44 protein-coding genes, 1 tRNA gene and 1 pseudogene (1 of these 46 running past the window's edge) are annotated in these 57,671 nt (G+C 61.0%); 12 read left to right on the plus strand and 34 right to left on the minus strand.

Going from position 1 to position 57,671, the window contains the following annotated elements:
* The 3 genes from AC13QO_RS10030 to AC13QO_RS10040 all read right to left on the minus strand — a co-directional run.
* A partial coding sequence (locus AC13QO_RS10030) for a M10 family metallopeptidase C-terminal domain-containing protein (RefSeq protein ID WP_488540577.1) occupies positions 1 to 2,655 on the minus strand: 2,655 nt, incomplete at its 3' end.
* A gap of 770 nt (positions 2,656 to 3,425) precedes the next feature.
* Positions 3,426 to 3,502 (minus strand) — tRNA-His (locus tag AC13QO_RS10035).
* Positions 3,503 to 3,632: 130 nt separating this feature from the next.
* Positions 3,633 to 4,082 (minus strand): phasin, encoded by a 450-nt coding sequence (locus AC13QO_RS10040; RefSeq protein WP_097600366.1) that lies wholly within the window; start codon positions 4,080 to 4,082, stop codon positions 3,633 to 3,635.
* Between the two features lie 213 nt (positions 4,083 to 4,295).
* Here AC13QO_RS10040 and AC13QO_RS10045 point away from each other — a divergent pair, with 213 nt between their 5' ends.
* Positions 4,296 to 8,066, plus strand: a complete 3,771-nt coding sequence (locus AC13QO_RS10045; RefSeq protein WP_488540578.1) for an ATP-binding protein — start codon at positions 4,296 to 4,298, stop codon at positions 8,064 to 8,066.
* 255 nt (positions 8,067 to 8,321) lie between these two features.
* On the opposite strand, the gene AC13QO_RS10050 is transcribed toward AC13QO_RS10045, so the two are convergent.
* Positions 8,322 to 10,274 (minus strand): acetoacetate--CoA ligase, encoded by a 1,953-nt coding sequence (locus AC13QO_RS10050; RefSeq protein ID WP_488540579.1) that lies wholly within the window; start codon positions 10,272 to 10,274, stop codon positions 8,322 to 8,324.
* 246 nt (positions 10,275 to 10,520) lie between these two features.
* Here AC13QO_RS10050 and AC13QO_RS10055 point away from each other — a divergent pair, with 246 nt between their 5' ends.
* The gene (locus AC13QO_RS10055; RefSeq protein ID WP_488540580.1) at positions 10,521 to 12,413 is read left to right on the plus strand and encodes an AsmA family protein; all 1,893 of its coding nucleotides are present in this window, start codon (positions 10,521 to 10,523) and stop codon (positions 12,411 to 12,413) included.
* A 237-nt stretch (positions 12,414 to 12,650) separates the two neighbouring features.
* On the opposite strand, the gene AC13QO_RS10060 is transcribed toward AC13QO_RS10055, so the two are convergent.
* From AC13QO_RS10060 to AC13QO_RS10080, 5 genes and pseudogenes are all read right to left on the minus strand, one after another.
* Complete coding sequence (locus AC13QO_RS10060; RefSeq protein WP_085777004.1) at positions 12,651 to 14,378, minus strand: acetyl/propionyl/methylcrotonyl-CoA carboxylase subunit alpha; 1,728 nt, start codon at positions 14,376 to 14,378, stop codon at positions 12,651 to 12,653.
* On the minus strand, positions 14,375 to 15,991 hold the full coding sequence (locus AC13QO_RS10065) for a 5-oxoprolinase subunit B/C family protein (protein ID WP_085777003.1): 1,617 nt from the start codon (positions 15,989 to 15,991) through the stop codon (positions 14,375 to 14,377). The genes AC13QO_RS10060 and AC13QO_RS10065 overlap by 4 nt, the downstream gene beginning before the upstream one ends.
* Positions 15,992 to 15,998: 7 nt before the next feature.
* A pseudogene (locus AC13QO_RS10070) lies at positions 15,999 to 16,094 on the minus strand (DUF1445 domain-containing protein); the annotation flags it as partial.
* Positions 16,095 to 16,139: 45 nt separating this feature from the next.
* Positions 16,140 to 16,907, minus strand: coding sequence for a LamB/YcsF family protein (locus AC13QO_RS10075; protein ID WP_488540656.1), 768 nt, complete (start codon positions 16,905 to 16,907; stop codon positions 16,140 to 16,142).
* Positions 16,908 to 16,981: 74 nt separating this feature from the next.
* Positions 16,982 to 18,238 carry an NRAMP family divalent metal transporter gene (locus tag AC13QO_RS10080; RefSeq protein WP_085777002.1) on the minus strand — a complete coding sequence of 419 codons (1,257 nt, stop codon included), beginning with the start codon at positions 18,236 to 18,238 and terminating at the stop codon, positions 16,982 to 16,984.
* 370 nt (positions 18,239 to 18,608) lie between these two features.
* On the opposite strand from AC13QO_RS10080, the gene AC13QO_RS10085 reads away from it, so the two are divergent.
* A complete protein-coding gene (locus tag AC13QO_RS10085; protein WP_085779966.1) occupies positions 18,609 to 19,271 on the plus strand; it encodes a GntR family transcriptional regulator in 663 nt (220 codons plus the stop codon).
* A gap of 105 nt (positions 19,272 to 19,376) precedes the next feature.
* On the opposite strand, the gene AC13QO_RS10090 is transcribed toward AC13QO_RS10085, so the two are convergent.
* From AC13QO_RS10090 to AC13QO_RS10110, 5 genes are all read right to left on the minus strand, one after another.
* The gene (locus AC13QO_RS10090) at positions 19,377 to 20,195 is read right to left on the minus strand and encodes an ABC transporter permease (RefSeq protein ID WP_085777001.1); all 819 of its coding nucleotides are present in this window, start codon (positions 20,193 to 20,195) and stop codon (positions 19,377 to 19,379) included.
* A gap of 3 nt (positions 20,196 to 20,198) precedes the next feature.
* Positions 20,199 to 21,110, minus strand: coding sequence for an ABC transporter permease subunit (locus AC13QO_RS10095; RefSeq protein WP_085777000.1), 912 nt, complete (start codon positions 21,108 to 21,110; stop codon positions 20,199 to 20,201).
* Positions 21,111 to 21,114: 4 nt separating this feature from the next.
* Positions 21,115 to 22,257, minus strand: a complete 1,143-nt coding sequence (locus AC13QO_RS10100) for an ABC transporter ATP-binding protein (RefSeq protein ID WP_085779965.1) — start codon at positions 22,255 to 22,257, stop codon at positions 21,115 to 21,117.
* An 89-nt stretch (positions 22,258 to 22,346) separates the two neighbouring features.
* A complete protein-coding gene (locus AC13QO_RS10105; RefSeq protein ID WP_488540581.1) occupies positions 22,347 to 23,444 on the minus strand; it encodes a polyamine ABC transporter substrate-binding protein in 1,098 nt (365 codons plus the stop codon).
* A gap of 127 nt (positions 23,445 to 23,571) precedes the next feature.
* Complete coding sequence (locus tag AC13QO_RS10110; RefSeq protein ID WP_085776999.1) at positions 23,572 to 24,981, minus strand: helix-turn-helix domain-containing protein; 1,410 nt, start codon at positions 24,979 to 24,981, stop codon at positions 23,572 to 23,574.
* A gap of 193 nt (positions 24,982 to 25,174) precedes the next feature.
* Between AC13QO_RS10110 and aceA the strand changes: the two genes are divergently transcribed.
* The gene (aceA, locus tag AC13QO_RS10115; RefSeq protein ID WP_085776998.1) at positions 25,175 to 26,464 is read left to right on the plus strand and encodes an isocitrate lyase; all 1,290 of its coding nucleotides are present in this window, start codon (positions 25,175 to 25,177) and stop codon (positions 26,462 to 26,464) included.
* A gap of 20 nt (positions 26,465 to 26,484) precedes the next feature.
* The gene (locus AC13QO_RS10120; RefSeq protein WP_064800722.1) at positions 26,485 to 26,721 is read left to right on the plus strand and encodes an SMc00767 family acetate metabolism repressor; all 237 of its coding nucleotides are present in this window, start codon (positions 26,485 to 26,487) and stop codon (positions 26,719 to 26,721) included.
* 112 nt (positions 26,722 to 26,833) lie between these two features.
* Here the strand turns inward: AC13QO_RS10120 and AC13QO_RS10125 are convergent, their stop codons facing one another.
* Positions 26,834 to 27,703, minus strand: coding sequence for a LysR family transcriptional regulator (locus AC13QO_RS10125; RefSeq protein ID WP_085776997.1), 870 nt, complete (start codon positions 27,701 to 27,703; stop codon positions 26,834 to 26,836).
* A gap of 90 nt (positions 27,704 to 27,793) precedes the next feature.
* Between AC13QO_RS10125 and AC13QO_RS10130 the strand changes: the two genes are divergently transcribed.
* The gene (locus tag AC13QO_RS10130; protein WP_198175495.1) at positions 27,794 to 28,042 is read left to right on the plus strand and encodes a hypothetical protein; all 249 of its coding nucleotides are present in this window, start codon (positions 27,794 to 27,796) and stop codon (positions 28,040 to 28,042) included.
* On the opposite strand, the gene AC13QO_RS10135 is transcribed toward AC13QO_RS10130, so the two are convergent.
* The 4 genes from AC13QO_RS10135 to AC13QO_RS10150 form a co-directional block, all read right to left on the minus strand.
* A complete protein-coding gene (locus tag AC13QO_RS10135; protein WP_488540582.1) occupies positions 28,015 to 29,862 on the minus strand; it encodes a methyl-accepting chemotaxis protein in 1,848 nt (615 codons plus the stop codon). The two genes, AC13QO_RS10130 and AC13QO_RS10135, sit on opposite strands and share 28 nt — an antisense overlap.
* Before the next feature lie 154 nt (positions 29,863 to 30,016).
* The gene (locus AC13QO_RS10140; protein ID WP_085776994.1) at positions 30,017 to 32,548 is read right to left on the minus strand and encodes a methyl-accepting chemotaxis protein; all 2,532 of its coding nucleotides are present in this window, start codon (positions 32,546 to 32,548) and stop codon (positions 30,017 to 30,019) included.
* 313 nt (positions 32,549 to 32,861) lie between these two features.
* Positions 32,862 to 33,005, minus strand: a complete 144-nt coding sequence (locus tag AC13QO_RS10145) for a hypothetical protein (RefSeq protein WP_198175494.1) — start codon at positions 33,003 to 33,005, stop codon at positions 32,862 to 32,864.
* 145 nt (positions 33,006 to 33,150) lie between these two features.
* Positions 33,151 to 34,332, minus strand: coding sequence for a BaiN/RdsA family NAD(P)/FAD-dependent oxidoreductase (locus AC13QO_RS10150; protein WP_198175493.1), 1,182 nt, complete (start codon positions 34,330 to 34,332; stop codon positions 33,151 to 33,153).
* A 125-nt stretch (positions 34,333 to 34,457) separates the two neighbouring features.
* On the opposite strand from AC13QO_RS10150, the gene AC13QO_RS10155 reads away from it, so the two are divergent.
* From AC13QO_RS10155 to edd, 5 genes are all read left to right on the plus strand, one after another.
* Positions 34,458 to 35,894, plus strand: coding sequence for a glutamine synthetase family protein (locus AC13QO_RS10155; protein ID WP_085776992.1), 1,437 nt, complete (start codon positions 34,458 to 34,460; stop codon positions 35,892 to 35,894).
* Positions 35,895 to 35,902: 8 nt separating this feature from the next.
* Complete coding sequence (locus AC13QO_RS10160) at positions 35,903 to 37,198, plus strand: NAD(P)/FAD-dependent oxidoreductase (protein ID WP_488540583.1); 1,296 nt, start codon at positions 35,903 to 35,905, stop codon at positions 37,196 to 37,198.
* A 134-nt stretch (positions 37,199 to 37,332) separates the two neighbouring features.
* On the plus strand, positions 37,333 to 38,808 hold the full coding sequence (zwf, locus tag AC13QO_RS10165) for a glucose-6-phosphate dehydrogenase (RefSeq protein ID WP_085776991.1): 1,476 nt from the start codon (positions 37,333 to 37,335) through the stop codon (positions 38,806 to 38,808).
* A gap of 10 nt (positions 38,809 to 38,818) precedes the next feature.
* A complete protein-coding gene (pgl, locus tag AC13QO_RS10170) occupies positions 38,819 to 39,517 on the plus strand; it encodes a 6-phosphogluconolactonase (RefSeq protein ID WP_488540584.1) in 699 nt (232 codons plus the stop codon).
* A gap of 78 nt (positions 39,518 to 39,595) precedes the next feature.
* A complete protein-coding gene (edd, locus tag AC13QO_RS10175) occupies positions 39,596 to 41,416 on the plus strand; it encodes a phosphogluconate dehydratase (RefSeq protein WP_085776989.1) in 1,821 nt (606 codons plus the stop codon).
* Positions 41,417 to 41,500: 84 nt separating this feature from the next.
* Here the strand turns inward: edd and AC13QO_RS10180 are convergent, their stop codons facing one another.
* The 6 genes from AC13QO_RS10180 to AC13QO_RS10205 all read right to left on the minus strand — a co-directional run bounded on the left by AC13QO_RS10180 (position 41,501) and on the right by AC13QO_RS10205 (position 48,551).
* Positions 41,501 to 41,854 carry a hypothetical protein gene (locus AC13QO_RS10180; protein WP_009996042.1) on the minus strand — a complete coding sequence of 118 codons (354 nt, stop codon included), beginning with the start codon at positions 41,852 to 41,854 and terminating at the stop codon, positions 41,501 to 41,503.
* Positions 41,855 to 42,030: 176 nt separating this feature from the next.
* Positions 42,031 to 43,119 carry an ABC transporter ATP-binding protein gene (locus AC13QO_RS10185; protein ID WP_085776988.1) on the minus strand — a complete coding sequence of 363 codons (1,089 nt, stop codon included), beginning with the start codon at positions 43,117 to 43,119 and terminating at the stop codon, positions 42,031 to 42,033.
* A gap of 21 nt (positions 43,120 to 43,140) precedes the next feature.
* Positions 43,141 to 44,793 (minus strand): beta-galactosidase BglA, encoded by a 1,653-nt coding sequence (bglA, locus tag AC13QO_RS10190; RefSeq protein WP_085776987.1) that lies wholly within the window; start codon positions 44,791 to 44,793, stop codon positions 43,141 to 43,143.
* 33 nt (positions 44,794 to 44,826) lie between these two features.
* On the minus strand, positions 44,827 to 45,990 hold the full coding sequence (locus tag AC13QO_RS10195) for a carbohydrate ABC transporter permease (RefSeq protein ID WP_085776986.1): 1,164 nt from the start codon (positions 45,988 to 45,990) through the stop codon (positions 44,827 to 44,829).
* Between the two features lies 1 nt (position 45,991).
* Positions 45,992 to 47,005 carry a carbohydrate ABC transporter permease gene (locus AC13QO_RS10200; RefSeq protein ID WP_085776985.1) on the minus strand — a complete coding sequence of 338 codons (1,014 nt, stop codon included), beginning with the start codon at positions 47,003 to 47,005 and terminating at the stop codon, positions 45,992 to 45,994.
* A gap of 184 nt (positions 47,006 to 47,189) precedes the next feature.
* Positions 47,190 to 48,551 carry an ABC transporter substrate-binding protein gene (locus tag AC13QO_RS10205; RefSeq protein WP_085776984.1) on the minus strand — a complete coding sequence of 454 codons (1,362 nt, stop codon included), beginning with the start codon at positions 48,549 to 48,551 and terminating at the stop codon, positions 47,190 to 47,192.
* A gap of 293 nt (positions 48,552 to 48,844) precedes the next feature.
* Between AC13QO_RS10205 and AC13QO_RS10210 the strand changes: the two genes are divergently transcribed.
* Positions 48,845 to 49,873: a LacI family DNA-binding transcriptional regulator gene (locus AC13QO_RS10210; RefSeq protein ID WP_085776983.1), complete on the plus strand. Its 1,029-nt coding sequence runs from the start codon at positions 48,845 to 48,847 to the stop codon at positions 49,871 to 49,873.
* Here AC13QO_RS10210 and folD read toward each other — a convergent pair whose 3' ends face one another.
* From folD to flhA, 9 genes are all read right to left on the minus strand, one after another.
* On the minus strand, positions 49,874 to 50,773 hold the full coding sequence (folD, locus tag AC13QO_RS10215) for a bifunctional methylenetetrahydrofolate dehydrogenase/methenyltetrahydrofolate cyclohydrolase FolD (protein ID WP_085776982.1): 900 nt from the start codon (positions 50,771 to 50,773) through the stop codon (positions 49,874 to 49,876).
* A gap of 121 nt (positions 50,774 to 50,894) precedes the next feature.
* On the minus strand, positions 50,895 to 52,658 hold the full coding sequence (locus AC13QO_RS10220; protein WP_488540585.1) for a GumC domain-containing protein: 1,764 nt from the start codon (positions 52,656 to 52,658) through the stop codon (positions 50,895 to 50,897).
* A 171-nt stretch (positions 52,659 to 52,829) separates the two neighbouring features.
* Positions 52,830 to 53,669, minus strand: coding sequence for a WecB/TagA/CpsF family glycosyltransferase (locus AC13QO_RS10225; protein WP_085776980.1), 840 nt, complete (start codon positions 53,667 to 53,669; stop codon positions 52,830 to 52,832).
* Between the two features lie 293 nt (positions 53,670 to 53,962).
* Entirely contained in the window at positions 53,963 to 54,499 is a 537-nt protein-coding gene (locus tag AC13QO_RS10230) for a hypothetical protein (RefSeq protein WP_085776979.1), read from the minus strand.
* A complete protein-coding gene (locus AC13QO_RS10235) occupies positions 54,499 to 54,864 on the minus strand; it encodes a hypothetical protein (protein ID WP_003556590.1) in 366 nt (121 codons plus the stop codon). Before AC13QO_RS10235 ends, AC13QO_RS10230 begins: the two co-directional genes overlap by 1 nt.
* A gap of 11 nt (positions 54,865 to 54,875) precedes the next feature.
* The gene (locus AC13QO_RS10240) at positions 54,876 to 55,436 is read right to left on the minus strand and encodes a rod-binding protein (protein WP_085776978.1); all 561 of its coding nucleotides are present in this window, start codon (positions 55,434 to 55,436) and stop codon (positions 54,876 to 54,878) included.
* A 31-nt stretch (positions 55,437 to 55,467) separates the two neighbouring features.
* On the minus strand, positions 55,468 to 55,881 hold the full coding sequence (locus AC13QO_RS10245; protein ID WP_085776977.1) for a hypothetical protein: 414 nt from the start codon (positions 55,879 to 55,881) through the stop codon (positions 55,468 to 55,470).
* Positions 55,882 to 55,888: 7 nt separating this feature from the next.
* The gene (gene fliR / locus AC13QO_RS10250) at positions 55,889 to 56,641 is read right to left on the minus strand and encodes a flagellar biosynthetic protein FliR (RefSeq protein ID WP_085776976.1); all 753 of its coding nucleotides are present in this window, start codon (positions 56,639 to 56,641) and stop codon (positions 55,889 to 55,891) included.
* Positions 56,638 to 57,671, minus strand: partial view of a flagellar biosynthesis protein FlhA gene (gene flhA, locus AC13QO_RS10255; RefSeq protein ID WP_085776975.1) — the 3' end only. 1,054 nt of this gene lie beyond the right edge of the window; the window shows 1,034 of its 2,088 coding nt (coding positions 1,055–2,088); its start codon lies off the right edge, out of view; it ends in the stop codon at positions 56,638 to 56,640. Before flhA ends, fliR begins: the two co-directional genes overlap by 4 nt.

Below are 57,671 nucleotides of genomic sequence, written 5' to 3' on the forward strand. Positions count from 1 at the left end.
TGCCCCGCCATTCAGCGTGTCATTGCCGGCGCCGCCGATGATCGTGTTAGCGAATGCATTGCCGGTGCCGGTGAAGTTGGCGGAGCCCGTATAGGTCAGGTTCTCGACATTGACCAATGCGGCGATCGAATAGGTTGCAAGCGCCGTGCGGATTTCGTCGGTGCCGGCGCCAACCGCCTCGTTGACGACGTCGCTCGCACTGTCGACCACATAGATGTCGTTGCCGGCGCCGCCTGCCAGCGTGTCGGCGCCGGCGCCACCGTCCAGCGTGTCGTTACCGGCGCCGCCGGTGATCGTGTTAGCGAGCGCATTGCCGGTGCCGGTGAAATCACCAGTGCCGATGAAGATCAGATTTTCGACATTATTGGTCAAAGCGTAGGAAGAAACCGTCGTCTTGACCAGATCGGCTCCTTCATTCGGCCTTTCGGTGACGACGTCGCCAACGTTATCGATAAGATAGGTGTCGTTGCCCGTTCCACCGAGCAGTATGTCTGCTCCGGCCTTCCCGTCCAGGGTGTCGGCACCTGCCGCGCCCTTGATCGTGTTAGCAAGGTCATTGCCCGTCCCGATAAAGGCTGCCGTGCCGCCATAGATGAGATTGTCGACATTGGCGGCCAGAGTATAGCTTGCCAGCGCCGTTTGCACCGTATCGATGCCCTCATTGGCGTTTTCGGTGACGATGTCGGACGTGTTGTCAACGATGTAAGTGTCGTTGCCCGTCCCGCCGATCAGCGTGTCGGCGCCGGCGCCGCCGTTCAGCGTGTCATCACCGGCACCGCCCGACAAAATATCGATGGCCGCACCGCCGGTGATGGTGTTGTTGAGATTGTTGCCAGTGCCGGCAAATACACCCGAGCCGATTTTGGTGAGGTTCTCAACGTTGGCGCTCAGTGTGTAGCTCGCCGCATACGTCTGAACTGTGTCTATGCCCTCGTCGGCGTTTTCAATGATAGTGTCGCCGGCATCGTAAACGACATAAATATCGTTGCCGACCCCACCGGCAAGAGAGTCATTTCCCCATGTACCATTCAGAGTATCATTGCCGGCCTCACCGGAGAGCGTATCGTCGCCTAACCCACCAGTAATTATATTGTCGAGACTATTACCGACACCGGTAAAATTGGCGTTACCTACGAAGGATAGGTTCTCGACATTGGCGATGTCCGCGAGCGAATAAGCCGCAAGATCGGTCCGGATCTTGTCAGTGCCGCCGTCGGCAGCCTCGACCACGACATCGCCGAGACTATCGACCTCATAGGTATCGTCGCCCGCACCACCGATCAGCGTGTCGTCGCCGGCCTCCCCATCCAGCCAATCAGATCCCGTCCCGCCGGTGATCACATTGGCCGCCGCATTGCCGTGACCGATGAACGTGGTGGTGCCGGTGTAGGTCAGATTTTCGACGTTGGCGCTGAGTGTATAAGAAAGCGTCGTCCGGACCGAGTCCGTCCCCTCATTGGCACTCTCGATCACGGTGTCGCTGGCATTGTCGACGATGTAGAGGTCGTCGCCCACCCCGCCCGCCAGCTTGTCGATACCGGCGCCGCCATCGAGTATGTCATTGCCGGAATCGCCGGTAAGGGTATCATTTCCAGCATTGCCCCAGAGCGTATTGTCCGCCTCATTGCCCATAACCGTATCGTTGCCGGAGCCGGCCTTAACGTTCTCGATCAATGATGCAACATTGTCGTGAAAAAGCAGGGCGTTGAAAATGTTGCCGCGGGCATAGCCGTTATTCGGACCTCCACCCAGGTAGGACAGCTGCCCTTGAGAAAAAACCGAGTACCCGCCTGCTCGCAAGTCGATCTTGAGGGCGGTCGTATAAGCGCTCAAATCATAAGTATCGATACCGCCGCCGTCCCAGATTGTCGCGAAGATGCGGTTGGCTGCGGGCGTGATGGCCGCAACGCCGTTGACATAGGTGATGCCCTGGTTCGGATTCCACTTGTAAACGGTATCGCCACTGTTGGTCGTGTAGTCTGCGCCATACATTTCCTGCAGGGCGGCGATATCGAGCATCATGAAGGTTTGTGGCGCGCCATCATGCTCGTACTTGTACCCGCTCAAACTGTCTCCGACATACGTGCGGTAAGACATGATCGTATACTCGACCGAATCGTAAGCACGCGGAACGACTGTCGTATTAGGATAACCAGCTTCGTGAGCATGTTTCAGTCCGAGAGCGTGACCCAGCTCATGCGCCACGGTATGGCCCGCATAGTTGCCGAACCTCGGGAAGCGAAGATCATCTTCGGTGCCGGCGTACCCCGTCCCAAACCAGACATCGCCGCCATGGCCGCCGATATTTGGAGTGTAGGCCCATGCCGTCGGAGGCTGCGACGATTGAGCGAACCGCACAGTTGCGTTAGCCGCGCTTCCGGCCTCAAAGTTGGCGTTCGTGAACCCCTCTACGGAGAAGCCGTCATTTGCCGCACTCCCATAGGATTGCTCCATGAAGAACGAGGCAAAAGACCGCTGTTGCGACGAAATCGAAGAGAATGAATAGTCTTTCTCGCCGCTATAGGCATAAGACGACGAGGTCGTAGGAAAGGCATAGGTTATCGTTCCGTCCCAGGCAGTGCCGTTGACGAGCCCGTCAACTTTCTGATCACCGGTCAATGTGACGTTCTTCGTCGGAGTAATGAGATTCGTCATAAAATTCCCGTTTACCTATTCCATTTCGACCGCGTCTTACGCCGATTTCCCTCTGCTGCATTCGGAAAGGAAATTCAACCAAAAGCTTTATTTCTATTCGAGAAAATTTTTGATCATGGCGACTTGCGCTTATGAAGCTTTTCCTCCGCAACCTCTAACATTGGCCAGAAGACATATTTCCAAGATCCTGCCCGTCCGAACCTTCGCAATTGCTGGCATGACGGCACTTAAATTGAAGTTACGGTTATCTGCTGAAATTTAGTAAGTGTCCGGGCTCATCGGGGAGCGAGGTCCGGATTTTTCGGCACCGATGATCGTTGACTGCACCTCTGCTGCCGCGGGTGGGCTAGGCGGTTCGCATCTTCCGCAATTTTCCTTGCGTGGTCGGATCGTTCGTAATCGAGTGGCGGACTATTGCGATTGGAAACCCCAGCTACTGCGTGCCGCACATGCAGCGCACCCGGTGGCATCGCACCATACGGGCGGGTTGTACTTCCTGAATGTTCGATTTGGTGTGGCAAACAAGCAGCAAAGTCGCCTTCGGAAGCGTATATTCTCTTCGGCGCCGCTTAATCAGCCTTCAGCACGCTCCAGTCGACAGGAGGCGCGCCTCGTCAGCCATTCCACGCGTCAAACCCGGGGCTTTCTGGCAGGACACGACAACACCCGTGCAGGATCATTACGGATACAGTTTAACATTTCTATCGAGATGCTCGATCGAGATGAGATTATCTAGAAGGAGCGATCTGATGGGGACTGAAGTGGGGAGATGGTACGGTTGAGTGGGGTCGAACCACTGACCTCAGGTGCCACAAACCTGCGCTCTAACCAACTGAGCTACAACCGCATAAATCACGTTTGGCGCGACGGGGGTCACATACGAGGACTTGGCGATGAATTCAAGTCCCATTCCTCATCAATATACAAAAAGGCTGGACGCGAGGTCCAGCCTTTTATTTGCGATAGGCCGGAGCCGATCAAGCGACCTTGAAGGACGCCATGGCCTTTTCGGCGGCTTCCTTGGAGGGCTTTGCAAGCTTTTCGGCAACCTGCTTGGTGGTTTCCTGGATCGACTTCGCCTGATCGACGGCGAGCTCGGCCTGCTTGCGCAGGAACGAGGTCTGCAGCTCGACGAATTCGGCGACGGACTTGACACCGAGCAGTGCTTCCATGTGCGAGAGGGAGGTTTCGGCGTTGACGCGCAGGACGTCGATCGCCTTCAGGCCGATCTCGACGGTGCCGGCCTGTGCCGTCTGGACGGTCGCCTCGAGTGTCTTGCCGGCTTCTTCGCCAGCGCTCTTCAGCTTGGCGTAGGCGTCTTTCGACTGCTGTGCGCCCTTTTCAGCGAATTCACGGAAGGATTCAGCCAACTTGGAGGGGTCGAAAGAAGCGATTGAAAAAACATCATCGGTCTTTATGGTAGCCATGGGTCGCATTCCTTTGGGCTAAGGCAGTTGCTGCCTGTGATCATCGAATGACGTCTATATAAAACATCTTATTGTGCATTGCAACATAAATTGTGCAACGCACAAGTCATTAACCCTTTCGGCTGAAAGCACCCCGCTGTTCTGGACCGGCATGCGACCTGCAGTTATTAATAAGCCGTTAATTTAGAAGGCCGACAGCGACAAGGTTTGATCATGCCCGCAGTCCAGTATCCGTTCATCGATATCGCCGTGCATGCGCGGGTGCGGGAGCGCTTTTCGCGCGGCGAAGCCATGGTGCTGTTTTCATCAGATCTTGCCCGCCTGCTCTGGGCAAACGGCGCAGGTGCGGAGCTTTTCGGCCATTCGGCGATCTACGACCTGCTCGATCAGGGCGTCGATCGCACCGACATCACCTTTCGGCAGCTGGAAACGGCGGCGCGTCAGCTCGCCGATATCGGTGACAACAGAAGCCTGATGATCCGCGTCGCCAAGGGCTTTCAGCGCGTGCAGGTGCAGGCGGCGGCCGAACTGATCCGGCTTTCATCAGGCGAGAAGGCCATTCTGTTTTCCGTGCCGGTATCGGCAAGGCCGCTGACGGCTAGCGCTGCGGCGGCCCAGATGCTGCAGGGCCTCGATGATCCCGATACGCATATGGCCGTCATCGGCGCCAATGGCGAGGTCATCGCAGCCTCGCCGGGCTTTGCCTCGCTCGCCATATCAAGCGAGACCGCAAAGGCCTTGATCAACCTTGCCGGCGCGCATCCCGATCGCCTGGTGAAGCGCCCGGTCGCCACCGGCAGGGGCTATCTTCCGGCTGCGGTCGGCAGGCTCAGCGACGAGCCGGCGCTCAATCTGCTCTTTGCCGTGGAAACTGCGATCGGGCATCTTGATCCGGTCGACGCGCCCATGCTCGATGCAGTCGACGGACCGCCGCAGGCGGCTGACGCGCCGGCGGGGGAAGAAGGCGCGTCGTCATCCGAACTTCCCTCGCAAGCGGCGGCTGCGGCGACCGGGATCGGCGAGATCGTCGATGCGGTCTCGGGGATCGAAGAGGTCGAGGAGACGCTGGAGGAGTTCGCCGACGACCGGGAACAGCCGGCAGAGGCGGCCCTCACATCCGCAGAGGCGGCGGTTGCCGACGAGAATCCGGCCCCAGACGAAGCCCCGGAGAACGGCGACGGCGCGACCGAGGGCCGCATGGATGAGGTCGACGAGCCCGCTGCGACCGCCGACGACGCGGCGGAAGCGGCCTTGACGGCTGAAACGCCTGCCGAAGCCGGCCAAATGGCCATCGATGAGGCGCTGGAAGCCGCGCGCGAAGAGCCGGCCATCGCAACAACCGCAGCGTCCGACTCTGCCCCCGCCCTGTCGCTTGCGCCCGAGCCCGGTTTCGTCTTCAGGCCGAATAGCCGTGCCACCCGCTTCGTCTGGAAGATCGATGCGGAAGGCCGGTTCAACGAGGTCAGCCACGAATTTGCCGAGGCCGTCGGTCCGCATGCATCCGCCATCATCGGCTCCGCTTTCAGCGATATCGCCGCTCTCTTCAATCTCGATCCCGAGGGCAAGATTTCCGAGGCGCTTGCGCGCCGCGACACATGGTCGGGCAAGACGATCCTTTGGCCGGTCGAAGGCACCAGCCTCGTCGTCCCGGTCGATCTCGCCGCTCTGCCGACCTATACCCGCAATCGCGACTTCGACGGTTTCCGCGGCTTCGGCGTCGTCCGGCTTTCCGATGCGCAGGAGGATCCGCTGGCGCTCGGCCTGACGCTCGGACCGGACGGCATCGGCCATGATGCCGCAAGCCTCGGCCTGGCGGCCGACCCCTCTGTCACCGAGTCGGCACACGACATTCACGCCGGGTCCGAAGCGGCCCCGTCGGAAACGATCGCAGCGGACGCGATCGAGGACCACCCGCAGACCGAAGAGACGCCTTTCGAAGCGACCGGAGAAGAGGCCGGCTTCGAGCCGCCCGCCCGGGAGAGCGCCGCCGAAGAGATGCAGGAGGGCGCCAGTGAAGCGCCAGCGGCCGAAGCCGCAGACGAACCCCCGGCGCTTCGCATCGTGGAAACGCCCAATCGCCGTTCGACCGACAAGGTCGTGCAGCTTCACAGCACAGGCGCCGCATTGACGGCCGCCGAACAGGCAAACTTCCGCGAAATCGCCAAGCGCCTGGAAGCCTTCGGCGCCCGCAGGCAAGAGCCTGACGCCCCGCCGACGGGCACTGTCGCTACGGAATCAGCATCCTTCGAAGAAAGAGCCATCACCGGCGAAACGCCCGCCGCCGATACGGCCTACGCCGCTTCGGTCGAGCAGACGGCGCCGCAGGAGGCAATCTTCGAGAACGTGGTCGACCCGCTGCGCGAAGACGCCGCTCAAGAACCCGACGCCATCGCCGAGGACGAGCCGACGGAAGGGCTTGAGGAGACGGTCAGCCAGATCGAGGTTCTCACAAGTTTTATCCCGCCGCGCGTGAAGATGATTGACGGGCTTTCGGCCGGTACGGTCGACCAATTGCCGGTCGCAGTGCTTATCCATGTCGGCGATCAACTGATCCATGCCAATCCCGAATTCATGCGGCTGACGGGTTACCATTCGCTCGACGCGCTGCGTGAGGTCGGCGGTATCGAAGCGCTGCTGCAGCGCCGCGAACTTGAGGAAAAGGCAGCCGGTTCCGGCACTATGATGCTCGTCAAGGCCGACGACACGCTGACGCCGGTGACTGCCCGGCTGCAATCGGTGCGGTGGGAAGATGCCAATGCTCTGATGCTGGCGTTGATGCCAGTGGAAGGCAAGGAAGATGGCCGCGGCGACAGCAACCGCCCCGAAGCGCGTCCGGAGCGGATGGTCGAGAAGGTCGCCAAGCTTCAGGTCGAGGTCGAGGAATTGCGCTCGATCCTCGAAACGGCGACCGACGGCGTCGTCGTCATCGGCACCGAGGGTGATATCCGTTCGATGAACCGGTCGGCAAGCGCGCTCTTCAATTACGACGAGCAGGAGACGCGCGGCAAATCCTTCGTCATGCTGTTTGCCCATGAGAGCCAGAAAGCCGTCCTCGACTATCTGAACGGCCTTTCCGGCCACGGCGTGGCAAGTGTGCTGAACGACGGGCGTGAGGTGATCGGCCGCGAGGCCGGCGGCGGCTTCGTGCCGCTGTTCATGACGATGGGCCGGCTGACCTCCTCGAACGGCTATTGCGCCGTCATCCGCGATATCACGCAGTGGAAACGCACCGAGGATGAGCTGCGCAACGCCAAGGGCGCGGCCGAAACCGCCAACGCCCACAAGACCGATTTCCTCGCGCGCGTCAGTCATGAAATCCGCACGCCGCTCAATGCCATCATCGGCTTTTCCGACATGATGGCCGGCGAGCGCTTCGGTCCGATCGGCCATCCCCGTTATATCGAGTATGCCAACGATATCGGCCGCTCCGGCCGGCACGTCCTCGATATCGTCAATGATCTCCTCGACATTTCGAAAATCGAGGCAGGCGAGATGGATCTTGACTTCGCCGCCGTCGGCCTCAACGAGGCAGTCTCGGAGGCCGTCGCCCTCGTCCAGCCGCAGGCAAACGGCCAGCGCGTCATCATCCGCACGGCGCTGTCGCATTCGGTCCCGGAGGTCGTAGCGGATCTGCGCTCGATCAAGCAGATCGCGCTCAACATCCTGTCGAACGCCATCCGCTTTACCCCGTCTGGCGGGCAGATCGTCGTTTCCACCTCCTACGAGGCGAATGGCAGCGTGGTGTTGAGGGTCCGCGATACGGGCATCGGTATGACGCGCGCCGAACTCGACCATGCGATGAAGCCGTTCCGCCAGGTCTCCTCGACCCAGTCACGCCATCGCGGCGACGGCACAGGGCTCGGCCTGCCGCTGACCAAGGCGATGGTGGATGCCAACCGGGCCACATTCTCGATCAATTCGGCGCCGAACGAAGGCACGCTCGTCGAGATCACCTTCCCGTCGCAACGCGTGCTGGCCGGCTGAACCCCATCTGCGGAGCGGAGCCGCCTGAAGGCTGCACGGCAGGCAAAAAAAAGGCAGCCGGAGGCTGCCTTGAATGGGTGCTGTTCAACAAGAGCTCAGTCGATCAACGTCATGTTTCGTAAGCCCGGAGGCTTCAGGCCGCCTCGTTCATGTGCGGCCCCCAAGTTGTTTCACCTTTGACAAAGGTTTCTTAACGAAAGGTTTCCATGACAGGTCATTGCTGAATGGTGAAAGCTTGTGGTTTACCGTTCCTTATCAGTCCCTCAGTTCGCTCAAATCAGCGAAGAGGCCCAATGCTTCGGGGTTGGCGAGCGCCTCCTGGTTTTTCACTGGCCTGCCGTGCACCACCTCGCGCACCGCAAGCTCGACAATCTTGCCTGACTTGGTGCGGGGTATATCGGCTACCGCGATGACCTTTGCCGGCACGTGCCGCGGCGAGGTGCCTGTGCGAATGCGCGTCTTGATCGCCTTGATGAGATCCTCGGTCAGCGTCACACCAGGGGCAAGGCGGACGAAGAGGATGACACGCACGTCGTCATCCCACTCCTGGCCGATGCACAGTGCCTCGGCCACCTCGTCCATCTGTTCCACCTGGTTGTAGATCTCGGCCGTGCCGATGCGCACACCGCCGGGATTGAGCGTCGCATCCGAGCGGCCGTGGATGACGAGGCCCCCATGCTCCGTCCATTCGGCAAAATCGCCATGGCACCAGACATTGTCGAACCGGTCGAAATAGGCGGCCCGATATTTGGCGCCATCAGGGTCGTTCCAGAACATGACAGGCATGGAGGGGAAGGCCTTGGTGCAGACGAGTTCGCCCTTCTCGCCGCGCACCGGCTTGCCGTCATCATCCCAGACGTCGACCGCAAGACCGAGGCCCGGCCCCTGGATCTCGCCGCGCCAGACCGGCTGCAGCGGATTGCCGAGCACGAAACAGGAAACGATGTCGGTGCCGCCCGAGATCGAGGCGAGCTGTACATCTTCCTTGATGCCCTCATAGACGAAGGTGAAGCCCTCGGGCGACAGCGGCGAGCCGGTGGAGGTCATCAGCCGGAGGCTGGAGAGATCGTGGCTTTTGCGCGGCGTCAACCCGCCCTTGCGCACCGCATCGATATACTTTGCCGAGGTGCCGAAAATCGCGAATTTTTCCGCCTCGGCATAGTCGAACAACACATTGCCGTCAGGTGCAAAGGGCGAGCCGTCGAACAGGCAGAGCGTGGCACCGCTGGCGAGCCCGCTGACCAGCCAGTTCCACATCATCCAGCCGCAGGTGGTGAAGTAAAAGAGCTTCTCGCCTGCCTCCAGGCCGCAATGCAGCCGGTGCTCCTTGAGATGCTGCAGCAGCGTGCCGCCGGCCGAATGGACGATGCATTTCGGCACCCCGGTCGTGCCTGAGGAAAAGAGGATGTAGAGCGGATGGCCGAAAGCAAGCGGCGTGAAGGCGATCTCCTTGGCCTCATAGGGAGCAATGAAGGCGTCCAGCGTCGAAGCCCCTGGCGTCCTGTTCGACACCGCCTCGGCATCGCCGGCATAGTGGACGACAATCGTCGGGACACCGAGGCTCGTCGCCACCGCGGCAACCTTGGGACCGACATCCTGCAGTTTGCCGGAATACCAATAGGCATCGCAGGCGATGAAAAGCCTGGGGCCAATCTGGCCGAAGCGGTCGAGCACGCCCTGCTCGCCGAAATCGGGAGAGCAGGACGACCATATGGCGCCGATCGACGCGGCGGCGAGCATGGCGGCGACGGTTTCCGGCATGTTCGGCATCATGGCGGCGATGCGGTCGCCCTTGCCGATGCCAAGTGCCGTGAGGGCCTGCTGCAGCTTCGAGACCAAGGCGCGCAGCCGGTCCCACGACCAGCGGTCTTCGGCCTTGTCCTCGCCGCGGAAGATGATGGCGTCGGCATCGCCGCGGCCAGCCAGCAGGTTTTCGGCGAAGTTCAGCGTCGCATCGGGAAAGAAGCGGGCCTCCAGCATGCTGTCGCCGTCGACGAGCACCTTAGCGCCGCGCTCTCCCTTCACGCCGCAGAAATCCCAGACGCTCGACCAGAACTTCTCCCGCTCGGCCACCGACCATGCATGCAGATCCTCGAAGCCGGAAAGCGCAAGCCCGAACTCGGAATTACAGCGCTCGATGAAGGTATGGATCGGGCTTGTTGCAACGGTCTCGGCCGAGGGCACCCAAAGTGGCTTGTTATCCTGCATTCACTTCTCCTCCCCAATCCCGTCCTTATATCATGCTGCATTGCATTATAAAGAGCGCGACCGTCCGATCCTAAGCCTAAACGCGTCGCATAAACCGGATTCATGCGACGCGGTTCGGCTCTTCGTTTTATGATGTCATTGTCCCGGAACCGCTGCACGCCTCCGGGCGACATGCATTGGATTGCGTAGCCCTGATATTTCATATATCGGGCGAAATCAGCGCTTGACCGGTAAGCGGCGGAGATCATGAGTACGTCTAGACATCGCAGGTGGCGCAGGAAGATCGGGCCCGTTTCGCGCTGGCTTCCGGCCTTTGCCCGCATGTCGACGCTGCTTCTGCTGGTTGCGCTTGCGCTGTTCGTAGCCCTCAGGGTCGCAGCACCCTATCTCATCACCACGGGTTTCGTGCGCTCCGGCATCGAGGATGCGCTGTCGAAATGGACGGGCTACCATGCCGAGATCAAGGGTAATCCGGTTCTCGAATTCTGGCCGACGCCGCGCATCACGCTCAACCAGGTCACCATCCGCCAGCCGCGCGAAAGCGGCGACAAGCTGCTCGGCAGTATTGAAAGCCTGTCGGCGGATTTCAGCCTGATCGATGCGCTGAGAGGCCGGACGAGTTTCCACGAATTCCATCTGCTGCGGCCCAATCTGGCGCTGACGCGTGACGAGAATGGCCTGATCGACTGGAGTCACTCCGGCCTGCTTGCGCGCGCGATCAGCGGCGTGCGCTACGAAACCGGGGCTGAGGTGCTCGATCCCGCTCTCGATGCCGAGATCGGTGCGGTCACCGTCGAGGACGGCACGCTTGCCCTCACCGACCTCAAGAGCGCCAAGACTTACAATTTCGACAGCGTCACGGCCGACATCGGCTGGCCACGGCTCTCGGGCGCGATCTCGGCTGTCGTGATCGCCCGTATCAACGGCGTGGACCTGAAGGTGGATTTCGCCTCGCGCCAGCCGCTGCTTGCCTTTGCCGGCAAGAGCGCCGAGACGCGGACATCGCTGACGTCAAACCTGCTGACGGCCCATTTTCAAGGGATCGCCAGCATCGCCAGCCTTTCGGCGCTGTCCGGCAATATCGCCGTCAGCATTCCCGATGTGCCGGCGTTTCTGACATGGTCAGGCAGATCGCTCCCCGGCGTCGGCACGCTGAAGAGCGCCTCGCTGGAATCCGACATCATGTCGTCGGGCAGCGGGCTGCGTTTCAACGATCTCAGCCTGTCGCTGAACGAGGCAAGCGCCACCGGCGTGATGGACCTTTCGACCACGGCCGGCAGACGGCCGAAGATCGGAGGCACGCTCGCCTTCGACCAGATGAACCTGAAGCCGTTCCTTGATGCTTTCGCCCTGAGATTGGCGGCCGGTGAGGCGGAGGACATCTCCGCCGGCATCAGCGAACCGCTGCAGTTGCTCGACGTCGACGTCAGGCTTTCGGCGCGGCGCGCCGAGATGGGCCGCTTCCAGCTTTCCGATGTCGGCGCCAGCATGATCGTCACCGGCGGCGAGGCGAAATTCGATATCGGCGACAGCGGCTTCGAAGGCGGCGAAATGACGGCGCATCTGGAGGCGACGCGGCGTGACTTCGACGGCGGCGGCAAGCTGCAGCTGTCGATCCGCGACGCCGACTTCGCCGGCCTTGCCGAGCGTCTGCAGCTCAAAGGGCCGCTGCCGCTTGCGACGGGATCGCTCGATCTCGACCTGCAGTCGTCGAAGGCGATCTGGACGGCCGGTCTTGCCGACGTCACCGGCAGACTGCATTTCTGGACGAGGGAGGGCACGATTCCCGGAATTGACCTAGGAGCGCTCAGGACACAGGCGGCCCAAAAGCCGTTCTTTCCGCTGAGTGCCGCAGCGGGCGGCGCTTTCGCCTTCAACCAATTGGACCTTCAGGCCGATTTCGCCAACGGCTCCGCCGAAATCCATGACGCCCGCATCGTCGGGCCGACGCAGACGCTGGCGCTTTCCGGCGTGGTCACCTATCAGTCCAACGGTCTGGCGCTTTCCGGTTCGCTGGAGACAACCGATCCGGCCAAGGCAGCAGAGCTGCCGCTTCTGCCGTTCTTCGTCGGCGGCTCATGGCCGAACCCGGTGATCTCGCCGGTTCCACTTCTGAACACCGCGCCCCACGCGCAATAGCCATCGGGACGACCGATCTGCCGTCGTTTCACAACAAGTTCCATTGACACAGCGAATCGCTAGTTGGCGGCAACCCAACGCTGCGGCCTTCTCAAAGGGCGGGCGTACCAGCCTCTCGCCGAGAAAAGGCCTGGCGGTCATCGGCGAAAAGCATTCCGAGCAAGACCAGCCTGCGCCGGGGACGATCGGTTAATTACCAATCGTATGGCGGCGGTAGATCGACCGTGCTCCTTCATACTATTCAAGCGCCATGAGCGGCACGCCAGCCTGCAGATAGTCGCCTTCCTTTACAAGAAGGTGGACCTTGCCCGCCTTCGGGGCAGCGATCTGTGTTTCCATCTTCATGGCCTCCATGACCGCCAGGAGATCACCTTCGGCAACAGTAGCGCCATCCTCTACCTTGAAGGATTGCAGCGTTCCGGAAACTGGTGCCACAACGCCTTCTTCCTTGTTTTGACCGTTCGCATCGGCTGCGGCGGTGTCGATCCGACCGACTGTGCTAAGACCGGATAACAATATGTTTGGCAGTCCAACTGATACGCGCTTGCCGTCAATCTCCAGCCATGTGTGGGTCATGGATGGGTCATTTGCCGGTTCGGGACGTTCCATCGCGTCTGGCATGGCGGCAAAGTCAGTCTCGATCCATCGCGTATGCACCTTGAAACCATCGCTGCCGATGAAGTCCTTGGTTTCGATGGCCGCACGGTGGAACGGCAGGACGGTTGCCACGCCCTCGATGCGGAATTCTTTTAAGGCGCGGCGAGCGCGGCGCAGCACTTCGTCTCGGTCTGAGCCGCTTACGATGAGCTTCGCCATCAGCGAATCGAACACGCCCGGAATGCTGGAACCGCCAACGACGCCACTGTCCACACGTATTCCGGGGCCGGAAGGCGCATCGAAAACCGAGATGGAGCCGGGCGTCGGCAGGAAACCCCGGCCGGGGTCTTCGGCGTTGATGCGAAACTCCATGGAATGGCCACGCGGTTCCGGCGTATCGATGACACGCAGCTTATGGCCTTCTGCGATGCGAAATTGCTCGATGACCAGATCGATGCCAGTCGTTTCCTCGGTTACGGGATGTTCCACCTGAAGCCGAGTATTGACTTCGAGGAAGGAAATCGTTCCGTCAACGCCGAGCAGGAATTCAACGGTACCGGCACCTGAATAGCCTGCAGCCGCGATGATTGATTTCGCCGCCTCGTGAATCTTGTGCCGCTGCTCCTTGGACAAGAAAGGTGCCGGCGCTTCTTCGATCAGTTTCTGGTTCCGGCGCTGTAGGGAGCAGTCTCGCGTTCCAAGAACGAGGACATTGCCGTGCTTGTCCGCAACGACCTGCGCTTCGATATGGCGGGGTCGATCGAGGAAACGTTCGAGGAAACATTCGCCGCGACCAAAGGCGGCGGTTGCTTCACGAACGGCGGATTCGTAAAGATCGGAGATTTCCTCCATTTTCCACGCGACCTTCAGGCCGCGACCGCCGCCGCCGTGAGCCGCCTTGATGGCAACAGGAAGGCCATATTCCTCGGCAAAGGCGATGACTTCTGCGGCGGAGCAGACTGGACCATCGCTTCCCGCGACCAACGGTGCACCTACGCTGGTGGCAATGCGTCGCGCCTCCACCTTGTCGCCGAGCGCTTCAATGACCTGGGGGGCCGGGCCGATCCAGGTCAAACCGGCATCCATTACCGCTTGCGCAAATTCGGCGCGCTCGGAGAGAAAACCATAACCGGGGTGTACGGCGTCTGCGCCGGCACGTTTTGCAATGGCGATCAGCTTGGAAATGTCAAGATAGGTTTCCGCAGGGCGGATACCTTCAAGTGCATAAGCCTCATCCGCCAGGCGCACAAATAGTGCGTCTTGATCAGGGTCGGCATAAACGGCGACGGACTGGATACCGTAGTCGCAGCAGGCGCGGATGATGCGCACCGCGATCTCGCCCCGATTGGCAATCAGTACTTTCTTCATCGCTGTTCTCCTCGGAATTCTGGGTTCTCGCCCGCCGATATTTCGGCGAACGGGCCTATTGGCCGGAACCTGATTTTTGCGTTCACCGGAATCTGACCCGCAAGATCAAGGTGATAATTGGCGACTGCGCCGATAACCGGATAACCGCCGGTCAACGGGTGATCGTTAAGGAACAGGACCGGCTGGCCGCTGTGAGGTATCTGGATGGCGCCTGTCGCAGTACCTTCGCTTGCCAGTTCGGCGCTATCCTTCCGTTCGACCGGAATGTCGCCAGCCAGCCGGATGCCGACGCGATTCGACTGTGGCGTCACCTGCCATAGCTGGCCTGTCAGGGTCTCGAGTCCCCTTTGCGTGAACCAGTCCGTGCGAGGACCCAGAACCACATCGAGCGTTACCACATCGCAAGGCCCCGGTGGATCGAAAGCCGGTACCTCGAAGATCGAAACGCTCGAAAGGCCTGAGTTCACGAGATTTAAAAAGAGGGTTGAGCCAGCAGTGACCGGCTGGGGGCCGACAATCGCCAACGTATCGGTTGCTACGCTGCCAAGAACAGGTTCGACCTTGAAACCGCCGCGCACAGCAAGATAGCTGCGCATGCCCTTCAGCGGTTGGCCAAAGGTCACCACATCGCCGGGCTCAACGGATACCGGGGCATAAGCTTCGGCAGTGAATGTGCGTCCGGCTGCGGTTTTGATCGTGATCGAGCCGAGCGCTCCGGCAGCACCAATAACGGTCCGGCTTGAGCTTTTGAAGGAAAAACCGCCGAGCGTCAGTTCAAGACAGGGTGTGTTGGCGGGATTGCCGACAATGCGGTTAGCGGCATTGAAAGCACTTCGATCAAGCGCTCCGGCTGCCGAGATGCCCTGCCCGGTTTGGCCGAAGCGTCCGAGATCCTGAAACAGCGCCGGCATCGGTGCCGCAAGAACCTCGAAGCGTGGTGCGGTCCTGTCTGTTTCCGCCTCATCTTTACGCGGCGTCGTGGAGGCAACAGAAACGGTGTTGCCTGCCATATTGAGGAAGCGGACGCGATAACCAGGCTGGAGAAGCGCGCCTGGATCGCGATCGATATCCCACATCTTCAATGGCGTTGTGCCGATGATCTGCCAGCCACCGGGGCTGTTTTGCGGGTAGACGCCACTGAAAGCGCCGGCAAGCCCGACGGAGCCAGCGGGTATACGGGTGCGGGGGCTTTGGCGGCGTGGTACGTGAAGCGCGGGGTCGCCACCGACGAGATAGCCGAAACCGGGCGCAAAACCACAAAAGGCGACAATGAACTCGCTTTCGGTGTGCCGACGGATGACCTCTTCAACACTCAGGCCGGTCAATTCAGCGACGTCGCCGAGATCTTCGCCGTCGTAACGAACGGGAATTTCGACGAGATTTTCCGAGACGGCGATTTTGGCCGAGAGATCGCGGGTCGCAAGCCTGCTTGCCAGTGTCTCGCCGCTAATTCTCTCTGGGCGAAAACGGATCATCAGCGTCCGGGCCGCCGGAACTGTTTCTTCGATACCTTCGATCGGATCGGCTTGAAGGGAGGCGAACAAAGCAAGCGTCTGGTCAAGATCGGCCAGTTCGACAAGCAGGGTGGTGAGGCTGACCGGAAGAAAACGCATTCTGTTCTCACACGTGATCGGCAGAATCGGAAATGTCGGTTACGAACATGTGGCTCGGTGCACGGGTTATGGCGAAGCGAACGCCGGAGGCCATGATGGCTGCCACGGCTTGCCTAAGGCAAGAGGGGGAATGCTCATGCGCTGTTCCTCAATTGCCGGGCGTGAACGAACGGATTTCGACGCCTTCCAGTTCGAAACGGCGGCGGACTTCCTGTGCTATGGCAACGGCGTCGGGGCTGTCGCCATGAACACAGATGGATTGCGCTTCAATCTTGATGCTGCTGCCGTCGATGGCCTCAAGCGTACCTTCACGGGCAAGCTGCAACATGCGCTCGGCGATATGGGTGGCGTCGTGCAGCACCGCACCGGCTTGGCGGCGGGAGACCAATTGTCCCTGCGGAGTATAGGCTCGGTCGGCAAAGGCTTCTGCGACAACAACGAGCCCCTCCTTGCGGGCGAGATCAAGAATGGGTGCTCCGGCAAGGCCCACTAGGATTAAGGAAGGATCGACGGCCTTTATGGCGTCGATGACGGCCCGTCCCTGTCTTGAGTCGTTCGCGATACGATTGTAGAGTGCGCCGTGTGGCTTCACGTAACGAACGGTCGTGCGAGCGGCTGCGGCAACGCCCTTCAGCGCGCCGATCTGATATATGACGTCGGCAATCAGTTCTTCAGAGGTGGCATCGAGATCGCGGCGGCCGAAGCCGACGCGATCCGGGTAGGAGACATGCGCGCCGACCGCGACGCCCTTCTCAGCAGCACCCTTGACTGTGCGGTAGATCCCGGCCGGATCACCGGCATGAAAACCGCAGGCAATGTTGGCGCTGGAAACAACGGCGAGCATTGCGGCATCATCCCCCATGCTCCAAGCGCCGTAACCTTCGCCAAGATCGCTGTTGAGATCGATAACGGCCATCATGATATTCCTCCTGAAGCAGTGGACTTGCGTGGCCACACCAATATGGCCGGCTAAAGTTTGGGTGGATGATTTTAATAGCCGAGCAGCGCGAAGATAGGGCCAACGGACTTGTAGGCCATGTACCAGGTCAGGCAGCAGGCGAGTGCACCAAGGCCCAGGAGCCACCGAGGATATTGGTATCCATGCATCAGGTCTGCGCGCTTCCAGGCTGCGAACAACAGGATCGAAAGACCGATGGGCAACACGAGACCGTTCAGACCGCCGACGAACACAAGCATAGCGGCCGGCGGGGTGGTGACAAGCATATAGGCGATCAGCGAGATGCAGATAAAACCAACTGTCGACAAGTTACGTTGCCGCTCGCTCATATCCGGCTTGAAGGCCGTGAGGAACGAGACCGACGTGTACGCTGCGCCGATAATGCTGGTTAGCGCCGAAGCAAGGAAGACTGCGCCGAACAGGCGGAAGCCGATGTCGCCGGCCGCGGCATGGAAGGCCTGGCCTGCCGGATTTGCTGCTTTGCCGGACAGGTCGATGACCGCTCCAGAGGCAACGACGCCGAGAACGGCCAGGAACAGGATATAGCGCAACACTCCGGTGATAGCGATGCCGCTCAGCGCCGCGCGATTGACCGCGCCGATGTTTTCGACTCCGACCGTTCCTTTGTCGAGCAGGCGATGCGCACCGGCATACGTAATGTAGCCGCCGATCGTGCCGCCCACGATCGTGGTGATGGTGGCAAAGTCAATTGTGGATGGCAGGACCGTCTGGTGGAAAGCATCAGCGACCGGTGGACCGGAAACGACTGCAGCGTAAAGAATAAGTGCAAGTTTGACGAAGGCGGCGACGAAGACCACGCGATCCATCGCCACACCCGCACGACGCGAAACGAAGATGCCGATGGCAACAAGGGCGCCGATCGCTCCGCCGATCTTCGGATCGAGACCGATCATGGCATTGAGGCCAAGCCCTGCCCCTCCCATATTGCCAATATTGAAGAACAGGCCACCGATAATCACCAGAACGGCCAGCAGATAACCTGAACCCGGGATTGCCGCGTTGGCAACTGCCGGCGCCCGCATGCGGGTCACCGTTACAATACGCCAGACATTTGCCTGGACGACGAAGTCGATCAAGATGGAAACGATGATCGCGAAAGCAAAGGCTGCCCCGAGCTTAACGGTGAAATTGGCCGTCTGTGTGATGAAGCCCGGTCCTACGGCTGCCATCGACATCAGGAACATTGCGGAAAGTAAGGCGTAGCGCTGCGCTTTGGCGCTTTGCACAGCCGCAACCTGGCGGCCGTGCGCGAGCTCGGTCTGCTGCATGGAAGTTTCTCCGTTTATCGTCACCCGCCCCTCGCGGATGCTTTTAGCACTCCCATCATGATCTGCTCTGCGACGTTGTCAAGATTGTTCAACGATCATTACTCATCGTTCCGCCAAAAACATGCAAAAATGGAGCGTATCTCTCATATTGTTGATCGATACACAATGTCTTAATCAGAGACACCTCCAGCGCGATGGGAGCAGGCGAAGACGTAGCTAACTGATTGTTCAACGATCAAATTGCATCGTTTACTGAAACCGTACTGATTTCCCCACTAAATGGATTTTCCGTTCTCACATTGGCGCTTCCAGTCGCCCATTTTAGTGGTATGCAATGGCCGAGTATCCCCATGCGGCAGAAGAGGTTTCGGTGACCGAAAAAGCTGAGAATCAGCCCTTGGCAGACCGATTGGCGAAGCGCATCCGCGCTTTGTTGATCTCCGGTGAATTGTTACCTGGGCAGCGGGTGTCGGAAGCAGGCTTCAGTGATCGGTTTGAAGTGTCGCGTAACTCACTCCGCGAGGCCTTTCGGCTGCTTACCAAGGACGGATTGCTCCGCCACGAGACCAATCGGGGTGTATTTGTAGCAACACCGAATGTGGCTTCTATCATGGACATCTACCGAGTTCGCCGGATGTTGGAATGCGGCGCGCTTCGGCAAGCCTGGCGACTTCATCCTGCGGTCAAAGCGATGCGCGAGGCTGTGGAGGAGGCGAAGACCAAGCGTGAAGAGCAGGACTGGCATGCAGTAGGAAGTGCGAACATGAAATTTCACAGCGCGATCGTGGACCTAGCAGACAGCGCACGGCTTAGCGATTTCTACGAACGCGTTGCAGCAGAGTTGCGCCTTGGGTTCGGGCTTCTGGATAATCTGGAGCAACTTCACGCACCGTTCATTGATATGAACAACACTATCGTTACCCTGACAGAAAAAGGTGAGAACAGTCAGGCGTGCCACGAGATGGAGACCTACCTCAATCTGTCCGAGCGAGCACTCTTAAAGGCGTTCGAGCGGGCATCCTATCTCGGCTGAGATTTCACAACGATGCGCTCTCGGCGACATCGGTGAACGAAGTCAAACGTTCATGTCGTCAGCGACCGCCAGCCAGACCTGCTGGAGCTCTTCGTTTTCGTTGGATCAGGCGCCGGCAGCAGCCGCCCACTCATCGCGCTCGCGCTGCACTTCGCGGCGCTTGGTGACGATCGATGCGCAGATAACGCCGACCGCGACGATGGCGATCAGGATCGTGCAGATCGCGTTGATCTCGGGCGTCACCCCAAGGCGCACCTGGCTATAGATCTTCATCGGCAGTGTGGTTGCGCCGGGGCCGGAGGTGAAGCTTGCAATCACGAGGTCGTCAAGCGACAGCGTGAAAGCCAGGATCCAGCCCGAAAACACCGCCGGCGAGATGATCGGCAGCGTGATCTCGAAGAAGGTCCGCACCGGCGGCGCACCCAGATCCTGGGCGGCTTCCTCAATGGACTGGTCGAAGCTCAAGAGCCGTGACTGCACGACAACGGCGACGAAGCACATGGTCAGCGTCGTATGCGCCAGCGTGATCGTCCAGAAGCCGCGGTCGAAGCCGATCGCCACGAAGAGCAGCAGCAGCGACAGACCGGTGATGACTTCCGGCATGACGAGCGGCGCATAGACCATTCCCGAAAAGAGCATGCGGCCGCGGAAGCGGCTATAGCGCACCAGCGTCAGCGCCGCCATCGTGCCGAGGACGGTCGCGAAGGTGGCCGACAGCAGACCGACACGGATCGTTACCCAGGCGGCATCGAGCAGGGCCTGGTTCGAGAGCAGCGAGACATACCATTTGGTGGAGAAGCCACCCCAGACGGTGACGAGCTTCGATTCGTTGAAGGAAAAGACCACCAGCAGCACGATCGGCAGATAGAGGAAGGCAAAGCCGAGCACGACGGAGATGATGTTGAAACGGGTCCATCTCAGCATGGCTTACTTCCCCCGCTCTTCGGCCTTGGCCTGGACATTCTGGAAGAAAACGATCGGGATCACCAGGATCATCAGCAGGATGGTTGCGACCGCCGAGGAGACCGGCCAGTCTCTGTTCGCGTTGAATTCGTTCCAGAGCGTCTTGCCGATCATCAGCGTCTGCGAACCGCCGAGAAGATCGGGAATGACGAACTCGCCGACGGCAGGGATGAAGACCAGCATGCAGCCGGCAACCACACCGGGGATCGACAGTGGGAAGGTGACGCGCCAGAAGGCCTGGATCGGCGTGCAGCCGAGATCCTGCGCTGCCTCGATCAGCGTGCCGTCCATCTTTTCGAGCGCCGAATAGAGCGGCAGCACCATGAAGGGCAGATAGGAATAGACGATGCCGATATAGACGGCGGTGGTGGTGTTGAGGATGATCAATGGGCTGTCGATCACATGCAGCGACAGGAGAAGCTGGTTCAGCAGCCCTTCGGGCTTCAGGATAGCGATCCAGGCGTAAACGCGGATCAAGAAGCTCGTCCAGAACGGCAGGATGACGAGCATCAAAAGCGTCGGCCGCATGCGGCGCGGGGCCTGAGCCATGCCATAGGCGATCGGATAGGCGATCAGCAGCATCAGCAAAGTCGAGACCGCCGCGATGATGACGCTCGAGAGATAAGCGTTGAAATAGAGCGGATCGTCGGTGAGATAGCCGTAATTATCGAAGGAGAAGGTCGCGACCTTGCTCCAGAAACCACCCCAGCCATCGGCAAAGGAGAAGACCGGCTCGTAGGGTGGGATGGCGATTGCCGTCGTCGACAGGGAAATACGGAAGACGATGAAGAACGGCGCCAGAAAGAAGAGCAGCAGCCAAGCATAGGGGATAATGATGACGAGACGGTTGTAAAGGCGAGATGCGAAAGTTTCCATAGCCTCAGTCCTTCAGCAGCACGCCGCCATTCTCGTCGAACGAAACCCAGACCTCCTGATCATAGGTGAAAGGGTCTTCGACGGAACGCTGCGCGTTGAGGGAAGAGGCTCTGACGAATTTGCCGCCCGGCAGCTTAATGTGGAAGACGGTCATGTCGCCGAGATAGGCGATATCCCAGATCTCGCCCTTGGCGGCATTGACCGAGGCGTTCGCGGGGGCCGTGCGCGTCACGCGAATCTTTTCCGGGCGGATAGCAAAACCGACCGTGCTGCCGGTCGCCGGCGCCTCCGTGGCGGCAGTCCGGATCGTCAGGCCGCTTTCGACTGATATCTCGACCGCCCCGCTTCCAGACGTCGTCACCTTGCCGTCGAAGATATTCACGTCGCCGATGAAGTCCGCGACAAAGCGGCAATTCGGCGCCTCGTAGATTTCGCCCGGCGTTGCCACCTGCACGACCTGGCCGTGGCTCATGACCGCGATGCGGTCGGCCATGGTCATCGCCTCTTCCTGATCATGGGTGACCACAACGAAGGTGAGGCCGAGCGTCTGCTGCAGGTCCATCAGTTCGAACTGGGTTTCCTCGCGCAGCTTCTTGTCGAGCGCGCCGAGCGGTTCATCGAGCAGCAGCACTTTCGGGCGTTTGGCGAGCGAGCGGGCGAGCGCGACGCGCTGGCGCTGACCGCCGGAGAGCTGGTTCGGTTTGCGTGAGGCAAACTGCTCCAGCTTTACGAGCTTCAGCATCTGCGTCACGCGCTCGACTATTTCGTCCTTCGGCATGCCGTCCTGCTTGAGGCCGAAGGCGATATTCTTCTCGACGGTCATATGCGGAAAAAGCGCGTAGGACTGGAACATCATATTGACCGGCCGCTTGTAGGGCGGCGTGCCGGCGAGGTCGGTGCCATCGAGGATGATCTCGCCCGAGCTCGGCTGCTCGAAGCCGGCGAGCATGCGTAGAAGCGTCGACTTGCCGCAGCCGGAGGCGCCGAGCAGAGCAAAGAACTCGCGATGATAAATGTTCAGCGACAGATCATCGACGGCGGTGAAATTGCCGAAACGCTTGGTGACATTCTTGAAGGCTATGAAAGGTTTTGCAGAAGGATCGGTCCAGGGTGCGAAGGCGCGGCGGATATTGCCCAAAGATTTCATCATATTCCCCGAGAATAAGTTTTCAGCCGGCCTCCACCCCGGCCGGTAATTGAAAGGCCCGGACGTTTCCGTCCGGGCCTGGCACCAACCTACTGGCCGGTCACGACCTTCGTCCAGATCCGCGTCGCCGTGCGTTGGGTCTTCGGATCCCACGGCTTGACCGTGAACAGGTTCTTCATCACCGCGTCGGTCGGATAGACGGCCGGATCTTCCAGCACTTCCTTGCTGACGAACTGCTGCGAGGCCTTATTGCCGTTGGCATAGAAGGTGTGGTCGCTCGCCTTGGCGATGACCTCGGGCTTCATCAGGTAGTTCAGGAATTCGTGCGCCTCGGCCACATGCTTGGCATCGGCCGGGATTGCCATCATGTCGAACCACATCTGGGCGCCCTGCACGGGGATCGAATAGTTGACCTCGACACCGTTCTTGGCCTCGGCCGCGCGGTCGCGGGCCTGCAGCATGTCGCCGGAATAGCCGAAGGCGATGCAGATATCGCCATTGGCAAGGGCGTTGATATATTCGGAGGAGTGGAACTTGCGGATATAAGGGCGCACCGCCGTCAGCAATTCCTCGACCTTCTTGAAATCTTCGGCCTTGGTCGAGTTCGGATCGAGGCCGAGATAACGCAGCGCCGTGGTCATCACGTCCTTCGGCGTGTCGAGCACGTAGATGCCGCAATCCTTGAACTTCTCGGCCACCTTCGGGTCGAATATCACTTCGAGACCTGGCTTGGCATCAGGCCCGAGGATTTCTGCGACCTTCTTGACGTTATAGCCGATCCCGTCGGTGCCCCACATGTAGTCGACAGCGTATTCGTTGCCCGGATCGTAGGCAGCGGTGCGCTCCTGGATCACATCCCACATGTTGGAAAGGTTCGGCAGCTTGGATTTGTCGAGTTTCTGGAAGACGCCAGCCTGGATCTGACGCTGCAGGAAGTCGGCCGTGGGAACTACGACGTCATAACCGGTGCCGCCGGCAAGCAGCTTGGTTTCGACAGTCTCATTGGAATCGAACGTGTCGTAGACGACCTTGATGCCGGTTTCCTTGGTGAAATCGGCAAGGATGCTGTCGTCGATATAATCCGACCAGTTGTAGACGTTAACGACGCGCTCCTGCGCAACGGCCGGCGCGGCGGCAAGGAGCGCGGCGATGGCTGCGGCCGTCACGGTTGCGATGGTTGACCTCATGAATTCTCCTGTTTGTTCGAAGAGCCCGCATCCCGCGAACATCTTTTTCCCTCTGGTTTTGTCCGCAGACTAAGAAGGAATTTCTAAGCCCACAAGCGCAAAAACTGCGCCTTCAATCATTTCACAATCACTGGAAGTCGAAGGCGCTGAGACCCGCCACCATCTCGTCGAGCCCGAGCGGCCGCGTTACCGGCGGCTCGGCGCGGGAAAGGCAGCCGCGCCGCTCGCAGAGACGACAGGCCGGGCCGATTGCAACCGGATCGAGCGCCGCCGCCTGCCCGTAGACCACGCCGTCTGCAAGAGCGGCATCGCAGCCGACCAGGATCGCAGTGCGTCTGATTCTTTCGCCGAATTCGACGCTCGGCCCCTCCAGGGTGCGCGCGACCGTCAGGAAGGACGCGCCATCTTGCATGACCACTGTCTCGGCAAGAATCTGGCCCGGCTGCAGGAAGGCGGCGTGGATATTGAGCTTCGGACAGCCGCCGCCGAAACGGGCCTGCGGAAAGCCTTGGGCGCCAGCTCGCCGCAGCCGATGGCCGGCCGCATCGATCTCGATCAGGAAGAAGGGGATTGCTGCCGCGCCGGGTCGCTGCATCATCGTCAGACGCGTTGCCGCATGGCCGAAGGAGACGCCGAAACGCGTCCGAAGAATATCGATGTCGTAACGCGTCGCCTTGGCCGCCGAAAGGAAGGCTTCATAGGGCATGGCCAGCGCCAGTGCCGCAATGCGGGCAAACTCGAAGCGGGCGATGCGGCGCGCCTCGGCGGAGGAAAGTTGGAGATCGTCGAGCTCGGCATCGATGGCCGGCAGCAAGGCAAGGGTCGCTGCCTCGACCGCTATCTCGTGCGCACGATCGGCCGGCGACAGGCGTTCCGAAATGAAAAGCCGCATCGAATGGCGATCGAAACGGCGGCGCAGATCCGGCATGACGTGCACGGGTAAGACGCGCACCGCAATGCCGCGTTCGGCGCGCAGCCAGTCCTTCAGTCCCGCCGCAAGATCGAGGCCGCCGGGCACCGTCGCAGCAAAGGCTTCCGCCGCTGCCTCGATCCGTCCGAAATAGCCGGATCGGCGCTCCAGCGCCTCGCGCAGCTCGTCCAGCGGCAGTCGGCCGGCGGCAACGGGCGCATGCCCCTCGGCCGCCATCAGCACTGTCAGATCGGATAGCCGCGCGGCCTGTTCGCGGTAGGCACGATAAAGCTTGATCATGCCGCTTGCGGCATTCGGCGCCGCTTCAGCCACCTCCACCAGTTCCTGGTCACCGGGCAGTTCGCCTGATAGCAGCGGGTCGGCGAAGACCTCCTTCAGCTGACCGAGACTGCCGCCGGTCTGTCCCCGCAACTCCTCCAGATCGATCCGGTAGACGGCCGCAAGCTTCAGGAGCAGCTGAACCGTCAACGGCCGCTGGTTGCGTTCGATCAGGTTCAGGTAGGAAGGCGAAATCTCCAGCGCCTCGGCCATGGCGGTCTGCGTCAGCGCCAGCGCATTGCGAATGCGCCGCAGTTTAGGGCCTGCGAAGATCTTCCGTTCCGCCATGTCACACCTTTGACAAAGAACAGGGGCGCTTAATTTTACAAAACTTTACTACTTTACAGCGCCCCTCTGTCAATCCTCGTCATCTTAACCTCTTTCCGGTCCGAAAATCAAAGGTTTTTCTGGCCATAACGGCGCAAATTGTCAATCTTGTCATTCATTCACGCAATGACGATTTTCAGTGAGGAAAGCCCGCATGACCGATTTTTACAAGCTTGTCCGAAATGCGCCAGCAGGCCGCTTTGACGGTATCGAACGGCCCTATTCCGCCGCTGACGTAGAGCGGCTGAGAGGCTCGGTGGCGCTCAGCCATACGCTCGCCGAAATGGGGGCGGATCGCTTGTGGCAGCTCATTCATCAGGAAGACTTCGTCAATGCGCTCGGCGCGCTCTCCGGCAACCAGGCCATGCAGATGGTGCGCGCCGGGCTGAAGGCGATCTATCTCTCCGGCTGGCAGGTGGCGGCCGACGCCAATACCGCATCGGCGATGTATCCCGACCAGTCGCTTTATCCCGCCAATGCCGGGCCGGAACTCGCCAAGCGCATCAATCGCACGCTGCAGCGCGCCGATCAGATCGAGACCGCAGAGGGCAACGGCCTTTCCGTCGAGACCTGGTTTGCACCGATCGTTGCCGATGCGGAAGCCGGTTTTGGTGGGCCGCTCAACGCTTTCGAGATCATGAAGGCCTATATCGAGGCGGGTGCGGCAGGCGTCCATTTCGAGGACCAACTCGCTTCGGAGAAGAAATGCGGCCATCTCGGCGGCAAGGTGCTGATCCCGACGGCCGCCCATATCCGCAATCTCGACGCCGCCCGGCTTGCTGCCGACGTCATGGGCGTGGCGACCCTGGTCATCGCCCGCACCGATGCGGAAGCAGCAAAACTGCTGACGTCTGACATCGATGAGCGCGACCAGCCCTTCGTCGACTACGATGCCGGGCGCACGGTCGAAGGCTTCTATCAGGTCAGAAACGGCATCGAGCCCTGCATCGCCCGTGCCGTCGCCTATGCGCCGCATTGCGACCTGATCTGGTGCGAGACCTCGAAGCCGGATCTGGAGCAGGCTCGCCGTTTTGCCGAGGGTGTCCACAAGGTCCATCCGGGCAAGCTGCTTGCCTATAATTGCTCGCCATCGTTCAACTGGAAGAAGAACCTCGACGAGGCGACGATCGCCAAGTTCCAGCGCGAGCTCGGCGCAATGGGCTACAAATTTCAGTTCATCACGCTCGCCGGCTTCCACCAGCTGAACTATGGCATGTACGAGCTGGCGCGCGGCTACAAGCAGCGGCAGATGTCGGCCTATTCCGAATTGCAGCAGGCCGAATTCGCCGCGGAAGTGAACGGCTATACCGCCACCAAACATCAACGCGAGGTCGGCACCGGCTATTTCGACGCCGTGTCGCTCGCCATCACCGGCGGCCGGTCTTCGACCACGGCCATGCACGATTCAACCGAACATGCGCAGTTCAAACCGGCTGCGGAATGACCCGAAGAGGAGGATAGATCATGGCATCCATCGCACGCGTCCGCGAACGGGCCGAAGAGCAGGCATCGAGCATGAGCGAGGATCAGCAGACGACGATCCGCATGCTCGCCAATGACCTGCATCGGCTGAACCAATCCGTCATGAAGGCCGTCGAGGCCGGCGTTTCTGTCGAACTGGTGCGCTCGGCCCGTCACCACGGCGGCGACGGCAACTGGGGCGACCTGTTGATCCCGGTCGTCGTCACCAACCGGCACTGACGAAATAGGCGGCAGCCCGGGCACGTCGCTCGGATTGCGCTCGGTCACAGCGTCCGCGCCGCGAAAGAATGCGCGGACGCCCTATCGTCTTCCAGTCTTCCCGGGCCGGGTATCAGCCGCGGCTCGGACGCTTGCCGGCGAAAAGGTCGGCATAGCTTCTAACGAGCTTCGTCATGCGGTCGGCGACCGTGCGGATCTCCGGGCGATGGCGATCCTCGGCATTCATGACGATCCATTGACGATGACGCAATTCCGGCAATTCGCCGCCTTGGCGCTGCAATTCGGGATGAAGATCGCCGACGAAACAGGGAAGCACCGTCTTGCCGGCGCCGGCGCGCACCAGATCCGGCAGCGAGCGCGGCCGGTTGACGGTGGCGACGATATCAGCCGCGGCATGGGAATGCGGCCAGCGCAGATAGGCCGAGATCGCCTCCTCCTCGCCGACGGCAATCCAGCGCTCGTCGGTCTCGACTGCATTTCGCCTGACATAGACGGCGTATGCCACCTCTCCAAGCTGGCGGGCGGCCAGATTGGGTTCCTCCGGCTCGAAAGCGCGAATGCCGATGTCGCTCTCGCGATAGGCAAGGCTTGCCCGCGCCTCACCGATGGTGAGCGCAATGGCGAAGGCATCGCCCGGCATGCGGATGGCAGCGAAATTCTCCGTCAGAAGCCAGGCGACCCAGGTGCCTGCGGTGATCCTGACTGTCGTGCCGCCCTCACCCGATTGCCGCCAGGCTTCGACCTTGCGGGCGGCGGCTTCCATCTCTTGAAGGTGATCGAGCAGCGCCTGGCCATCCCGCGTCAGCCGATAACCTGTCTGGCTGCGGGAAAACAGGGTGCGGCCGACCTCCTGTTCGAGATCGAGCATGCGCCGGCCGATGGTCGCGGGGCTAAGACCGCTGGCGGCACTGGCCCCCGTCAGACCGCCAAGGCGGGCCACCTGCAGGAAAAGCTGATAGGAATCCCAATTCGCGTTTTTCATCAGTGAAAAACATAGCGTGGATTTCCCTGTTTATGAAGAGAAATTCGATGCTTAAATCAAGAGATGTCTTTGAGTAGGAAAGGACATCTCATGATCGACATGATCACCATCGCAGGCGTGCATGGATTTCGCCACCATCGCCCGCCGAGCAACAGCAAGGCGGATGAGGATCGATTCTATGACGAGTTCGGAGACAGCGGCACCATTCGCTTCGCCGCCTGGCTGACCTCGCTCGACCTCATCATCAGGCGCGTGGTGTCAAAGCGCCGCAAAGCTGCGGCGCAGTCTTGCGGCAGTCGCGGCCGGGTTCCTCAGGCGACTTTCCTTGCGCCGAGGTGAGCGGCCGCGGGCTCGGCGCCAATACGGAAGCGTTCGATCAGCGCCATCAGCGTATCGGCCTCGCCGGCGAGCAGACGGCTTGCCTGCGTGGTCTCGGCAACCATCGAGGCGTTCTTCTGGGTCATCTGGTCCATGGCGTTGACGGAGCCGTTGACCTCCTGCAGCGCGGCCGACTGATCGCGGCTGGCAGTGGCGATGGTCTCGACATGGCCGCTGATCGCGATGATCTCCTGGCTGATCGAGGCAAGAACGCCGCCGGTCTTCTGGACGAGTTCCGAGCCTGCCGTCACTTCCCGGCTCGACGTTTCGATCAACGACTTGATCTCGCGCGCCGCATCGGCTGAACGCTGGGCGAGTTCGCGGACTTCCTGGGCGACGACGGCAAAGCCTTTGCCCGCCTCGCCGGCCCGCGCCGCTTCGATGCCGGCATTCAGCGCCAGAAGGTTGGTCTGGAAGGCGATATCGTCGATCACCTCGATGATCTGCTCGATACGCTGCGAAGCCTCTTCGATACGCTCCATGGCGGCGACGGCATCGCCGACCACGGTGCCGGAATTGTCGGCCGTCTTCTTGGTCGCGGCGACGACGCTGTTGGCTTCGCGGGCACGCTCGGCGGAGGAGCGAACCGTCACTGTGATCTCCTCCACCGCGGCGGCGGTCTCCTCCAGGCTCGCCGCCTGCGCCTCGGTGCGCTTCGAAAGCTCGCCGGCGGAGGCCGAAACGGCGCTGCTGTTGCGCTGGATCGTCGAAGCGCTGTCGCGGATACCGGAAAGCGTATCCTGGAGCCGCAGCAGCGACGCGTTGAAATCGACGCGCAGTTGTTCCAGCCGGCCGATAAAGGGCGTGCCGATCGTTTGCGAGACATCGCCCTGGGACAGGCGCCCGAGGCCGGCCGCAAGCTGGCTGACGGCAAAATCGATCTGGCTGTCGAGCGAGCGCTTGTCGGCATCATTGCGGGCGCGTTCCGCGTCGCTCAAGGCGCGCTGTTCGACCGCTTCGGTTTCCAGATCGCGCCTGGCGCGGGCGCTGTCGCGGAAAAGCGCCAGGGCTCGGCCGATATCGCCGAACTCGTTCTTCTTCTCAAGACAAGGGATCGTCCCTTCGAGATCGCCCGAGGAGATCGAGTGGACGCTGGCGGTCAGCGCCTGCAAAGGCTTCACCGACAGGCGGATCGCATAAAAGGCGAGTACACCGACGAGCAGCATGACGATGGCGCCGATGCCGAGAATCAGGATCTGCAGCTCATTCATGCGTTTGTAATAGAATTCCATCGGAATGCCGATGAAGAGAATACCAACATTGGCATTGGATGCGTTCTTGATCGGGAAATAGCCGGTCATGAACTTGCGGCCGAATAGCTCGGCCGGGCCGTAATAGGCCTCACCCCTGGCAAGAACCGGCTGAGCCGGGTGCTCGGCTGCGAGCTTGGTGCCGACGGCGCGCTCGCCGTTTTCTTTCTTGACGTTCGTGGAGATGCGGACGTAGTCGCTGCCCTGCTTCTGGAAAATGGTCGCGACGCCGGCGATCGACTGCGCGGTGCGATCGACAAGCGAATGATCGGCAAGGGCTGGAACCGCATCCTCGGTGACGGCGGAGAGCTGATTGTCCTTCACCGCAATCTTCGCCGCCGGATCAGCCGCGCCGTAAAGGACAGCCATGGCGCGGGCGGCATCCCTGGCGTCGGAGACGGCCCCGTCCATCACATGACGGCTGAGATTGTAATAGGTTGCGCCGACAATGGCGGCCGTGCTGATCGCCAGCAGAAACAGCGTGATCGCAACGATCTGTCGCACGATAGACGTAGAAAAAAGGCGCAGCATCGTAACCCCCGGCCGGCATGACAAATGCTAAATTAAGCCAAAAGCGTTAAGGAAAAATTTTCCGTAAATCAGAGCGGCGAGAAGCGCGATTCTGCACACAAAAGAAAACGGCCCCGGGAAGAACCGGGGCCGTTCGGACGTGAAGTGATCGCGATCAGGCGGCGCGATAAACCTGGGCTTCGGCCGCCTCGCCGTGGATCTTGAACTGCTGGATCAGGCGGCGCAGCGCGTCAGCCTCGTCGGCTAGTTCGCGGCTGGCGGCCGTCGTCTCCTCGACCATCGCGGCGTTCTTCTGCGTCATCTGGTCCATCTGATTGACCGTCGAGTTGACGCTCTGCAGCGCGTTGGATTGGTCGTGGCTGGCGCGAGCGATCATCTCGACATGCTGGCTGATCGTGACGATCTGGGCGCTGATCTTCGCAAGCACGGTGCCGGTTTCCTGGACGAACTGCGAGCCGGAGCTGACCTCGCTGGTCGACTTGTTGATCAGGCCCTTGATCTCCTGCGCAGCCGCCGCGGAGCGCTGGGCAAGTTCGCGGACTTCCATGGCGACGACGGCGAAGCCCTTGCCGGCCTCGCCGGCGCGGGCCGCCTCGATGCCGGCGTTGAGCGCCAGCAAATTGGTCTGGAAGGCGATCTCGTCGATGACGCCGATGATCTGCTCGATCTGACGCGAGGCCTCCTCGATGCGGCCCATGGCGTCAATCGCATTGCTGACGACGACCGCGGAATCGTCGGCGCTGCGTTTGGCCTGGCGGACGATCTGGTCCGCGTCCTTGGCGCGTTCGGCCGACGAGCGGACAGTGACGGTGATCTGATCGACGGCTGCGGCGGTCTCTTCGAGCGAGGCAGCCTGCTGTTCCGTGCGCTTGGAGAGATCCTCGGCCGAGTGGGCCATCTGGTTGCCGTTGCCCTGGATCAATTCGACGTTGTCGCGGATCTGGCTCATTGTTGCCTGCAGGCGCAGCATCGAACCGTTGAAATCCTGACGAAGTTGTTCGAGTCGGCCGATGAAGGGGGTATCGATCGTAGTCGAGATATCGCCCTGCGACATGCGCTCGAGGCCGGCCGCAAGTGCGTTGACCGCGAACTCGATCTGACGGTCCATCTCGCGCTTTTCGGCATCGTTGCGCTGGCGCTCGTGCTCGGCGGCAGCGCGCTCCTCGTCGCTCTGTTCCTCGATGCGAATCTTCGAGATGGCATTTTCCTTGAAGATGCCGAGCGCCCGGGCCATGTCGCCGATTTCGTCATAGCGCTGCTCGCCCGTTATGCTGGTATCCAGGGCTCCGTCGGCAATGCGGCGCATCGCGGCGGTGATCTGGCTGATCGGGCGCTGCAGCGTCAGCACCAGGGCGATGCCGCCGAGGATCGACAGAAGAATGCCGAGGCCAGTGGTCATGACGGAGATGCTGTTTGCCTGGGTGCGCTCGGTTCCGGCTGTCTGCTTCTGCAGTTCGGCGAAATCAGTGAGCTTCTTCCAGATCTCGTCGAGTTCCTGTCGCGCCGCGGCATAGGCCGTCACGCGCTCGCCGATCGTATCGACGATCTTCGAACCGCCGCCCGATATGACGTCAAGCGCCGGCTTGATCGCGTCCGATATGCCTTCGGCAAAGCCCATTCCCTTGGCGCTGGTGGCCAGCACCTCCATGTCCTTGCCGAGCGTGCCGGTCTGCTGCTGCAGACGGACCAGATTGTCCTTGCTTGAATTGGCGAGGAAATCGGAAAGGACGATCTGCAGCGCATAGACCGAATTTTCCAGGCGCCGCGTATCCTGAAGAACGGAATTGGTCTGGCCAATGCGGCCCTCGAGTTCAGCAAAACTCTGTGTCGCCTGACGCATCATTTGCGTCGCGGTCAACTGTGTATAAGTCGAGGTCTGACGGAAGCGCGAAATGAGGCGGCCGAGTTCGGTGATGTTCTCGTCGGTCGGGCTGGGCATCTGGGCGATCGCCTTAATGCCGTCGATGGTCGCTGCCAGCGCGTCGATGACATTCTTCTGATTGGCCGGAACCGAAATGGCGATCAAGCGCTGCGACTTGATGATCGCGGGCATCTGTTCGTTGATGAAGGCGATCTTTTCCTCAGGCGTCTGCGGCTTGGCGTAGCCGCTGGCCACGGTGCCGAAGAAATCGCCGCCCTTCAATAGGCGGTCGGCAGTGCGCAGCGTTATGGTGGCAGCGCCTTCATCGCGCTGGAGCGCGGTCTGCAATTCCTCGGCCTGATAGGAGACCGTGAAACGGGTGCTGATCAGGCTCTTCTGCGCCGCATCGATCTGCTCATGCAGCGCCTGTTCCTGCTCGTGCAACGCCCAGAGCTTGTCGACGACGCCCGAAATCTCCTTGGTGCGGCTCGAAGCTTCCGCGAGGCTGTCCCGGCCGGCAGCCTGTTCACCGACCTGGTCGAGCGTCTGATCGAGCACGCCCTGCTGCATCTTCAGATCCGACAGCAGCTTGTCGCGCGCCTCGGGGCTGGTGACGCGCAGGAAATCGTCCATCGAACCGTAGAGATCCTTGAACCCGCTCAGCGACTGCAGCACGCTATTGGATATTTCCATGCGGCCCTGAAGAAGGCCGGATGCGTAAAGGCCGGTCAATCCCACCGCCGAAATGGTAACGACAAAGGGCAGAACGAAGATCAAAACCTTGGTCTTGATCCTGAAACGGGAAAGAATCTTGTCAATCAACATGGCGTTCCGGGCCTTTCATACACTACTCCTCCCGCCGGCAGCCATAAGGCGCGCCAGCCGAGTGCACATCGAATTATTCTCTTTCCATCGGGGGACCTGGAGGCCAGGCGGCAGTCATTGCCAGTTCATGTCCAAGCAAACTTGGAAACGCCCAAATAATCGCGGGCGATTGTGTCAGATTAGATATTAATTTTCAGATAAGCGGTAATGGTGACTTAAGCCAACACGGTGAAATAATTGCAGATTATGCGCCACGCGGGCGCAGCGTCGCGATCGGAGGCCGGCAAGTTTGCTTTCAGATGGGCGGGCAGGATCAGATGAGGTTGGCTAGCAGCAGCGCCAGGCTTGCGGCGGTCGCGCCGGCTGCGAGCATCAGGTATCGCAGGCTGGCGATGCGGGCGTCGGGTTTTGCCTGGGCGATTGCGATGGCGCGGGCGCGTCGTGCGTTTCTGTTCATGCTCGAAACCTCACTCTTGTGACACAACAGTCCAACAAAAAGGCCTGCCGGTAAAGCTTGATTTGGGAAAAGCTTTCAGATCCGGCAATTGAGACAGGATGGCGCACCTCTCTTAAGAAGTCTTGAATCGTTATTGCGGATATTTCTACGCAGATTCGCCGGCGGCAAAACCGGAAGCCCAGGCCCATTGGAAATTATAGCCGCCGAGCCAGCCGGTGACGTCAACACATTCACCGACGAAATAAAGGCCGGGAACGGTCTTTGCTTCCATGCTGCGGGAATCGAGGCCCGCGGTGTCGATGCCGCCGAGCGTCACCTCGGCAGTGCGATATCCTTCCGAGCCGGATGGTTTGATGATCCAGTTCTGGGCGCTGGCGGCCAGCCGCTGCAGCGCCTTGTCCGGCAGGTCGGCCATATTACCGGCGATCTTTTCCCGCTCGACGAGAAACTGGGCCAGCCGCTTCGGCAGGATATCGCCGAGAGCTGTCTGGGCCGACTGGCGGCCATTCAGCTGCTTCGCCGTCTTCAAATGCGCCGATATGTCGACATCCGGTTCGACTGCAACGACGATTTCATCACCCTCCCGCCAGTAGGAGGAAATCTGCAGGATGGCGGGGCCGCTTAAACCCCGGTGGGTAAACAGCAGCGCTTCACGGAAGGCAGTGCGGCCGTGGCGGATTTTGGCGGGGGCCGATATGCCGGCAAGCGGCGCAATGCTTGCAAGCATGCCTGGATCCAGCGTCAGCGGCACGAGAGCCGGGCGGGTTTCGAGCACGGTGAGGCCGAACTGTTCGGCAAGGCGATAGGCAAAGCCGGTGGCACCCATCTTCGGGATCGATTTGCCGCCGGTCGCCACGATGAGAGAGGATGCCTCGAAGACGCCTTCGCCCGTGGAGACGCGGAAGCCTGCCTCCCTCCTCTCGACGCCGGATATTTCGGTGCCGAGATGCAGGCCCGCGCCGACCGCGCGCATCTCGTCCAGCAGCATACGGATGATGTCCTTGGCGCTGTCATCGCAGAACAACTGGCCGAGCGTCTTTTCATGCCATGCAATGCCGTGCCGATCGACCATGGCGATGAAATCGGCGGGCGTGAAACGGGCAAGCGCCGACTTGCAGAAATGCGGATTGGCGGAAAGGAAATTCCTCGGTCCGGCATGGATATTGGTGAAATTGCAGCGGCCGCCGCCTGATATGCGGATCTTCTCGCCAGGCGCCTTCGCATGGTCGATGACCACGACCGAGCGGCCGCGTCTGCCCGCGCGAATGGCCGCCATCATGCCGGCGGCTCCGGCGCCGATGACGATGACGTCGCTTTTGTGCTGCAAACCTTTTTCCCCGATCCAACCGGCGTCTTCTTTTCCATCAAAGGACGAAAGTCAACGTTCTCAACCCCTCGCCAATTGGCAAACTCCGGCTATGATGGCGCCACGATCAACCAAACCGGTGTGTCATGTCCCCAAAAAAGACGACGCTGAAGCCTGCCAGAAACGTACCCGCCTCGACCAAAACACCCCCGGACCCCGGATCCCTGCGCGGCGTTGCGAACTGGAAGGAAGCGGCGCAGTGGCTGAGGGCCAGGGGCATCGAAGACATTGAATGCATCACGCCGGATCTTGCCGGCGTTCCGCGCGGCAAGATGATGCCGAGTTCCAAATTCACCTCCAACACCTCGCTGGCGCTGCCGTCGGCGATCTATCGGCATACGATTTCGGGCGAGTATCCGGAGGAGACGGAGAGCTTCCGCTACGAGCCGCGCGACAGCGATCTGAAGCTGATGCCCGATCTTTCGACGCTGTCGGTCGTGCCCTGGGAAACCGACCCGACGGCCCAGGTGATCTGCGACATTGTCGATTCCGACGGCGGCGAAGTGCCCTATACGCCACGCAACGTCTTGAAGCGGATCATGAGCCTCTATCACGACCGCGGCTGGAAGCCGATCGTGGCGCCCGAGATCGAGTTCTACCTGGTCGCCAAGAATGACGACCCCGACTATCCGCTGCATCCTCCGAAAGGCCGCTCCGGCCGCTCGATCCTCGGCGGCCAAGGCTATTCGATCGCCGGCATCAACGAATTCGACGAGCTGATCGACGACATCTACCATTTCTCCGAGAAGCAGGGGCTGGAGATCGATACGCTGATCCACGAAGAGGGACCGGCGCAACTCGAGATCAACCTGCGCCACGGCAATCCGATCGAGCTTGCCGACCAGGTGTTCCTGTTCAAGCGCACGATCCGTGAAGCGGCGCTGAAGCACGACATCTATGCGACCTTCATGGCCAAGCCGATGCAGGGCCAGCCGGGATCGGCGATGCACATCCACCAGTCGGTGGTCAATGTCGAGACAGGCAGAAACGTCTTCTCCAATGCGGATGGATCGGCCTCGAAGGAATTCTTCCATTTCATCGGCGGCATGCAGAAATTTGTGCCGAGCGCGATGGCGATGCTGGCGCCCTATGTGAATTCCTATCGGCGCCTGCAGCCCGACATGTCCTGCCCCGTCAACAACGCCTGGGGCTACGACAACCGGACGACCGCCTTCCGCGTTCCGGTTTCCGATCCGCAGGCGCGGCGGGTGGAAAACCGGCTGCCGAGCTCGGACGCCAATCCCTATCTGGCGCTCGCCGCCTCGCTTGCCGCCGGCCTGCTCGGCATCATGAGGCAGATCGAGCCGACGGCGCCGACCGAGGATTCGGCCAATGAGGGCTCGATCGACCTGCCGCGCGGCCTGCTGGAAGCCGTGGCGCTGATGGAGGACGAGCCCGCCTTCGAAGAGGTGTTCGGCAAGCAGTTCATCGGCCTTTACGCCGGCGTCAAGCGCGGCGAATTCGAGACCTTCATGCAGGTGATCAGTCCCTGGGAGCGGGAGTTTCTTCTGCTCAACGTGTGAGCGATATCATGGCATCGCAGGCGATGTGGCAGAGCCCGATTGCGCCCGGGCTATCCTGGTATCAGGCAACTGTCGGGGAGCGGCCGACCTACGCCGCTCTCGACGGCTCGAGAACATGCGACGTCGCAATTGTCGGCGGCGGCTATACCGGCCTGCAGGCCGCCTACAACCTCGCCAAGTCAGGCGTTTCCGTCGTGCTGATCGAGGCCTGGCGCTTCGGAGACGGAGCGTCGGGGCGCAATGGCGGCCAGCTCGGCACCGGCCAGCGATGGTGGCCGGAAGAGCTTGAGGAAAAGATCGGCTACGAACGCTCGAAAGCCCTGTTCGATGTCGCCGAGGCGGCCAAGCGCCATCTTCTCGATTTCGCCCGGGAACATCAGATCGAGATCGATTATGTGCCCGGGCAGCTCAACGTCGCGCACAAGGCAAGCTACGAACGTGACTACCGTGAGAATGCCGAAATCGCCGCCGAGCGCTATGGCTACCCGCATTTGAGCTTCATGGATGAGAAGGAAACGCAGGAGCGGCTCGGCTCGAAGCGTTTCCACTGCGGCGTGCGCGATGTCGGGACCGGCCATATTCATCCGCTCAAGCTGCTCATCGGGCTCGCCCGGGTGGCCGCCAATGCCGGCGCGTCCATTTTCGAGATGACCCATGCAAAGGCGATCCGCCAAAGCGGCGGCAAGGTGACGATCGAAACCGAAAAGGGCACGATCACCGCCGACCGGGCGCTGCTCGCCTGCAACGGCCATATCGGCAATCTTGAGCCGGTGACGGCAAGTCATGTTATGCCGATCCGCTCCTTCATCGGCGCCACTGTTCCGCTCGACGGCTACCCCGATGTGCTGCCGGGGGGCGAGGCCGTCGCCGATTCGCGCTTCGTCGTGCGCTATTTCCGCAGATTCGAAGGCCGCCTGCTGTTCGGTGGGCGCGAGGCCTATACGGCGGACAATCCGCGGGACATATCGGAGCATATCCGCCGGCAGATCGCCGAGATCTATCCCGACCTGAAGGATATCGAGATCACCCATGCCTGGGGAGGCAGCGTCGGCATCACCATGCCACGCCAGCTTTTCGTGCGCGAGGTGATGCCCGGCGTCACCTCGATCGGCGGTTACTCCGGCCATGGCGTCATGCTGTCAAACTACTGTGGCAAGCTCTACGCAGAAGCGGTGCTCGGAAAATCCGGCGATCTTGATCTGTTCAAATCGCTCGACATTCCCGCCTTTCCCGGCGGAGCCCGGATGCGGGCGCCGTTGCTTTTCCTCGCCTTGTCGTGGTTTGCGCTTCGCGACAAGTTTTAGTCCGATTGCGGATTTCCTCTTTGCGGAATTCGCTCTAAAACCGGTGCCTGACAGATTCATTGCACTGCACACTGGCTTTTTTAAATCGATTAGATTAAAAGGGCCGCCAACCAGCCTGATTGAGAGACAAGCTCATGAGCAGCCAGATCATTCCCGTTGAGCCTTTTGATTATGTCGTCTTCGGTGGCAGCGGCGACCTTGCCGAACGTAAGCTTCTGCCTGCGCTCTACCATCGCCAGATCGAGGGTCAGTTCACGGAACCGACGCGTATCATCGGCGCCTCGCGCAGCCCGCTTTCGCATGAGGAATATCGCAAGTTCGCCAAGGACGCGCTGAAGGAACACCTGAAGAAAGGCGAATACGACGACGCGGAGGTCGAAAAGTTCTGTGCCCGCCTCTACTATGTTTCGGTCGACGCCCGCACTGACACGGGCTGGGATCAGCTGAAGAAACTGCTCGACGAAAGCAGAGATCGGGTGCGCGCCTTCTATCTGGCGGTTGCGCCCGGCATCTTCGGCGATATTTCCCAGAAGATCCATGACCACAAGCTGATCACCAAATCGACCCGCATCGTCGTCGAGAAGCCGATCGGCCGTGATCTGGCCTCGGCGCTGCAACTCAACGACACGATCGGCCGCGTCTTCAAGGAAGAGCAGATCTTCCGTATCGACCACTATCTCGGCAAGGAGACGGTGCAGAACCTGATGGCCTTGCGTTTCGCCAATGCGCTTTACGAGCCGCTGTGGAACGCCAACTATATCGATCATGTGCAGATCACCGTGGCGGAATCGGTCGGTCTCGAAGGCCGCGCCGGCTATTACGATACGGCCGGCGCGCTGCGCGACATGGTGCAGAACCATATCCTGCAGCTGCTCTGCCTGACGGCGATGGAAGTACCATCGTCGATGGATTCGGAAGCCGTTCGCGACGAGAAGCTGAAGGTGCTGCGCGCCCTGAAGCCGCTCGATGCCTCCAATGTCGAGCAGGCGACGGTCCGCGGCCAGTATCGCGCCGGCGCTTCGGGCAGCGGCCCGGTCAAGGGTTATCTCGAAGAGCTGGAAGGCGGCGTCTCGAACACCGAGACTTTCGTCGCCATCAAGGCCGAGATCAATAACTGGCGCTGGGCGGGCGTTCCGTTCTACATCAGAACCGGCAAGCGGCTTACCGGACGCATGTCCGAGATCGTCATCACCTTCAAGCCGATCCCGCATGCGATCTTCGACCAGGCGGCCGGACGCATCGTCGCCAACCAGCTGATCATCCGCCTGCAGCCGGATGAGGGCGTCAAGCAGTCGCTGATGATCAAGGATCCGGGTCCGGGCGGCATGCGGTTGCGCAACGTATCGCTCGACATGAGCTTCGCCCAGGCGTTCAATGTCCGCAATCCCGACGCTTACGAGCGCTTGCTGATGGATGTGATCCGTTCCAACCAGACCCTGTTCATGCGCCGCGACGAAGTCGAAGCCGCCTGGAAATGGGTGGATCCGATCCTCAAGGGTTGGGAAACGACCGGCCAGCAGGTGCAGGGCTATACGGCTGGCACCTGGGGCCCGAGCCAGGCCATCGCGCTCATCGAGCGCGACGGCCGCACCTGGCATGACGACATCTAGGACGACATCGATGGCCTCAACCCTGCATTCCTTCGCTAGTGCCGCCGAACTCGCCGGCGGCCTCGCCGATAAGGTTGCCGATACGCTCTCGGCGTCCATCTCCGCTCGAGGTGCGGCGTCCATGGCCGTTTCCGGCGGTTCGACGCCGAAGGCCTTCTTCCAGGCGCTTTCGACACGCGACATTGCCTGGGACAAGGTGACGATCACGCTGGTGGACGAACGTTTCGTTCCGGCCGATAATGCCCGCTCGAACCATCTGCTGGTCGATGCCAATCTCTTGCAGGACAAGGCGAAGGCGGCGCGTTTCGTGCCGCTTTACCAGCCGGCATCCTCAGTCGAGGAAGCCGCACGGCTTGCGACGGAAAAGAGCGCCGAAATCGGCATCCCCTTCGACGTGGTGATCCTCGGCATGGGCGGCGACGGCCACACGGCCTCGTTCTTTCCCGGCGGCAGCAATCTTGCCCAGGCGCTCGACGCATCGACGCCGCGCGGCGTCATCCCGATGGAAGCGGAAGGAGCCGGCGAGCCGCGCCTGACCTTCACCTTCTCCAGTCTTCAGGATGCCGCACTCCTGGTGCTCCATATCGAGGGCGAAGGCAAAAAAGACGTTTTCGCCAAGGCGGAAGGCAGCGGTGACGAGGCAGAAATGCCGATCCGCGCCGTTCTGCGCCGGGCCACTTCCCCGGTCGAGATCTACTGGGCTCCCTGATCGGCCCCAGACCCGGATCCGGATTCAGGCCGGAGCCGCCGAGAGAGATAGAGACAACGAATAAGGCAGGGATTTTCCATGTCCGCTCATGCACGCATTTCTGCGATCACGGATCGCATCGTCGAACGCTCGAAGCCGACCCGCGAGCGCTACCTGGACCGCCTGCGCGCCGCAGCTTCAAAGGGTGTGCAGCGCTCGGTGCTCGGTTGCGCCAACCTCGCCCACGGCTTCGCCATCTGTTCCCCCGCCGATAAGGACGCGCTCGCCGGCGACCATGTCCCCAACCTCGGCATCATCACCGCCTATAACGACATGCTCTCGGCTCACCAGCCGTTCGAGACCTATCCGGCAATCATCCGCGAGGCGGCCGCCGAGGCTGGCGGTGTCGCCCAGGTGGCCGGCGGCGTGCCCGCCATGTGCGACGGCGTCACCCAAGGACAGCCTGGCATGGAGCTCTCGCTCTTCTCGCGAGACCTGATCGCCATGGCCGCGGGCGTCGGCCTATCCCACAACATGTTCGATGCCGCCCTCTTCCTCGGCGTCTGCGACAAGATCGTGCCGGGCCTCGTCATCGCGGCCCTATCCTTCGGCCATTTGCCGTCGATCTTCGTTCCGGCAGGTCCGATGACGACGGGGCTGCCGAATGACGAGAAGTCGCGCGTGCGCCAGCTCTTTGCCGAGGGCAAGGTCGGCCGCGCCGAGCTGCTGGAGGCGGAATCGAAGTCCTATCATGGCCCCGGCACCTGCACCTTCTACGGCACCGCCAATTCCAACCAGATGCTGATGGAGATCATGGGTTTCCACATGCCGGGATCCTCTTTCATCAACCCCGGCACGCCGTTGCGCGAAGCGCTGACGCGCGAAGCCGCCAAGCGGGCGCTGGCGATCACGGCACTCGGCAACGAATTCACGCCGGCCGGCGAGATGATCGATGAGCGCTCCGTCGTCAACGGCGTCGTCGGCCTGCATGCGACCGGCGGCTCGACCAATCACACGCTGCACCTCGTCGCCATGGCGCGGGCAGCCGGCATTCAGCTGACCTGGCAGGACATCGCCGAGCTTTCCGAAATCGTGCCGCTGCTTGCCCGCGTCTATCCGAACGGCCTTGCCGACGTGAACCATTTCCAGGCGGCCGGCGGCATGGGTTTCCTCATCAAGGAACTCTTGAAGCACGGGCTGGTGCATGACGACGTTCGCACCGTCTTCGGCCAGGGCCTCGAAGCTTATACGGTCGATGCCCGCCTCGGCGAGAACCGCACCGTGCTGCGCGAACCGTCGCCTGACAAGAGCCACGATCCGAAGGTGCTTGCCAGCATCGAGACGCCTTTCCAGGCGAATGGCGGGCTGAAGATGCTGCGCGGCAACCTCGGCAAGGCGGTCATCAAAATCTCGGCCGTCAAGCCGGAGCGCCACGTCATCGAGGCGCCGGCGATCATCTTCCACAGCCAGCAGGAACTGCAGGACGCCTTCAAGGAAGGCAAGCTCAACCGCGATTTCGTCGCCGTCGTGCGCTTCCAGGGGCCGAAGGCGAACGGCATGCCGGAACTGCACAAGCTGACGCCGCCGCTCGGCGTGCTGCAGGATCGCGGCTTCCGCGTGGCGCTCCTCACCGACGGGCGCATGTCCGGCGCATCCGGAAAGGTACCGGCGGCGATCCACGTAACCCCAGAAGCCGTCGACGGCGGCCCGATCGCCCGCATCCGGGACGGCGACATCATTCGCCTCGACGCGATCAAGGGCACGCTCGAAGTGCTGGTCGACGCTGCCGACATGGCCGAGCGCGAGCCGGTGAGCATCGATCTCTCGGACAATGAATTCGGCATGGGCCGTGAACTCTTCGCCCCCTTCCGCCGCGCCGTCGGCGCTTCCGATCAGGGTGCGAGCGTGCTCTTCCACTGAGCATGAACGCCCGGAGCAAACAAAAACCCGCGGGGTGCGCACGAAGCACCCCGCGGGTTTTCTGTATCAGGTCCGGTGATATCCTTAGGCGCGGATATCGAGAACGTAATCCTTGTGCGCCGGGTGCGTGCTGTAGACGAAGATCTTGTTGAGTTCCTTCTGGGTCAGCAGTCGCAGGAAACGCACCTCGATCGTGTTGTTGGCATTCACCTTCATCAGCAGGCAACCGACCTTGGTGATGCGGGCATCCGGAATATCCAGATAGAACTGCTTCGGCAGGTTGAACTGGGTCAGGATGGCGAGCGTCGCGCTGCTCATCGAGATGCGGACGATATCGCAGCGGCGCGAAGCCGCGTGCATGACGCCCTTTTCCGTATATTCGATGCGCGCGGCATTCATTGTGTCCTCCATCTTGAACCGCGCCTCGCGGTCATACATGAAGGATTCTTCCTTGCTCAGGAAGTGAGGTCTTGGCTGTGATGGATTGGAAGCGGCCACGTGCTTGTCCCCCTCGTAAATCGACTGGGAAAAGGTAGCAGCCGATCTTTAACAGAAAGTGAGAATTCGGCCCGTCCCGCACAATTTCTGGTGTTATTACCCCAAAAATGGCTTCCTCATTTCCGATAGGTGTGGCCGGTCGCGTCAAAGAGATGCAGCTTCTGCCGATCGGCGGCAAAGCGCATCTTCTGGCCCTTATGGACATCGTATATGCCCGGCAACTTGACAACGATCGGCTCACCGGGAACCAGGCCCTCGATATAAAGCAGCGTCACTTCGCCGAGCGCCTCGACGATCGAGACTTCGCCCTCGAAAACATAGTCGCTCCCGTCGGCGATCCTCAGATCTTCGGGACGAACGCCGAAGCTCGCCTGCTTGCCTTTCTCGGAAGCTTCGGTCGCCACATCTAGTGTCACCGACATGCCGCCGGTCAGCGTTACGGTCGTCTGGCTGCCGGTCCCGGCGATCGTCGCGGGAATGATGTTCATGGCGGGCGAGCCGATGAATTTCGCGACGAAGAGGTTGGCCGGGCGTTCGTAGAGTTCCAGCGGCGCGCCGACCTGCTCGATATTGCCGGCCGAGAGGACGACAATACGGTCGGCGAGCGTCATCGCCTCGACCTGGTCGTGGGTGACGTAGATCATCGTCGTATCGGCCATCTGCTCGTTGAGACGGGCAATTTCGATACGGGTGGCAACGCGCAGCGCTGCATCGAGGTTGGACAACGGCTCGTCGAACAGGAAGACCTTGGGATCACGGCAGATGGCGCGGCCGATCGCCACGCGCTGGCGCTGGCCGCCCGACAACGCCTTCGGCAGGCGGTCGAGATATTTGGTCAGCTGCAGGCTCTCGGCCGCCGCGCGAACACGGCGGTCGATCTCCTGCTTGCTTTCGCCGGCGATCTTCATGCCGAAGGCCATATTGTCGTAGACGGTCATGTGGGGGTAGAGCGCGTAGGACTGGAAGACCATGGCGATGCCGCGCTTCGACGGCGGCACGTCATTGACGAGCTGGCCGTCGATATACATCTCGCCGCCGGTGATCGCCTCGAGACCGGCAATCATGCGCAGAAGCGTGGACTTGCCGCAACCGGACGGACCTACGAAGACGATGAATTCGCCCTGCTTGATATCGAGGTCGATACCATGGAGAACATCCACGGAACCGTAGGATTTGCGGATGTCCTTCAGTGTCAGTCCAGTCATTTGTCACTCCCCTCCTGATCCTTAAGCGAGACGGGCGAAATACGCCCCCCAGGCCGGAATATCGATCTTGTCGCCATAGTTGTTGCTGGTAAAGCCATGGCCCGTCAATGCCTGCCATTCTCCCGCAGGCAGAGTGACGCCGGTCTCGGCCGGGCTCATGTTGAAAATGCAGAGCAGCTTTTCATCGCCGTATTCGCGGGTGAAGACCAGGCTGTCGCCCTGCGCCTCCTCGAATTCGATTTCACCCTTGGCAAAGGCCGGATGCAACTTGCGAAAGGCAATGAAGCGGCGATAGTGCTCCAGCACCGAAGTCTCATCACCCTGCTGGACGTTGACCGCGCGCAGGATGTGCTCGACCGGCACCGGCAGCCAGGGCTTGACGGTTGAAAAACCGCCCTGGGCGACGTGGCTGTCCCAGACCATCGGCGTGCGGCAGCCGTCGCGGCCCTTGAACTCAGGCCAGAACTGAATGCCATAGGGATCCTGCAGATCCTGATAGGCGAGATCGGCTTCCGTCAGCGCCAGTTCCTCGCCCTGGTAGAGGCAGACGGAGCCGCGCAGCGTCAAGAGCAGCGAGGCATAGAGTTTGGCGAAGGCGTCGTGATCGGCGACCAGCCCGCCCCAGCGGCTGACGTGACGCATGACGTCATGATTGGAGAAGGCCCAGCAGGCCCAGCCATCGGGTGCGGCAGCTTCGAAATCCTCCATCACCTCCTCGACGCGCTCCGGCGTCAGTGGATCGGGCGCCAGGAACTCGAAGGCATAACACATGTGCATCTTGTCATTGCCGGAGGTATATTCGCCTACGATTTCGAGGCCGCGCTGGCTGTCACCCACCTCGCCGACGGCGGCGATTGCCGGGAACTCTTCGAGCACGGCGCGGAAACGCTTCAGGAAGGCAAGGTTCTCCGGCCGGTTCTTGTCGTAGATATGCTCCTGGAAGTTATAGGGATTGACCGCCGGCGCCGTCGAGGCGTTGCGCCGCTCGGGCGCAAGCGCCGGATTGTCGCGCAAGAGCGGGTCGTGGAAATAAAAATTGATGGTATCGAGGCGGAAGCCGTCGACGCCGCGATTAAGCCAGAAGCGCACGACATCGAGCAGACGATCCTGCACTTCCGGGTTATGCAGGTTCATATCCGGCTGAGAGGTCAGGAAATTGTGCAGGTAATACTGCATGCGCGTCGGGTCCCACGCCCATGCGGAGCCGCCGAAGATCGACAGCCAGTTGTTCGGCGGCGAGCCATCGGGTTTTGCGTCGGCCCAGACATACCAATCAGCCTTGGCATTGGTCTTGCTGGAACGGCTCTGCACGAACCAGGGGTGCTGGTCCGAGCTGTGGGAGATGACGAGGTCGATCATCACGCGGATTCCGAGGCGATGGGCCTCTGAAATCATCGTGTCGAAATCCACCAGCGTGCCGAAGATCGAATCGACATTCTCGTAATCGGAAACGTCGTAACCGAAATCGCGCATCGGCGAGGTGAAGAAGGGCGAGATCCAGATCGCGTCGACGCCGAGGCTCGCCACATGCGGCAGGCGGGCGGTGATGCCCTTCAGATCGCCGATGCCGTCGCCGTTCGAATCCTGGTAGGAGCGCGGATAGATCTGATAGATCACCGCGCCGCGCCACCAGTCCTTGTCGGCGGTCAAGATCGATTGGGAAGCCACGTTCATGAGATATCCTGTTCGTCACATTTCGGGGGATTGTCAGCCGCCCTTGACCGAACCCGCCAGCAGACCACGCACCAGATAACGCTGCAGTCCGAAGAAGACGAGCAGCGGCACGACGATAGTGACGAAGGCCGACGCCGTCAAAATCTCCCAATTGCCGCCGCGCGAGCCGAGCAGCGCGTTCAGCCTGCCGGTCAGCACGAGGTGATCCTGATCGGTGCCGAGGAAGACCATGGCGACGAGCAGGTCGTTCCATACCCACAGGAACTGGAAGATGGCGAAGGAGGCGAGTGCCGGGAAGGACAAGGGCAAAACGATACGAGTGAAGATCTCGAAGTCGCTCGCGCCGTCTACGCGGGCGGATTCGATGATCTCCTTCGGCAGGCCGGCAATATAGGCCCGCAGGAGAAAGATGGCGAGCGGCATGCCGAAGGCGGTGTGCGCGAACCAGATACCGGGATAGGTCTTCGACGGCTGGCCGAGCATATTGCCGATCTCGTTGTAGAGGCGAAGCAGCGGAATCAGCGACATCTGCAGCGGCACGACGATGAGGCCGACGACGAGGGCAATCAGCAGCGCGCGGCCGGGAAACTCCATCCAGCTCAGGGCATAGGCGGCAAAAGCGGCAATCAGGATCGGGATGATCGTCGCCGGGATCGTCACCGTCAGCGAATTGATAAAGGACTGGCCGATGCCTTCGCCGGTCAGAACCGTTTTATAGTTCTGCAGCGTGAATTGCGGCGGCGCCGAGACGGACACGTAGATGCGCCGCGGCCGCTCGTCAGGTGAAAAGGCCGTGTTCTTCGTATAGCGATAGCTGCCGTCGCTGTTGATCTGCAGCATTTCGCCATCACCGAGATCGGCGGTCTCGCCGGCTTCGAAAGCGGCCGGCTGCTGCACGCGGTTGCCGAAGGCTTTTACCGAGCGGCCGGTCTGCCCTTCCAGCACATTGCCTGAAATGACGTAAGTGGCGCCTTCCTGCTTTTGCTGATCGGGCGTGCCCAGGCGGACGGCGACGGTCTGCGTCGAGCCGACAAAGGCCGTCCACCATCCGGAGACGACGATCTGGTCCTTGTCGCGCAGCGCGCTGACGAAGATGCCGAGCGTCGGGATCAGCCAGATGATGACGATCAGCAGAACGGCAAGGTGAACGAAGAGACGGGCGGGACCGATCTTGAAATAGTTTCCGACAGCGGTCATCTCAATGGCCCTTCAGTTCGCGGTTGGCGCGGCGCACGTTCCAAATCATGATCGGCGTGACGGCAAGCATGATGATGATGGCGATGACGGCGCTTCGGCCGGAATCGCCGCCGCCGCGGAACATCCAGTCGAACATCAGGTTCGCCAGCACCATTGTCTGCCACTGGCCGTTCGTCATGGTCAGCACGATGTCGAAGACCTTGAGGACGAGGATGGTGATCGTCGTCCAAACCACGGCGATGGTGCCCCAGACCTGCGGCACCATGATGCGCCAGAAGATCTGCCAGCCATTGGCGCCGTCGATGACGGCGGCCTCGATCGTCTCTTCCGGGATGCCGCGCAGCGCCGCCGAAAGGATGACCATGGCGAAACCGGTCTGGATCCAGATCAGGATGATCATCAGGAAGAAATTGTTCCAGAAAGGAACCGAGATCCAGACTTCCGGCGTGCCGCCGAAAAGCTGGACGATGGCGTTCAGCAAGCCGATCTGGACGTCGTTACCGCCGCGATATTCATAGATGAATTTCCAGATGACCGATGCGCCAACGAAAGAGATCGCCATCGGCATGAAGACGATGCTCTTGGCGATATTGCCCCACCAGATGCGGTCGGTCATCACGGCGATGACAAGGCCGAAGAAGGTGCAGGCGGCCGGCACGACGGCAAGCCAGAGGATGTTGTTGAAGATCGACTGGCGGAATTCGCGGTCCCCAATCGCCCATTTGTAGTTGGCAAGCCCGACGAACTGCAGACCGGTGCGGTCGTAGAAGGAGAGGATGAAGGTCGCGACGACGGGATAAACGAGGTAGACGAAAAGCAGGAACAGCGCCGGCCCGATGAACAACCACGGCCGGATCAGTGCGCGCCGGTTGAGGTTGCGCGATGCGGCGCGGATGTCGCCATCCTTCACCGGCAGAGCCAGATCCAGAATCTTGTTCGAAAAATAGAAATAGGCCGAGCACGCGACAACGGCCACGACCACGACGCCCAACGCGGACACTATCTGCAACAGCATTTCGCCCTCCCCTGCTTCCCCTGATTTCATTCCGACCGGATTTTATTCTGACGGATCAAGGCCGGCCACCGTCAATCTGTTTGATTGCCCAGTCACAATATATCCCGCGAAGGCCGGGCTCTTTGAGAACCCGGCCAGTCACGCAGGCCATGCCGCCGGCAAACCGGCGGCATCGTATTAACGATTATTTGATGCCGTCCCAGGCGCTCTGGATTTCGCCGGCCGCCTCTTCGGCAGTCTTGCCGCCGACGAAATCGACCATGCCCGTCCAGAAGGCGCCTGCGCCGATCTTGCCCGGCATCAGGTCGGAACCGTCAAAGCGGAAGGTGGTGGCCGACGTCAGGATCTCGCCTTCCTTCTTCATCTGCGGATTGGCATAGGCCTCCGTGCTGACGCCCTTGTAGGGTGTCAGGAAGCTCGACTGCGCCATCCAGACCTCGTGTGCGATCGGGGTCTTCAGGAAATCGATGAAGGCGCGGGCCGTTTTCGAGTCCTTGGTGATCGAGACGAGCGTACCGGCGCCGAGCACCGGCTTGCCGAGCTCGGGATGCGAAGCATAGGTCGGCATATAGAAGAAGTCGGCGTCCTGTCCGAGCTTCGTGCCCTCAGGGAAGAAGGAGGGTATGAACGAGGCCTGATGGTGCAGGTAGCACTTCGGCGGAACGGTGAAGAGGCCCTTCGGGCTGTCGCGGAAATCGGTCGAAGCCACGGCTGCGACACCACCGTTTACATATTTCTCGTTCTTGGCGAACTTTCCGAATTCGTCGATCGCGGCAACCACGGCCGGATCGGTGAACTTCAGCTCGTTGGTCGTCCACTTGTCGTAGGCTTCCGGCGGCTGCATGCGCAGCATGATGTCCTCGACCCAATCGGTCGCCGGCCAGCCGGTCGCGCCGCCGGAACCGAGACCGATGCACCAGGGAACGCCGCCATCCTTGACGATCTGGTCGGTCAGGGCATGGAGCTCTTCCATGGTCGTCGGGATCTTATAGCCGGCTTCCTCGAAATTCTCCGGCACGTACCAGACGAGCGACTTGACGTCGGCCTTATAAGGGAAGGCGTAGAAGGCTTCCTTGCCGTCCTTGCCCTTGTAGGTGCCATAACCGACCCAGCTGTCGCCGGCGCCGTAATTGTCCTTGATCCACTTGGAATTGTCGTCGCCGAGCGGCGTCAGGAAGCCCTTGCCGGCGAGATCGGCCAGCAGCCCCGGCTGCGGCAGAACAGCGATGTTCGGCGGCGAGCCTGCCTGCGTGTCGATGACGATCTGTTGTTCGTAGTTTTCGGAAGAGGAATATTTGACGTCGATTCCGGTCGCTTCGGTGAAATAGGCGAGAACGCTCCGGAAGAACGCCTCGTCCTCACCGCGCCACGGGCCGAAGATCGTCAGCGGCTGCCCCTTCAGGTCGGCATGAGCGGCCTTGAATTCGTCATAGCTCTTCCAGTTGAACTTGGCATCTTGTCCCGGCGCAAACTTCAGATCGGCCGCGGACGCAGCACCGGCAAAAAGCGCCGCCACGGCAACGCTCATCAAAAATGACTTTTTCATGTGATCAACCTCCCATCACAAACTCAACAGCGCCAAACTTCTTCAACGGAAATTTTCAAAGCGCTTTGGCACCCAACTCATTCCACTTTCGGTGGAGCGAAGTCAAGTCATTTCGCGAAAAGCCGCCGCAGACATGCGGAATGGCGCCGTCCACCGGTTTCTCTTGGGCAATATGGAGCGATTTTTCTTGAGTCAAGCGCGCCAAATGAATACATAATTGAAAGCGCTTTGGATGTCGCTGGGAGGCGGCTTGCCTGTCGAGGCGCCAAGCGGGCCGGGAGGAAGCATAGCAGGTGAATCTCAAACAGCTATCGGAATTGCTGGGGCTTTCGCAGACGACAGTGAGCCGAGCCCTCAACGGCTATCCCGAGGTCAACGAAGCGACCCGGGAGCGCGTGCTCCAGGCTGTCAAGGAAACCGGATACCGGCCGAACAAGGCTGCCCAGCGGCTTGCGACCGGCAAGGCGGGCTCGATCGGCCTTGTCATGCCGACGGCGCCGGGCCATCAGTCCGACGTGCATTTCGGCGAATTTCTGGCCGGACTCGGCGAGGAGGCCGTGCGCCACGATTTTCACTTCGTCATCATGCCATCCGACCCGGACGACGAGGTGGCGGCGCTCCGGCGCCTTGCGATCAGCGGCAATGTCGATGCGCTGTTCGTCGCCTATATGCGCGGCCACGACCCGCGGCTTCCCATGCTGAAATCCCTCTCCATGCCCTATGTCGTGCATGGCCGCTCCTTTGGGACGGATCCGGACTATCCCTACCTCGACATCGATAATGAGGGCGCCTTCTACGATGCGACGCGGCTCCTGTTGCAGCTCGGTCATACGCGCTTTGCGCTGATGAACGGGCCAATGCATCTGGATTTCGCGATTCGCAGGAGGAATGGCGTGACAGCCGCTCTAGCAGAGCGCGGGCTCACTCTCGACGAGGATTGCATCAGCCATGCGTTGATGACCGATGAGCAGGGCCTGCTTTCGATGGAGCGCTTCCTGCAGCTGCCGAACCGCCCGACGGCAATCCTCTGCTCCAGCACGGTACTGGCGCTCGGGGCGATCCGCGCAGTGAACCAGGCCGGATTGCGGCTCGGCGAAGACATTTCGCTGATCGCCCATGACGACGTGCTGCCGCTGTTGAAACCCGAGAGCTTTTCGGTGCCGCTGACGACGACACGCTCCTCGCTCCGGGCGGCGGGTGTGCGCATCGCGCAGCGGCTGATCGGCACGGTGAAACAGGCCGGCCCCTTTCCCGAACAGGAGCTCTGGAAAACCGAACTGATCGTCAGGGCCTCGACCGGCCCTGCCCCGCAGCAGGCTTAATCAGAACTGCGGCGGCGTCTGCCCTGCGGCCCGGTGGGCGGCGATGACAGTATTGGCCATCAGCATGGCGATGGTCATCGGACCGACACCGCCGGGAACGGGCGTGATGGTGCTGGCGATCTCGGAGACTTCGCCGAAGGCAACGTCGCCGACCAGCCGGGTCTTGCCCTCTCCCTTATCGGGAGCCGGCACGCGATTGATGCCGACGTCGATAACGGTTGCGCCGGGCTTGACCCAGTCGGCCTTGACCATCTCCGGCCGGCCGACGGCGGCGACCAGAATATCGGCGTTGCGGCAGACCTCGGCGAGATTCTTGGTTCTGGAGTGCGCGATCGTCACCGTCGCATTGGCGTTGAGCAGCAATTGCGCCATCGGCTTGCCGAACAGGTTGGAGCGGCCGATGACGACGGCATTGAGCCCGGAGAGATCCTCGCCATGGGTGCGGCGGACGAAGACCATGGCGCCGGCCGGCGTGCAGGAGACCAGCCCGGTCTTCAGGTCGCCGGTGGCGAGCTTGCCGGCATTGACGACGCTGAGGCCATCGACATCCTTTTCCGGCAGGATCGACTGGATGATCGGTTCACTGTCGAGCGGTTTCGGCAACGGCAACTGCACCAGGATGCCGTGGATCGACGGATCGGCGTTAAGCGTGGCGACAAGCGCTGCGAGCTCTTCCTGCTTCGTCTCGGCCGGCAGCGTGTGCTGCACGGACTTGAAGCCGCATTCCTTGGCCATGCGGCTCTTGGAGCCGACATAGGCATGGCTTGCCGGATCGTCGCCGACGATGATGACCGCAAGGCCTGTCGTGACGCCGCTCATCTTTTCCAGCGCTGCCGTCGCACTCTTGACCGTCTGAATTACGGATGCAGCAACAAGTTTGCCGTCGATTACTGTCGTCACGCGTCTCTCCGCCCTGTTTTGCGTCAATCTAGGAATAGTTGACGAGCGTCAAATGCCCGCTAACGCCCTATCCTGTCGGAAAGCGGCAAGGCAATATCAAATTTGCAAGGAAATGGGTGCTTCAGCGCCGCGGTTGCCGCGTTTCCATCACATGAACCCGAAGCCGGTCCCGCAGGCCTGAGATTTCGGAGCGCAGCTGCGCGATCTCGTCGACCGCCGCCGGGGCTGGCATGGGCAATGGCGGCGGAGAAGCAACGGGCGGAGATGCCGGCAACTCCGTTGCCGGAGACGCGACGGATTTGCGCAAGGACAGCAGGAAAGCCAGGGCAAGGCCGATTGCCAGGCCCGTGGCGGCGCCGGCCAGAGCGCGGCCGGTCAGACCACTCTTTGCCGATATCGCCGATGTCAGCGGTGGTTTCAAAACGGTGATATGGCCGTCGCCGGCTGTCGCCGATGCGGACGTCGCATCATCCAGGCGCGAGCGGGCGGCATTCGCCTTCTCTCGCAGTTCGGTCAGCCGCGACAGATCGACGCCGGTATCCCGGCTCTGGGCGATCAGCGTGTTGCGGCGGTCGTTCAGGCCCTTGCGTGCATCGACCGCAGCCTTGGCGGCGGCATTGGCGACCTGTGTGAGCCGGGCAAGCTCCCTGCCCATGTTCTCCTTGAGGCCGTCGGTTTCGGCCTGCTGTTGCAACAGGCGCGGATGACGCGGGCCAAGCTCAGCCGAAAGCTGCGCAAGCGTCGTCCTGGCGACCGCATATTTGTCGCGCCAGTCCTGCATCGCCGGCGAGAGCATGTCGGAGGGCAACGAACCGTCCAGCACGCCGGCAAGCTTCGCCGCCTTCAGCCGGTCGGCCTGCGCCTTGGCCGCGAGAATGTTCTGGTCTGCCTCTTTCAGATCGGCATCGAGCCGGTCGATCTGGCGGCGAAGATCGATCGCCACCTTGACGTTGCCTTCGCCGCTCTTTGCCGTGAAGGCGGCAAGCTCCGCCTGAGCCTCGTCATAGGCCTTGCGTAAAACCGCGTCGGTTTCGGTGTTGCCGCCGCGTGCGTCGCCGCCCGCTGCCTCGGCAAGCCTTGCGGCGATGCGGGTGGATTTGGCGCCGTCGCCGGTCGTCACCCGCACCCGGATCGTGCCGGCGGCGGCATCGGGCACAATCTCGACTGCACGTCTCAGCGCGACCTCGGCGCGCGAGGCCGGATCGGCGGCAGCACCGGTCGCCGAGAGAAGATCGAGCGCAACGGCGAACGCATTGGCGCCCGTGCCGACGAATTCGGGATCGTGATCGAGCTTCAGGGTGGCGACCGTCGACGCAGCCACGCGCGCCGACAGCAGTCCCTTCGCCGCAGCCTGCGTGAAAGCGGCGCGGCTTGCGGCATCCGTTCTCACAGCAAGTGTCGTTTCGGCGCGGTAGAGGACGGGCGCAGCCGGCATCAGCATCGGCAGGCCGGCGCCCAGAATCGTTGCGGCGGCGACCGTTACCGCAAGGCCGGCCCTGTCCGCGCGGCGATGCAGTGCTGCCGGGCGGGGCTCGAGCGTTTCCTGATGAATTGCGGCAAGCGGTTCGACCGAAATCGCCGGCTCTCCGGCGGAAGCCACCGGCTCCTCATATCGCGCTGGTTCCGGCGGAAGACGATGGCCGACATCGTTGGCAGCCCGGAGGCGGTTGCCGAGAATTGTTTCGATGCGGTCGACGAGCGGCGCCTCGGGCGCCGCCCTCATGCGCTGCTCTTCCAGCACACGGCCGATGGCGCGCAGCAGGTCGGCTTCGGGCGGGGCGATATCCGGTCCGTTTGATCGGGGCGGCCGATAGGGATCGTCATGGGCGCGCGTCCTTGCGGCTGCGTGATCGAGAAAACTACTTCTGGCCCTGCTATCGTACATTTGCGCCACATCTCATGCACATGATGGCCGAGTTTACTCATCCGCATGCGAAGCAGATGATTAAGTCACTCTAAATATTCATGGCAAAGAAATGGTTAACCGCAGCCGGCAAGAATTGCGGTCCGATTCTCGATAGCGCTGCTGCGCGTCAAACGCGCGGACACTGCAGGCTCAGCTCGCCCTCTTGCGATCGGCCGCCGGCTGCACGGCGTTGCGGGCCTCTTCCGGATGGCTGAGCATTCTTTCGCGCCGGCGGAAGCGGTAGCGCAGGACATGAAAGAGGAAGACCGGAATGCCGACGATGTAGCGCCGCCACAGGCGCGCGGGCTCCTGTATCAGGCGATAGGCCCATTCCAGACGCATCATCCGTACGGTCTTCGGCGCCCGCGGCACGGCGCCGGAGACGAAGTCGAAGAGCGCGCCCACCGTCAGCACCAGGCGCGCATGGTCGGCACGGATATTGTCATGAACCCATTTCTCCTGCAGCGGCGTCCCCATGCCGACGATCAGAATATCGAGTTTCTGGCGCTCGACCTCCTCGATGACATCCGTGGAGTCGACCTTGTCGAAAAATCCATCGGAAATAACCACAAACTCATGCCAGGGCGTGTGCTTGCGGAAATTTTCCGCCGCCGCCTCGACGACCGAGCGCTTGCCTCCGATGAGACCGATGCGGCGCGGGGTCTCCATGAAGGTGAGCAGGGCCGGCACGAAGTCGGTGCCGTTCAGATTGGCGGGAAATGGCCCACCATGGGCGATCTGCGATGCTATATTGAGGCCGATACCATCCGGCAGCACCAAGTTGTGCGACATGATCCGGTAATATTCATCGTCGCGCAGCGCCGTCAGCATGTTATGGGCGTTGACGAAGCAAACCACGGTCTGGCCGACGGGAATGGACGCCAGCTCGTTGATAAAAACGAGGGCATCGTCCCAGCCGAGATCGCAGACCGGCAGATCGAAGATCGTCCGCCGCGACGCAAGCACCGCGAAGTTTGCAATCAAATTCATTCCTACCTCCTGCCGAGGGTGCGTCATGCGCCCGAAATCCCGGAAAACAAGCCCATATTTCCGCACCCCGGAGATCTCGAAAGAACCGGTCGCGTCACGCATGGACGGCGTCGCCCCGATCGCGGAAAACGGCGCATGCCAAGCTGTGCCACCTGATATAGCAGGACGGTTTCAAACAACCCTTAGGAAAATTCCTTGGATTTTGATGCTCGCATAAGTAGTTTGTTAACCAAAGGCGGCCCAACGACAAACGGCGCCCGAAGGCGCCGTTTGTGCATCGATGATCGGTTGCTTCAATGTGCGGGGGCCGATGCTTCCTCGGCTGGGGCGCCCTCGACGATCTTGACCGGTGCGCCGAGCTTCTTCGGTTGACCGGCCGAATTTTCCTTGACCTCTTCCTTGGAGAGATAATCGAGCTGCTCCAGCATCACGTCAGCGACATACTCGCCGCCGAGGCGCTCGTTCATGCCCTTCCTGATCTCCTCGCGAAAGGCTTTCGGGTTGAAAGATTTGATGTGGGCAAGATCGACCATCTTGTTGCCGACGAGCAGGCTGAAAAGTTCGTCGGTCGTCATCTCGGTGAGCGGCAAGGTCACGCCCTTCAGCATGTCCTTGTTCATCATGAAGGAAATGCGGCCGAGAAAATAACCGGTGATCGCACCGTCGCCGATGACCGGCACAGTGATCGTTTCACCCTTCACCAGTTCGAGCGCGCTCTGCTTGGAATCCGTTGCCGCGGGTGCCGGCGCCGTCGCCAGGTACACCGAAAAATAGACTGAGGCCAAGGTGATGGCGCAAACCCAGATACCGGTAAGGACGAGCTTGACCATCAGTTTCCACGCGCGGCGAATTGTTCCTGGGAATAGGTGCCGTCGGCGTCGGCGTCCTGAACCGCGTTCTTCAGGAGGTCGGCCACGGCACGAACCGCTTCGAGATGCGCCTCGACACGCCTGGCGTTCAGAACCAGTTTCTTTTTCAGGCCGTGCAGTTGATCGAGATGGGCAGCGGCAAGCTCGGCCGGATCGGTATCGCGGAAAAGCATCGACAGTTCGTAGAGGCAACGGCTCTTGTGCGCGTTGGAGACCTTGAGATCAAATTGCGGATCGTTGCCGATCCGGGTGTTCTCATTGTCGATGATCATCTCGAGGCGTCCGAGAACGGATTTGATCCTGTATTCGTTCGAAACTATTTCCATTGTGTCCTCGATTATGTGTCGCTTGCTGTCTTGGAGTCGGCGGTCGGCGTGCCGAAGGTCCTGCGCTGGAAGTCGTCGATCATGCTGAGCGCTGTGTTGCGGTCGCGATCATCGGTCGAAGCGTTGACGATCTTGCCTTCCTGGCGGCGCAGCTGCTCGCTGTACATCTGCTTGGCGATGCCGATGCCATCGCCCTTGGCCATGGTGTTGCCGAGCTGCTCGGCCATCATGCCCTTCCAGATATCGCCGGTCGCGCCCTTGCCGTAAACGTCTTCGCTCTCGCTCGGCAGCATCGACTTCACGAAGTTCTGCAGCACCATGGCCTCGAACTTCCGGTAGCTTTCCGGAACCTCGGTCTTGGCGCGGTTCTGGATGTTGGAGAGGCCGCTCTTCTGGCCGATATGATCGAGAACGTCGACCGTATTGGAGAAGCCCTTGCCGTTCTCGGCGAGGCTCGTCGCGGCAAAAGCCGCACGGTTTGCCTTCAATTTTTCCTGGGCTGCCTGAACCTCCATGGGGTCGGCAGCTTTGACCACGTCCAAGACCAGATCACTGGGGGGCGAAATAGCCACGTTACAATCCTCTGAATTAAGATCGCAACGATTATGGTTTTTGAAGCTTGCTGGAGGCTGGCGTTGCGAATTGCTGATCGATTACATCGTAAACGGCATTGTCGTCGGCCTCGCGGCGCTCAGTGTCCAAGGCCTCTTTCATGCCCTCTTCGAGCCGATCGGCCTTGGCGCGCTCGCGCGACAGCCGCATCTCGTGGATCTGCTGCATGCCGGTCAGCTGCTGATCCTTGATGGTGAGCCGGCCGAATCGATCGGCATAATTCTGCGAGAAAGCGTGGTGGACGGGATCCATCGAGCCAAGCGCGACGATGACATCGTCCATCGCCGCATTGACCTCGATGCGTTGACGGCTGGTTTCGGCCAGATCGTTTTCCGCCATCCTTTCGATATGCCGCTGCACCGACAGGAGACGCTTGAGCTTCTGGGAGCGGCTCTTCTCGATCATGACAGCCTCATCGCCCGATATAGATCGAACTGAAGGCTTGGCCGAACTGGCTGACCAGCGCCGCAATCGAGATGTAAAGAAGGAAGAGCCCGCCCATCAGGAGATAGGGCGTGGAAATGAAATAGACCGGGATCTGCGGCGCCAGCTTGTTGATGAAGCCGATCGAGACGTTGAAGATCATGCCGTAGATCAGAAAGGGGCTCGACAGCCGCAGCATGATGTAGGTCGTCTGCTCGAGCGTGTCGGTGAAGGAGATCAGCGTCGCGCGCATCTGCACCAGGCCGCCGAAAGGCATGGTCGTGTAGGAATCGATCAGGGCGCGGAAGACGATGTGATGGAAATCCATGATGAAGAGAATCATGATCCCGGCAAAGGTGATGAAGGCGGAAAGGCTGGTCTCGGGAGTGTCTTCGATGACATCGGCCGAACCCGGTTGGGTATAGCCGACCATCATGGCGAGGATCGTCGCAGCGAATTGCATGCCGAGCGTATAGAGTCTGGCCAGCATGCCGTACATCACGCCGATCAGTGATTCGCTGAAGATCAGGCCGATATAGGTCGCGGATCCCGTATGAACGGCGGGATAAACGGTGTCCCAGAGCAGCGGCATGACGGCGATCGACAGCGCGAGAGCAATGAAGACGCGCAGCTGCTCAGGCACGCGCGCCGAGGAAAAACCCGGAAGAACCAGCACACAGCCGCCGATCCGGCAGAAAACCAGAAACAGCGCGAGAACCGTCCCTTGCGGGTCTGTTATCATGAAATCGAGCCCAAAATCTTTATCTCGATGCCCTTGGCCAATTCGACATGCGACAGGACCGGGAGCGTGGCGAACAGCCGTTCGATGATCATGCGCACATAGGATCGTGTTTCCGGCGACGTGACAAGGGCGAATGGCAGGCCGCGATCCATGAACTCACGGATAACTTTGCTGGCCTGCTCGCTGAACTCCTCCAGGCTGCGCGGATCGATGTCGAATTCGATTACCTCGCCCTTGGCATCGCGCTTCAGCGCCTGGTGGAAGGCGAGATCCCATTTGCTGCCGAGGCGCAAGACACGCAAGACGCCATTATCGGCGAGATCGCCGCAGAGCTGCTGGGCCATGCGAATGCGGACATGCTCGACGATCTGCTCGGTCTTCCTGACATGCGGGGCAAGCTCGGCCACCGCTTCGAGAATGAGATGCAGGTTGCGGATCGAAACGCGCTCGGCAAGCAGGAGCTTGAGCACCGCCTGCAGGCCGGAATAGGACATGTGCGACGAGCAGATCTCATCGGCGAGCTTCTTGTATTCCGGATCAAGGCGGTCGATTAGCACCTTGACGTCCTTGTAGGACAGAAGTTGCGGCAGGTTGTTGCGGATGACTTCGCTCATGTGCGTGAGCACGACGGAGACATTGTCGATCGGCTGGAAGCCTTCGCGTTTCAGATCGTCGGCGAAGTTTTCGAGGATCGAGACGGCCGGCATGCCGAAAGCGGGTTCGCGGATTTCGTCGCCGGGAATGCTCGGCTTGCGACCGGCGCCGGTGACGACCAGGACTTCACCTACGCGCAGCAGGTTAGATGCGACCGTCGTGCCATGGATGCGGATCTGATAGGACTTCTCGGGAATGGCGATGTCGTCCGTGACCTTGATTTCCGGCACGACGAAACCGTATTGAGTGGCGAACTTCTTGCGCATCTTGCCGACGCGGAACGCCAGCTCCTGGTGAGCGCCGAGCAGGCGAGTCGACACCATCTTGCCGAGCGCGAGCTCGATCTCGGAAGTGCGGAGCACCGACTTGACCGAAT

Source organism: Rhizobium sp. CNPSo 3670 (genome assembly GCF_057784555.1).

What these genes read in the sequence shown, in the direction of transcription:
- AC13QO_RS10225 (WP_085776980.1), bottom strand. Translation starts at nt 53,669, where the DNA reads ATGAATTTGATTGCAAACTTCGCGGTGCTTGCGTCGCGGCGGACGATC.
- AC13QO_RS10120 (WP_064800722.1), top strand. Translation starts at nt 26,485, where the DNA reads ATGGCATCCATCGCACGCGTCCGCGAACGGGCCGAAGAGCAGGCATCG.
- AC13QO_RS10040 (WP_097600366.1), bottom strand. Translation starts at nt 4,082, where the DNA reads ATGGCTACCATAAAGACCGATGATGTTTTTTCAATCGCTTCTTTCGAC.
- pgl (WP_488540584.1), top strand. Translation starts at nt 38,819, where the DNA reads ATGGCCTCAACCCTGCATTCCTTCGCTAGTGCCGCCGAACTCGCCGGC.
- AC13QO_RS10220 (WP_488540585.1), bottom strand. Translation starts at nt 52,658, where the DNA reads ATGTACGATAGCAGGGCCAGAAGTAGTTTTCTCGATCACGCAGCCGCA.
- AC13QO_RS10095 (WP_085777000.1), bottom strand. Translation starts at nt 21,110, where the DNA reads ATGGAAACTTTCGCATCTCGCCTTTACAACCGTCTCGTCATCATTATC.
- AC13QO_RS10155 (WP_085776992.1), top strand. Translation starts at nt 34,458, where the DNA reads ATGTCCCCAAAAAAGACGACGCTGAAGCCTGCCAGAAACGTACCCGCC.
- AC13QO_RS10235 (WP_003556590.1), bottom strand. Translation starts at nt 54,864, where the DNA reads ATGGAAATAGTTTCGAACGAATACAGGATCAAATCCGTTCTCGGACGC.
- AC13QO_RS10090 (WP_085777001.1), bottom strand. Translation starts at nt 20,195, where the DNA reads ATGCTGAGATGGACCCGTTTCAACATCATCTCCGTCGTGCTCGGCTTT.
- aceA (WP_085776998.1), top strand. Translation starts at nt 25,175, where the DNA reads ATGACCGATTTTTACAAGCTTGTCCGAAATGCGCCAGCAGGCCGCTTT.
- AC13QO_RS10065 (WP_085777003.1), bottom strand. Translation starts at nt 15,991, where the DNA reads ATGCGTTTTCTTCCGGTCAGCCTCACCACCCTGCTTGTCGAACTGGCC.
- AC13QO_RS10055 (WP_488540580.1), top strand. Translation starts at nt 10,521, where the DNA reads ATGAGTACGTCTAGACATCGCAGGTGGCGCAGGAAGATCGGGCCCGTT.
- AC13QO_RS10050 (WP_488540579.1), bottom strand. Translation starts at nt 10,274, where the DNA reads ATGCAGGATAACAAGCCACTTTGGGTGCCCTCGGCCGAGACCGTTGCA.
- AC13QO_RS10185 (WP_085776988.1), bottom strand. Translation starts at nt 43,119, where the DNA reads ATGACTGGACTGACACTGAAGGACATCCGCAAATCCTACGGTTCCGTG.
- edd (WP_085776989.1), top strand. Translation starts at nt 39,596, where the DNA reads ATGTCCGCTCATGCACGCATTTCTGCGATCACGGATCGCATCGTCGAA.
- zwf (WP_085776991.1), top strand. Translation starts at nt 37,333, where the DNA reads ATGAGCAGCCAGATCATTCCCGTTGAGCCTTTTGATTATGTCGTCTTC.
- AC13QO_RS10245 (WP_085776977.1), bottom strand. Translation starts at nt 55,881, where the DNA reads ATGATCGAGAAGAGCCGCTCCCAGAAGCTCAAGCGTCTCCTGTCGGTG.
- AC13QO_RS10180 (WP_009996042.1), bottom strand. Translation starts at nt 41,854, where the DNA reads ATGTATGACCGCGAGGCGCGGTTCAAGATGGAGGACACAATGAATGCC.
- AC13QO_RS10125 (WP_085776997.1), bottom strand. Translation starts at nt 27,703, where the DNA reads ATGAAAAACGCGAATTGGGATTCCTATCAGCTTTTCCTGCAGGTGGCC.
- AC13QO_RS10045 (WP_488540578.1), top strand. Translation starts at nt 4,296, where the DNA reads ATGCCCGCAGTCCAGTATCCGTTCATCGATATCGCCGTGCATGCGCGG.
- AC13QO_RS10195 (WP_085776986.1), bottom strand. Translation starts at nt 45,990, where the DNA reads ATGACCGCTGTCGGAAACTATTTCAAGATCGGTCCCGCCCGTCTCTTC.
- AC13QO_RS10160 (WP_488540583.1), top strand. Translation starts at nt 35,903, where the DNA reads ATGGCATCGCAGGCGATGTGGCAGAGCCCGATTGCGCCCGGGCTATCC.
- AC13QO_RS10080 (WP_085777002.1), bottom strand. Translation starts at nt 18,238, where the DNA reads ATGCAGCAGACCGAGCTCGCGCACGGCCGCCAGGTTGCGGCTGTGCAA.
- AC13QO_RS10060 (WP_085777004.1), bottom strand. Translation starts at nt 14,378, where the DNA reads ATGAAGAAAGTACTGATTGCCAATCGGGGCGAGATCGCGGTGCGCATC.
- AC13QO_RS10135 (WP_488540582.1), bottom strand. Translation starts at nt 29,862, where the DNA reads ATGCTGCGCCTTTTTTCTACGTCTATCGTGCGACAGATCGTTGCGATC.
- AC13QO_RS10100 (WP_085779965.1), bottom strand. Translation starts at nt 22,257, where the DNA reads ATGAAATCTTTGGGCAATATCCGCCGCGCCTTCGCACCCTGGACCGAT.
- AC13QO_RS10110 (WP_085776999.1), bottom strand. Translation starts at nt 24,981, where the DNA reads ATGGCGGAACGGAAGATCTTCGCAGGCCCTAAACTGCGGCGCATTCGC.
- AC13QO_RS10105 (WP_488540581.1), bottom strand. Translation starts at nt 23,444, where the DNA reads ATGAGGTCAACCATCGCAACCGTGACGGCCGCAGCCATCGCCGCGCTC.
- AC13QO_RS10200 (WP_085776985.1), bottom strand. Translation starts at nt 47,005, where the DNA reads ATGCTGTTGCAGATAGTGTCCGCGTTGGGCGTCGTGGTCGTGGCCGTT.
- AC13QO_RS10145 (WP_198175494.1), bottom strand. Translation starts at nt 33,005, where the DNA reads ATGAACAGAAACGCACGACGCGCCCGCGCCATCGCAATCGCCCAGGCA.
- fliR (WP_085776976.1), bottom strand. Translation starts at nt 56,641, where the DNA reads ATGATAACAGACCCGCAAGGGACGGTTCTCGCGCTGTTTCTGGTTTTC.
- AC13QO_RS10205 (WP_085776984.1), bottom strand. Translation starts at nt 48,551, where the DNA reads ATGAAAAAGTCATTTTTGATGAGCGTTGCCGTGGCGGCGCTTTTTGCC.
- AC13QO_RS10230 (WP_085776979.1), bottom strand. Translation starts at nt 54,499, where the DNA reads ATGGTCAAGCTCGTCCTTACCGGTATCTGGGTTTGCGCCATCACCTTG.
- bglA (WP_085776987.1), bottom strand. Translation starts at nt 44,793, where the DNA reads ATGAACGTGGCTTCCCAATCGATCTTGACCGCCGACAAGGACTGGTGG.
- AC13QO_RS10130 (WP_198175495.1), top strand. Translation starts at nt 27,794, where the DNA reads ATGATCGACATGATCACCATCGCAGGCGTGCATGGATTTCGCCACCAT.
- AC13QO_RS10140 (WP_085776994.1), bottom strand. Translation starts at nt 32,548, where the DNA reads ATGTTGATTGACAAGATTCTTTCCCGTTTCAGGATCAAGACCAAGGTT.
- AC13QO_RS10075 (WP_488540656.1), bottom strand. Translation starts at nt 16,907, where the DNA reads ATGGCCGTTATCGATCTCAACAGCGATCTTGGCGAAGGTTACGGCGCT.